General features: G+C 59.0%; 54 protein-coding genes (2 of these 54 running past the window's edge). 41 read left to right on the top strand and 13 right to left on the bottom strand.

Annotation, left to right across the window (positions count from 1 at the left end; translation table 11 throughout):
* Both NTD81_RS05415 and mobA read right to left on the bottom strand, forming a co-directional pair.
* Window positions 1-47 carry the beginning of a YgdI/YgdR family lipoprotein gene (locus NTD81_RS05415; protein WP_262180276.1) on the bottom strand. It extends 175 nt beyond the left edge of the window, so 47 of the gene's 222 nt are visible here — the first part of the coding sequence; its start codon is at window positions 45-47; the stop codon falls past the left edge of the window.
* Window positions 48-135: 88 nt separating this feature from the next.
* The gene (gene mobA, locus NTD81_RS05420) at window positions 136-711 is read right to left on the bottom strand and encodes a molybdenum cofactor guanylyltransferase MobA (RefSeq protein WP_262180278.1); all 576 of its coding nucleotides are present in this window, start codon (window positions 709-711) and stop codon (window positions 136-138) included.
* A gap of 67 nt (window positions 712-778) precedes the next feature.
* Between mobA and moaB the strand changes: the two genes are divergently transcribed.
* Together moaB and glp are read left to right on the top strand one after the other, a co-directional pair.
* Complete coding sequence (moaB, locus tag NTD81_RS05425; RefSeq protein ID WP_262180280.1) at window positions 779-1,318, top strand: molybdenum cofactor biosynthesis protein B; 540 nt, start codon at window positions 779-781, stop codon at window positions 1,316-1,318.
* A complete protein-coding gene (gene glp, locus NTD81_RS05430; protein WP_262180282.1) occupies window positions 1,315-2,529 on the top strand; it encodes a gephyrin-like molybdotransferase Glp in 1,215 nt (404 codons plus the stop codon). The genes moaB and glp overlap by 4 nt, the downstream gene beginning before the upstream one ends.
* Here the strand turns inward: glp and NTD81_RS05435 are convergent.
* Both NTD81_RS05435 and NTD81_RS05440 read right to left on the bottom strand, forming a co-directional pair.
* Window positions 2,526-3,548, bottom strand: a complete 1,023-nt coding sequence (locus tag NTD81_RS05435) for an AraC family transcriptional regulator (RefSeq protein ID WP_262180284.1) — start codon at window positions 3,546-3,548, stop codon at window positions 2,526-2,528. The genes glp and NTD81_RS05435 overlap by 4 nt on opposite strands.
* 182 nt (window positions 3,549-3,730) lie before the next feature.
* A complete protein-coding gene (locus NTD81_RS05440; protein ID WP_262180286.1) occupies window positions 3,731-4,429 on the bottom strand; it encodes a pirin family protein in 699 nt (232 codons plus the stop codon).
* 226 nt (window positions 4,430-4,655) lie between these two features.
* Between NTD81_RS05440 and yegS the strand changes: the two genes are divergently transcribed.
* The 3 genes from yegS (at window position 4,656) to NTD81_RS05455 (ending at window position 7,554) form a co-directional block, all read left to right on the top strand.
* A complete protein-coding gene (gene yegS, locus NTD81_RS05445; RefSeq protein ID WP_262180288.1) occupies window positions 4,656-5,552 on the top strand; it encodes a lipid kinase YegS in 897 nt (298 codons plus the stop codon).
* A gap of 149 nt (window positions 5,553-5,701) precedes the next feature.
* Complete coding sequence (locus tag NTD81_RS05450; RefSeq protein ID WP_262180290.1) at window positions 5,702-6,637, top strand: chemotaxis protein; 936 nt, start codon at window positions 5,702-5,704, stop codon at window positions 6,635-6,637.
* A 107-nt stretch (window positions 6,638-6,744) separates the two neighbouring features.
* Window positions 6,745-7,554, top strand: coding sequence for an MOSC domain-containing protein (locus NTD81_RS05455; protein WP_262180292.1), 810 nt, complete (start codon window positions 6,745-6,747; stop codon window positions 7,552-7,554).
* Window positions 7,555-7,608: 54 nt separating this feature from the next.
* Here the strand turns inward: NTD81_RS05455 and NTD81_RS05460 are convergent, their stop codons facing one another.
* Window positions 7,609-9,534 (bottom strand): transglycosylase SLT domain-containing protein, encoded by a 1,926-nt coding sequence (locus NTD81_RS05460; protein WP_262180294.1) that lies wholly within the window; start codon window positions 9,532-9,534, stop codon window positions 7,609-7,611.
* A gap of 294 nt (window positions 9,535-9,828) precedes the next feature.
* Between NTD81_RS05460 and NTD81_RS05465 the strand changes: the two genes are divergently transcribed.
* Together NTD81_RS05465 and NTD81_RS05470 are read left to right on the top strand one after the other, a co-directional pair.
* Window positions 9,829-11,754, top strand: coding sequence for an ATP-binding cassette domain-containing protein (locus tag NTD81_RS05465; protein WP_262180296.1), 1,926 nt, complete (start codon window positions 9,829-9,831; stop codon window positions 11,752-11,754).
* Between the two features lie 61 nt (window positions 11,755-11,815).
* Window positions 11,816-12,493, top strand: a complete 678-nt coding sequence (locus NTD81_RS05470; protein WP_262180298.1) for a DUF6901 family protein — start codon at window positions 11,816-11,818, stop codon at window positions 12,491-12,493.
* 34 nt (window positions 12,494-12,527) lie between these two features.
* Here NTD81_RS05470 and NTD81_RS05475 read toward each other — a convergent pair whose 3' ends face one another.
* Window positions 12,528-12,968, bottom strand: coding sequence for a universal stress protein (locus tag NTD81_RS05475; protein ID WP_262180300.1), 441 nt, complete (start codon window positions 12,966-12,968; stop codon window positions 12,528-12,530).
* A gap of 86 nt (window positions 12,969-13,054) precedes the next feature.
* Here NTD81_RS05475 and NTD81_RS05480 point away from each other — a divergent pair, with 86 nt between their 5' ends.
* The gene (locus NTD81_RS05480) at window positions 13,055-13,492 is read left to right on the top strand and encodes a hypothetical protein (RefSeq protein WP_262180302.1); all 438 of its coding nucleotides are present in this window, start codon (window positions 13,055-13,057) and stop codon (window positions 13,490-13,492) included.
* A 51-nt stretch (window positions 13,493-13,543) separates the two neighbouring features.
* Here NTD81_RS05480 and NTD81_RS05485 read toward each other — a convergent pair whose 3' ends face one another.
* Entirely contained in the window at window positions 13,544-14,362 is an 819-nt protein-coding gene (locus NTD81_RS05485) for a hypothetical protein (RefSeq protein ID WP_262180304.1), read from the bottom strand.
* Window positions 14,363-14,841: 479 nt separating this feature from the next.
* Between NTD81_RS05485 and fadB the strand changes: the two genes are divergently transcribed.
* The 6 genes from fadB to NTD81_RS05515 all read left to right on the top strand — a co-directional run bounded on the left by fadB (window position 14,842) and on the right by NTD81_RS05515 (window position 22,202).
* Window positions 14,842-16,989, top strand: coding sequence for a fatty acid oxidation complex subunit alpha FadB (fadB, locus tag NTD81_RS05490; protein ID WP_262180306.1), 2,148 nt, complete (start codon window positions 14,842-14,844; stop codon window positions 16,987-16,989).
* Window positions 16,990-17,019: 30 nt separating this feature from the next.
* Window positions 17,020-18,195, top strand: a complete 1,176-nt coding sequence (gene fadA / locus NTD81_RS05495; RefSeq protein ID WP_262180308.1) for an acetyl-CoA C-acyltransferase FadA — start codon at window positions 17,020-17,022, stop codon at window positions 18,193-18,195.
* Between the two features lie 83 nt (window positions 18,196-18,278).
* Entirely contained in the window at window positions 18,279-18,515 is a 237-nt protein-coding gene (locus tag NTD81_RS05500) for a DUF1653 domain-containing protein (RefSeq protein WP_262180311.1), read from the top strand.
* A gap of 125 nt (window positions 18,516-18,640) precedes the next feature.
* Window positions 18,641-21,247 (top strand): type I DNA topoisomerase, encoded by a 2,607-nt coding sequence (gene topA / locus NTD81_RS05505; protein WP_262180314.1) that lies wholly within the window; start codon window positions 18,641-18,643, stop codon window positions 21,245-21,247.
* Window positions 21,248-21,309: 62 nt separating this feature from the next.
* On the top strand, window positions 21,310-21,819 hold the full coding sequence (locus NTD81_RS05510; protein ID WP_262180316.1) for a DUF6586 family protein: 510 nt from the start codon (window positions 21,310-21,312) through the stop codon (window positions 21,817-21,819).
* Window positions 21,820-21,968: 149 nt separating this feature from the next.
* Window positions 21,969-22,202: a hypothetical protein gene (locus tag NTD81_RS05515; RefSeq protein WP_262180319.1), complete on the top strand. Its 234-nt coding sequence runs from the start codon at window positions 21,969-21,971 to the stop codon at window positions 22,200-22,202.
* Between the two features lie 146 nt (window positions 22,203-22,348).
* Here NTD81_RS05515 and sulA read toward each other — a convergent pair whose 3' ends face one another.
* Together sulA and lexA are read right to left on the bottom strand one after the other, a co-directional pair.
* Window positions 22,349-22,819, bottom strand: coding sequence for an SOS-induced cell division inhibitor SulA (sulA, locus tag NTD81_RS05520; RefSeq protein ID WP_262180321.1), 471 nt, complete (start codon window positions 22,817-22,819; stop codon window positions 22,349-22,351).
* A gap of 150 nt (window positions 22,820-22,969) precedes the next feature.
* A complete protein-coding gene (gene lexA / locus NTD81_RS05525; RefSeq protein WP_262180324.1) occupies window positions 22,970-23,581 on the bottom strand; it encodes a transcriptional repressor LexA in 612 nt (203 codons plus the stop codon).
* 266 nt (window positions 23,582-23,847) lie between these two features.
* Here lexA and NTD81_RS05530 point away from each other — a divergent pair, with 266 nt between their 5' ends.
* From NTD81_RS05530 to nagZ, 3 genes are read left to right on the top strand one after another with little or no spacing between them, the layout of a single operon-like run.
* A complete protein-coding gene (locus tag NTD81_RS05530) occupies window positions 23,848-24,555 on the top strand; it encodes a TetR/AcrR family transcriptional regulator (RefSeq protein WP_262180326.1) in 708 nt (235 codons plus the stop codon).
* A gap of 46 nt (window positions 24,556-24,601) precedes the next feature.
* Complete coding sequence (locus NTD81_RS05535; protein WP_262180328.1) at window positions 24,602-25,126, top strand: L,D-transpeptidase; 525 nt, start codon at window positions 24,602-24,604, stop codon at window positions 25,124-25,126.
* A 21-nt stretch (window positions 25,127-25,147) separates the two neighbouring features.
* Window positions 25,148-26,146: a beta-N-acetylhexosaminidase gene (nagZ, locus tag NTD81_RS05540; protein WP_262180330.1), complete on the top strand. Its 999-nt coding sequence runs from the start codon at window positions 25,148-25,150 to the stop codon at window positions 26,144-26,146.
* A gap of 68 nt (window positions 26,147-26,214) precedes the next feature.
* Here the strand turns inward: nagZ and NTD81_RS05545 are convergent, their stop codons facing one another.
* Entirely contained in the window at window positions 26,215-26,745 is a 531-nt protein-coding gene (locus NTD81_RS05545; RefSeq protein ID WP_262180333.1) for a peptidoglycan binding protein CsiV, read from the bottom strand.
* 11 nt (window positions 26,746-26,756) lie between these two features.
* Window positions 26,757-30,194, bottom strand: coding sequence for a transcription-repair coupling factor (mfd, locus tag NTD81_RS05550; protein WP_262180335.1), 3,438 nt, complete (start codon window positions 30,192-30,194; stop codon window positions 26,757-26,759).
* Between the two features lie 148 nt (window positions 30,195-30,342).
* Between mfd and NTD81_RS05555 the strand changes: the two genes are divergently transcribed.
* From NTD81_RS05555 to sthA, 10 genes are all read left to right on the top strand, one after another.
* A complete protein-coding gene (locus NTD81_RS05555) occupies window positions 30,343-31,791 on the top strand; it encodes a glyceraldehyde-3-phosphate dehydrogenase (RefSeq protein ID WP_262180337.1) in 1,449 nt (482 codons plus the stop codon).
* 307 nt (window positions 31,792-32,098) lie between these two features.
* A complete protein-coding gene (locus tag NTD81_RS05560; protein WP_262180339.1) occupies window positions 32,099-33,436 on the top strand; it encodes a Na(+)-translocating NADH-quinone reductase subunit A in 1,338 nt (445 codons plus the stop codon).
* Between the two features lie 3 nt (window positions 33,437-33,439).
* Window positions 33,440-34,651, top strand: a complete 1,212-nt coding sequence (locus NTD81_RS05565) for an NADH:ubiquinone reductase (Na(+)-transporting) subunit B (RefSeq protein ID WP_262180341.1) — start codon at window positions 33,440-33,442, stop codon at window positions 34,649-34,651.
* Window positions 34,644-35,432, top strand: a complete 789-nt coding sequence (locus tag NTD81_RS05570) for a Na(+)-translocating NADH-quinone reductase subunit C (protein ID WP_262180343.1) — start codon at window positions 34,644-34,646, stop codon at window positions 35,430-35,432. Before NTD81_RS05565 ends, NTD81_RS05570 begins: the two co-directional genes overlap by 8 nt.
* Window positions 35,429-36,103 carry an NADH:ubiquinone reductase (Na(+)-transporting) subunit D gene (locus NTD81_RS05575; RefSeq protein ID WP_262180345.1) on the top strand — a complete coding sequence of 225 codons (675 nt, stop codon included), beginning with the start codon at window positions 35,429-35,431 and terminating at the stop codon, window positions 36,101-36,103. The genes NTD81_RS05570 and NTD81_RS05575 overlap by 4 nt, the downstream gene beginning before the upstream one ends.
* Complete coding sequence (gene nqrE / locus NTD81_RS05580; protein ID WP_262180347.1) at window positions 36,103-36,711, top strand: NADH:ubiquinone reductase (Na(+)-transporting) subunit E; 609 nt, start codon at window positions 36,103-36,105, stop codon at window positions 36,709-36,711. Before NTD81_RS05575 ends, nqrE begins: the two co-directional genes overlap by 1 nt.
* Window positions 36,712-36,724: 13 nt before the next feature.
* Window positions 36,725-37,951 carry an NADH:ubiquinone reductase (Na(+)-transporting) subunit F gene (nqrF, locus tag NTD81_RS05585; protein ID WP_262180349.1) on the top strand — a complete coding sequence of 409 codons (1,227 nt, stop codon included), beginning with the start codon at window positions 36,725-36,727 and terminating at the stop codon, window positions 37,949-37,951.
* Window positions 37,952-37,953: 2 nt separating this feature from the next.
* On the top strand, window positions 37,954-38,979 hold the full coding sequence (locus tag NTD81_RS05590) for an FAD:protein FMN transferase (RefSeq protein ID WP_262180351.1): 1,026 nt from the start codon (window positions 37,954-37,956) through the stop codon (window positions 38,977-38,979).
* Window positions 38,976-39,203 carry a (Na+)-NQR maturation NqrM gene (gene nqrM, locus NTD81_RS05595; protein ID WP_262180353.1) on the top strand — a complete coding sequence of 76 codons (228 nt, stop codon included), beginning with the start codon at window positions 38,976-38,978 and terminating at the stop codon, window positions 39,201-39,203. Before NTD81_RS05590 ends, nqrM begins: the two co-directional genes overlap by 4 nt.
* 122 nt (window positions 39,204-39,325) lie before the next feature.
* A complete protein-coding gene (gene sthA / locus NTD81_RS05600) occupies window positions 39,326-40,720 on the top strand; it encodes a Si-specific NAD(P)(+) transhydrogenase (protein ID WP_262180355.1) in 1,395 nt (464 codons plus the stop codon).
* Window positions 40,721-40,875: 155 nt separating this feature from the next.
* On the opposite strand, the gene NTD81_RS05605 is transcribed toward sthA, so the two are convergent.
* Both NTD81_RS05605 and NTD81_RS05610 read right to left on the bottom strand, forming a co-directional pair.
* Window positions 40,876-41,601 (bottom strand): glycerophosphodiester phosphodiesterase, encoded by a 726-nt coding sequence (locus NTD81_RS05605; RefSeq protein ID WP_262180357.1) that lies wholly within the window; start codon window positions 41,599-41,601, stop codon window positions 40,876-40,878.
* 64 nt (window positions 41,602-41,665) lie between these two features.
* Window positions 41,666-42,253 carry a PilZ domain-containing protein gene (locus tag NTD81_RS05610; RefSeq protein ID WP_262180359.1) on the bottom strand — a complete coding sequence of 196 codons (588 nt, stop codon included), beginning with the start codon at window positions 42,251-42,253 and terminating at the stop codon, window positions 41,666-41,668.
* A 95-nt stretch (window positions 42,254-42,348) separates the two neighbouring features.
* Between NTD81_RS05610 and NTD81_RS05615 the strand changes: the two genes are divergently transcribed.
* From NTD81_RS05615 to NTD81_RS05680, 14 genes are all read left to right on the top strand, one after another.
* Entirely contained in the window at window positions 42,349-43,605 is a 1,257-nt protein-coding gene (locus NTD81_RS05615) for a lipoprotein-releasing ABC transporter permease subunit (protein ID WP_262180361.1), read from the top strand.
* Window positions 43,606-43,612: 7 nt separating this feature from the next.
* Window positions 43,613-44,296, top strand: a complete 684-nt coding sequence (gene lolD, locus NTD81_RS05620; RefSeq protein ID WP_262182045.1) for a lipoprotein-releasing ABC transporter ATP-binding protein LolD — start codon at window positions 43,613-43,615, stop codon at window positions 44,294-44,296.
* Complete coding sequence (locus NTD81_RS05625) at window positions 44,296-45,540, top strand: lipoprotein-releasing ABC transporter permease subunit (RefSeq protein ID WP_262180363.1); 1,245 nt, start codon at window positions 44,296-44,298, stop codon at window positions 45,538-45,540. The genes lolD and NTD81_RS05625 overlap by 1 nt, the downstream gene beginning before the upstream one ends.
* A 144-nt stretch (window positions 45,541-45,684) precedes the next feature.
* Window positions 45,685-47,910 (top strand): DNA internalization-related competence protein ComEC/Rec2, encoded by a 2,226-nt coding sequence (locus NTD81_RS05630; RefSeq protein WP_262180365.1) that lies wholly within the window; start codon window positions 45,685-45,687, stop codon window positions 47,908-47,910.
* Between the two features lie 72 nt (window positions 47,911-47,982).
* Window positions 47,983-48,615 (top strand): MotA/TolQ/ExbB proton channel family protein, encoded by a 633-nt coding sequence (locus NTD81_RS05635; RefSeq protein WP_262180367.1) that lies wholly within the window; start codon window positions 47,983-47,985, stop codon window positions 48,613-48,615.
* Window positions 48,612-49,040: an ExbD/TolR family protein gene (locus NTD81_RS05640; RefSeq protein WP_262180370.1), complete on the top strand. Its 429-nt coding sequence runs from the start codon at window positions 48,612-48,614 to the stop codon at window positions 49,038-49,040. Before NTD81_RS05635 ends, NTD81_RS05640 begins: the two co-directional genes overlap by 4 nt.
* 7 nt (window positions 49,041-49,047) lie before the next feature.
* The gene (gene lpxK / locus NTD81_RS05645; RefSeq protein WP_262180372.1) at window positions 49,048-50,049 is read left to right on the top strand and encodes a tetraacyldisaccharide 4'-kinase; all 1,002 of its coding nucleotides are present in this window, start codon (window positions 49,048-49,050) and stop codon (window positions 50,047-50,049) included.
* 57 nt (window positions 50,050-50,106) lie between these two features.
* The gene (locus NTD81_RS05650; protein ID WP_262180374.1) at window positions 50,107-50,292 is read left to right on the top strand and encodes a Trm112 family protein; all 186 of its coding nucleotides are present in this window, start codon (window positions 50,107-50,109) and stop codon (window positions 50,290-50,292) included.
* A gap of 3 nt (window positions 50,293-50,295) precedes the next feature.
* The gene (kdsB, locus tag NTD81_RS05655) at window positions 50,296-51,060 is read left to right on the top strand and encodes a 3-deoxy-manno-octulosonate cytidylyltransferase (RefSeq protein WP_262180376.1); all 765 of its coding nucleotides are present in this window, start codon (window positions 50,296-50,298) and stop codon (window positions 51,058-51,060) included.
* On the top strand, window positions 51,060-51,524 hold the full coding sequence (locus NTD81_RS05660) for a low molecular weight protein-tyrosine-phosphatase (RefSeq protein ID WP_262180378.1): 465 nt from the start codon (window positions 51,060-51,062) through the stop codon (window positions 51,522-51,524). Before kdsB ends, NTD81_RS05660 begins: the two co-directional genes overlap by 1 nt.
* Window positions 51,521-52,540, top strand: coding sequence for a UDP-N-acetylmuramate dehydrogenase (murB, locus tag NTD81_RS05665; RefSeq protein WP_262180380.1), 1,020 nt, complete (start codon window positions 51,521-51,523; stop codon window positions 52,538-52,540). Before NTD81_RS05660 ends, murB begins: the two co-directional genes overlap by 4 nt.
* A gap of 209 nt (window positions 52,541-52,749) precedes the next feature.
* Window positions 52,750-53,220 carry a (2Fe-2S)-binding protein gene (locus NTD81_RS05670; RefSeq protein ID WP_262182046.1) on the top strand — a complete coding sequence of 157 codons (471 nt, stop codon included), beginning with the start codon at window positions 52,750-52,752 and terminating at the stop codon, window positions 53,218-53,220.
* Window positions 53,217-55,532 (top strand): xanthine dehydrogenase family protein molybdopterin-binding subunit, encoded by a 2,316-nt coding sequence (locus NTD81_RS05675; RefSeq protein WP_262180382.1) that lies wholly within the window; start codon window positions 53,217-53,219, stop codon window positions 55,530-55,532. The genes NTD81_RS05670 and NTD81_RS05675 overlap by 4 nt, the downstream gene beginning before the upstream one ends.
* Window positions 55,532-56,341 carry the 5' portion of an XdhC family protein gene (locus NTD81_RS05680; protein WP_262180384.1) on the top strand. It continues 186 nt past the right edge of the window, so the window shows 810 of its 996 coding nt (coding positions 1-810); it begins with the start codon at window positions 55,532-55,534; the stop codon falls past the right edge of the window. Before NTD81_RS05675 ends, NTD81_RS05680 begins: the two co-directional genes overlap by 1 nt.

Consider the following 56,341-nt stretch of genomic DNA (forward strand, 5'->3'; position numbering starts at 1 on the left):
GCCAGGCCAGCAGCGAGCAGCAGAGCAGGAAGAATGCGTTGAGTCATAGTGAGCTCCTTAAAAACTTTTTGAGGTGTTATTCGTTGCTTTGTGACGCGATTTGTCTAGCAAAGTTCCATGATGGCAGGGCGAGATCTAGGTTAGCAGGCGCTCAGGCGTGTTGAAGTTAGCCAGGCGCGGGTCACCTTCTGCGCACTGTATAACTAATGGATTCAACTGGCGCAACCAGCGCTGTGGGCTGCGCTCACCGGCCTGCCAAACGCGTTCCAAACTGCCCAGCTCGGCGCAGGGCAAAAGCGCAAATAACGGCTCCAGAAACTCGCCTTGGGCCACGACAACTGGGCGCGCGCCTTGTTGCCCGAGGAGTTGCTCAAGCAGCGCTCGATCAACTTGTGGGGCATCGCACGGCAGCACCATTAAATGGCTATGACGGGCGCTGCGCATACCGGCACGAATGCCGGCAAATGGACCGGGGAAGTCTTGCTCGTCATCGCTGACTAAACCGTCGGCATAGATTGCGTATTGTTCGGCGTTACGATTGCAGGAAATCAGCAGGTCGTCGGTTAGTGGTCGCACCAGCTCACTGAGCCAACTGATCAAGGGTTTACCGCGCCAGCTCAGCAAGCCTTTATCGGCGCCGCCCATACGTTGGCCACGGCCACCTGCCAGTAGTAATACTGAGCAGACGGGCAGTGGGCTTGAATCATCCATGCGAGAGCCTCCGGCTTAGGGCCTGTGATATAACGCCTGCATTATTGCCGATAACGGGAGGCCTGCCATGGGCCATAAAGCGGATGCACCTTTTGTTGCTTTAAATATCGCCGTACTGACGGTCAGTGACACGCGTACCCTCGACACTGACACCTCAGGTCAGCTGTTGGTTGATCGCCTTACAGAAGCTGGCCATACCCTGGCCGCACGGGTATTGCTCAAGGACGATCTGTACAAAATTCGTGCTCAAGTCGCCACCTGGATTGCCGAAGAGCAGGTGCAAGTGGTGCTGGTCACCGGCGGCACCGGCTTTACCGGACGCGATAGCACACCCGAAGCCGTGAACTGCTTATTGGATAAAAAAGTCGATGGTTTTGGCGAGCTATTCCGCCAGATTTCCCTCGATGATATTGGCACCTCGACCATTCAATCCCGTGCGTTGGCAGGCCTGTCCAACGGTACCCTAGTGTGCTGCTTGCCGGGCTCGACCAATGCCTGTCGCACGGCCTGGCAGGGCATCTTGGCGCAACAACTGGATAACCGTTTCCGTCCGTGCAATTTCGTGCCCCATCTCAAACCCGTGGTCGCTTGTGAGAGCCGTGGATGAGTAGCGCCACACAGTCCTCACTGTTGTCGTTGGAACAAGCCCTCGCACTGTTGCTGGCTCAGGCCGAAGCCGCACCTATTCTGGAGCAAGAGTGGGTGGCCTTAGCGGCGGCGGACACTCGCGTATTGGCCGAGCCATTGCTGGCGCCGCGTGACATGCCGCCTTGGGCTAACAGCGCGATGGATGGCTATGCCTTGCGTTACGCGGATTGGCGTGGTGCAGCGCTTGCCGTCAGTCAGCGCATCCAAGCCGGCAGTGCGCCGCAGCCGCTGCAGCCCGGCACTTGTGCGCGGATCTTTACCGGCGCGCCCATGCCCGCTGGCGCCGACACGGTGGTGATGCAGGAAAACGCTGAACTCGACCCGGCGGGGCAGGTGCTCTTTAGCGGCGATCTGAAGCCGGGGCAAAACGTGCGCCCGCAAGGTCAGGAATGTACTCAGGGCGAGGTGGTGCTGCCCGCAGGCAGCCGCTTGGGGCCGATTGAACTGGGCCTGGCGGCGTCACTCGGTTACGCCGCGGTGCCGGTTAAACGCCAGCCGCGGGTGGCGGTACTCTCCACCGGCGATGAGTTAGTCGAGCCGGGGCAGCCCTTAGGTCCGGGGCAAATTTACAACAGCAACCGTCAGGTGCTGATTAGCTGGTTGGAGCGATTAGGCTGCGCCGTAGTCGATGGCGGTATTCTGCCTGATGACTTATCGCTCACCCGGGCGGCGCTGCACGATCTGGCTGAGGTGGATTTGATTTTGTCCACCGGCGGGGTGTCAGTGGGCGAGGCCGATTACCTTGGCCAGGTGCTGCGCGAGGATGGCGAGCTGACGTTGTGGAAACTGGCGATCAAGCCCGGTAAGCCGCTGACCTGCGGGCAATATCGCGGCGTCCCGGTGATGGGCCTGCCGGGCAATCCGGCCTCGACCTTGGTCACCTTTGGCCTATTGGCACGACCTTATTTGCTCCGTCGTTTAGGGGTGCAGCGCGTCGCGCCGTTGGCCATGCAACTGCCCGCCGGTTTTAGCTGGAGCAAGCCGGGGCAGCGCCGCGAATACCTGCGCGCACGGATAGAACACGGCCGCGTGGTGCCCTACGCCAATCAGAGTTCAGGAGTGCTGCGCAGCGCCGCTTGGGCGGAAGGTTTGGCCGAAGTGATGGAGCACAGCACCTTGGCTGAAGGCGATAGCCTGCGCTTTATTCCCTTGAGCGAGCTGCTTGGCTAAGGCTGTGTGCTGTGGTTGCGAAACTCGCCCGGGGTGAGCCCCGTCCAGCTTTTGAAGCTGCGATGAAACGAGCGGGTTTCGCTAAAGCCCAAGACGCTGGCGATGGCTTGAATGGGCAAGTCGCTGCGTAGCAAATAATCCTCGGCCAGCTCTTGGCGCAGCTCATCAAGAATCTGCTGGTAGCTGGTGCCGGCCAACTGCAAATGACGTTGCAGGGTGCGCACCGTCATGGCGAACTTTTCCGCCACCCGCTCTTTGCGCGGTAAGCCCTCTTTGAGGAGCAAACGCAGGCTGTTTTTGACCCGTACTGGTAAGGGCTGATCGTTATCCAGACCCGCCAGCAAAGCCAAGGCATGCTCTTCAAATTGGCGCAATAGTTTGGGGTCGGCTTGGCGCAGGGGCAGCGTGAGCATGGTCGGTACGGTCAGCAGGGCGTTGCAGTCTTGGCCGAACAGCACCGGGCAATCGAACACCGCCTGGTACTGTTGCTGCGAGGTGTGACTTGGCCGGGCATGACTGAACCACACCGCCTGCGGTGACAGCTGCGTATCGGTAATCCAGCGGGCATAGAGCAGCCAAGAGGCGAGCACGCTTTCGACTAAATGCCGGTTGAGTTCGCCTTCTTGGTGGCCGCAGTTCCAGATCAGTTTCACCTGCTGCGCGCTGGCTTCAATCCGGCTGGTACCCATGTCGCCGACCAACTTTTCAAATGGCACGATCCGCGCCATGGCCTCGCCCAGCGTAGCGCAGTTCATGGTGATATAACCCAGTACGCTCCACGAGCCGGGTTGCACGTAGCGGGCACTGTGTAAGCCGAAGAGCGGATCGCCAGTCTGCTCGATCAACTGCCTGAGTAACTGTGCTACCGCCTCCTCGCTGAGGCGTTGGTTACTCTGGTTGAGGTGTTCTGGGTCGAGACCGACGCTGTGCAGCACAGGTTGCGGGTCAACGCCAAGCTGCTGGGCATGGCGGACAAATTTGAGTAAGGCGGCAACCGCGGTAGAGCCAAAATTTTGCATAGTTATTCTTATGGGCTTTGCCAGTGACGCTGTCGTGGGAGGGCGAGAGCGGCGGTTAGTATAGGCAGCCCAGGTGAGTGACTGACAATACTCGGGCAGACAAAAACGCCTCGCTGAACCAAGCCCGCGAGGCGTTATTTTTCCAGCATTGCCGCGCCGGTGAGTCCGTGCGCGGCAGACCGTCAGGCCAGATCAACCAGGATGATTTCACTGTCCTGTTGCGCGGTGACGCGGATCACTGACTCATTCTCAACCGCTACACCGTCACGAGCCTGGGCAGCCACGCCGTTGACTTCAATGGCGCCTGTGGCCGCCACTAAGTAAGCCTTGCGCGTGGAGCCCAGGGCGTACTCGGTGGTTTGTCCAGCTTGCAGGGTCACGGCTGCCAGGCGTGCGTTGCTGTTGATCTTCAGTGCGTCCTCGTCCTCGGCATAACCGCTGGCCAAGGTGACAAAGTCGCTGTGGCGATCGCTGGTGGGGAAGCGTTTGGTGCCCCACGACGGCTTCAGACCCATGCGGTTCGGCTGAATCCAGATTTGGAACAAGCTGGTGGTGGTTTCCTCCATATTGCCTTCGCTGTGATAAATCCCGGTGCCGGCACTCATCACCTGCACATCGCCAGCCACGGTGCGACCTTTGTTGCCCAGGCTGTCTTCATGGGTGATTGCCCCTTGGCGGACATAGGTGATGATCTCCATGTCGCGATGCGGGTGCGCTGGGAAGCCAGTGTTGGGCGCGATCTCATCATCGTTCCAGACCCGCAGGGCGCCCCAGTTCATGCGCTCTGGGTCGTAGTACTCAGAGAAGGAAAAGTGATGGCGAGCGTTGAGCCAGCCGTGCTGGGCGGCGCCAAGTTTGGCAAAAGGGCGTACTTCAATCATCTCGATATCCTCAAAGTGAGTACCGCGTTGTCCGGCCGTACTCGGTGGCAATGGCGAGATGATTGCTTAAATAAAATCGATTTAAAAACGAGAAATTACGAATTTAATAATCGATATATTCGATTTAATGGCCTGGCTATTGTCAATAGTCAGGCAACTCAAGCCAAGTTGCTGTGGTCTGCAATACTTCTGCTGCGTTTCATAACTGGATCTGGAGGCACTGCATATGGATGAGCGTCGGGCACTATTGATTCTGCACGGTAAACAAGCTCTTAACCCCGAGGTGCGCAGCGCTGTTGAAGCGCGGCGCGAACAAGGTTGGCAGCTGGATGTGCGGGTGACATGGGAGGGCGGCGACGCCCAGCGTCTGGTTAACGAAGGTCTGGCGGCAGGTTATCCGGTCATCATCGCCGGCGGCGGCGACGGCACCTTACGCGACGTAGCCGAGGCCATGGCGCTGGCCGAAGCCAAGGCCAGCTTGGCCTTACTGCCCTTGGGCACCGCCAATGATTTTTCCCGCGCCGCTGGGGTTGCGCTGGAGCCGGCGGCTGCCCTGCAATTGCTTGATCAGCCAGCCCAGGCCATTGATCTGGGCGGCGTGGACGGACAGGTGTTCCTCAACATGGCCACCGGCGGTTTTGGCAGCAATGTCACGGCCAATACCTCGGAGGATCTTAAGCGTGTGCTCGGTGGCGCCGCCTATTTGCTCACCGGCTTAAGCCGCTTTGCTGAAGTCAGCTCCTCCTTTGCCCGTTTTACCGGGCCGGATTTCAACTGGGAAGGGGAAGTGCTGGCCTTGGGCATTGGCAATGGTCGCCAAGCGGGCGGTGGCCACGTGTTGTGTCCGCAGGCGCGGGTAAACGATGGGTTGCTCGATGTGTGCATTGTGCCAGCCGCAGCCGATGCGGTCGGCACCTTGGGCACGTTGCTCTCCGGCGGCATTAAGGGCTTGCAGAGTGTGGCGGTGACGGCGCGGGTGGCTTGGCTGGAGGTGGAGGCACCGAAGGGGCTGGATTTGAACCTCGACGGCGAGCCGGTGGAAACCACAAAAGCGCGCTTTAGCGCGCTACCGCAAGCATTGCGCGTGCATCTGCCGGCAGACTGCCCTTTATTGTTCGAATAACCTCGACTGTAGATTGTTGGACTGGCGAGCAAGGCGCGCTTATCGCATGATGGCGTCTTGCTATGTTCATGGCTGATGGGTGATCGCACAGTGCCGTCATCCGCCATTATTTGGACTAGGCTAAGGCAATAAGCCCACAGGAGCACAAGATGGCCGGCATTCTCGACACCGTTAACCAGCGCACCCAACTCGTGGGTGAGAACCGCCTGGAAATTCTTATGTTCCGTTTAACGGGCCGGCAGCTGTTCGCGATTAACGTGTTCAAAGTGCAGGAAGTCCTGCAAATGCCCAAGTTGACCCTGATGCCGCAGCGGCACCGCTTTGTTTGCGGCGTGGTCAACCTGCGTGGGCAAACCCTGCCGGTGATTGACCTGTCCCAAGCCATCGGCATGCGCCCGATTGTCCCGGATGAGCGCAGCACCATTATCGTCACCGAGTACAACCGTTCGGTGCAGGCCTTCTTGGTCGGCGGCGTGGAGCGCATCCTCAACCTCAATTGGGAGTCGATCCTGCCCCCGCCAGGTGGGGCCGGGCGTCAGCATTATTTAACCGCGATCACCAAGGTCGATGATCAGATCGTCGAGGTGATTGACGTCGAGAAGGTGCTGGCGGAAATCACCCCCATGAGCACCAAGGTGTCCCCGGAGAAGCTGGCGGACCCACTGTTGGAGTTTGCCCGTGGTCGCGAAGTGCTGCTGGTGGATGACTCCAACGTGGCCATGAGCCAATTGCGCGGCACCATGGCGCAGTTGGATGTGCGTTGCCACAGCGCGACTGACGGCCTGCGTGCTCTTAAGCAGTTGAAAGCTTGGGCGGATGACGGCATCGATGTGCAGGAAAAACTGCTGATGGTCATCACCGATGCTGAAATGCCGGAAATGGACGGTTACCGTCTGACCACCGAAATTCGCAACGACCCACGTTTAAAGGATCTGTACGTGGTGCTGCACACATCATTGTCCGGCAGTTTTAACGAAGCCATGGTGAAGAAGGTCGGTTGCAATAACTTCCTTTCCAAGTTTCAGCCGGACAAACTCGTCGACGTGATTCATGAGCGTCTGGCTCTGCTGCATCCTGAGCCGTAGAGCGCTTGGCGGTGAGTTTCCCCAGGCGTTAAAGGCTTGGCATGATGGCACTTGTGGCATGACTGGCATGCCCGTATAAGTGTAGTTTTTTGCCGAGACTTGACGCCATGTTGCACCTCAGCGGCCTCTATCGTTACCCCCTGAAATCTGCCCAAGGCGAAGTGCTCAACAGTGCTTATGTTGATGAGCTTGGCGTACAGGGCGATCGCCGCTGGATGTTGGTCGATGAAGGCACTGGGCGCTTTCTCAGCCAGCGCTTACTGACGCAAATGACCCAGCTGCAAGCGCTGTGGCAAGGTCACGATTATTTGCGTCTGAATGCGTCAGGTCATCCTGAGCTGCTGGTGCCACTGCCCGACGGCAACAGCGCGCTGCGTACGGTCACTATATGGGGCGACACCCTGGATGTGCCGGATGCCGGCGATGCTGCCGCCCAGTGGCTGAGCAACTGGCTGGGCCGACCTTGCCGCTTGGTACATGTGCCTGCCGCGCGGGCACGGCAAGTGGACACGAAATACGCGCAGGTCGGCGATAAGGTCGCCTTTGCCGATGGCTTTCCACTGTTATTGATTGGGCAGGCCTCGCTGGATGACTTATCGACGCGCATTGGCCGGGCGCAGGCGATGCTGCAATTTCGCCCTAACTTGGTGGTGGCAGGTGCTGAGTCTTATGCCGAAGACAGCTGGCGGCGCATCCGTATCGGCAGCGTTGAGTTTCGCGTGGCCAAGGGCTGTGGCCGCTGCATCGTGACCACCATAAACCCGCAAACCGGTGAGCGCAGCGCCGACCGTGAGCCGCTCAGCACATTGCGCACCTACCGCCAGGGGGAGGATGGGCAGATTTATTTTGGCCAGAACCTGATTGCGTGCGGGGCGGGGCAGTTGGATCTGTCGATGCCGGTCGAAGTGCTTGAGTAAGCGGGCGGCAGCACTCTGACCCAGCGGCTTAGCCCTGGGTCAGAGTGTTAGGCCTTACTGATCGAAGTAACGCTCATGCCAGCCCACCAGGGACTGCGGCGCGTTGAGCTTATTGGCGTAGATCACCGAGTAAGACAGCACGTTTTGCACGTACTGACGGGTCTCATCGAACGGAATGTTCTCGATCCACACGTCATAGGCCAGGTGATCGGCGCCACGTAGCCACTGGCGCACGCGCCCGGGGCCGGCGTTATAGGCCGCCGAAGCCAAGACGCGGTTGCCATTGAACTGGCCGTAAATCTGACTCAGATAAGCCGCACCCAGCTGGATATTCACCTCAGGGCGCAGCACTTGCTGCGGCGAAGCCAGCGGGATGCCGAAACGTTTGGCGGTTTCTTTGGCGGTGGCTGGCATCAATTGCATCAGGCCCATGGCGCCGACATGACTCTTGGCGTCGGCCATAAAGGCGCTTTCCTGGCGAGTGATGGCGAACACCCAGCTGGAGTGCAGGTCGCGGTTGCGCGCCTCACGCACCAGCTCATTGCGGTGGGCCATGGGGAAGCGCACGTCCAAGTCGTCCCAGTACTGTGCTTGGCTAATGGTGCGGATGGCTGGGAAGTACCAGCCCATCTCGTAGCCTAAGCGCGCTTGGGCGACCATTTCATCGCGACTAAACAAGCGGGTGACGTTGTACCACTCGCGGCGGCCTTCGACGATCTGGCCGCGGGCGTGGAACTCCAGGGCGCGGCGGATGGCTGCCGAGTTACGCACCTTATTGATGGTTTGCTGGCTGAGTTTGAGCGGCGTGTTGTTCAGCTGATAGGGCGACTGCACCTGATCAGCGGCCATAAAGCCATAGAAGTCGCGTTCTTTGGCCAAGGCTTGGAACTGTGCCTTGGGTTCTTGGCTGTTGGGCTGCGCCAGTTGCAGGCTGCGCGCCTGCCAGTAACGCCAGCGGTTGGTGTTGGCGAGTTCTGCCGGCATCTTGTGCGTCAGCTGGTTGGCTTCTTGCCAGCGGCCTAAGCGCAGCAGCAGGCGCGCCCGCCATTCACTGACGGTGTTGTCGCGCAGCTCCGGGTCGTACTTGGCCATCACGTCCAAGGCGCGTGGATCAAAGCGGCGGGCGAGGGTCAGGCCGATCTCGCGGGCGATCGCCACTTGCTCGTCCTTGGAGAATTTCATGCGCTGGGTGTAGCCATCCAGCAGCTTCAGTGCCGCTTCTGGATCTTGCCGGGCCAGGCGGCGCAGACCGAGGCCGACCACATCGGCCATGGCTGGGTCGGCGTGGCTAAAGCGCGCGGTTTGTTTGAGCAGCTCAGGCTTCTGCGCCACATCCAGCAGCAGTTGGCCTTGTACGGCGCGGTTGGGCATTTGCTTGATCAGGTGGCTGACCAACCCATAGTTGCGGGCTTCGGCGGCCAACTTGGCCCGTTGCCAGCGCAGTTGCTCGGTGAGCTGCCCCTCGGCCGACCATAGGCCAAACAGGGTGTCGCAGCTGTCCGGTTGCGATTTGCCCACCAGCCACAGTTTTTGCGCGGTGGCGAAGCCTTCTTTACGCATGCCTTGTTTGAGTTGGTACTGGCCATACAGGCAGTCCAGCTCAGTGAAGTTCAGCTCAGGCTCATAGTGGTTGGCAAAGGTCTGCCATTCGCCGCGCTCGGCCAGCCAGCGCAACCAACGCAGTTTCATCCAGTTGATTTGCGGCAGGTCGCCGTGTTCGGTGATGAATTTCTCGATTTCGTCGTTGCCGGCCCATTTCAACCGAGCGGTCAGTTCGTCGTAAGCCAGATAGGGCTCCAGCGGATAGTCACGCAGGGCACTGGCGTATTGCTCGTAGGGACCTTTGTCGCCTTTGGCCAAGGCCGCTTTGGCTTGGTCGTAATACAGGCGTTGTTGCGCCAACGTCGCGGCCTGCGCCGTCGTCATGGCAAGGGAGGAAAACACAAAGCAAGCCAACAAGGCAGACAGGGAACCGCGCATAACACTTCCAGGAAAGAGGGCGTATCCAGCTAGCTTAGTCGTTTGGCCTTGGAGGGTGAAGGCTCAAAGCGTGCAGAACGGCGACAAGTGTCCGTGAAATTTCAACTATTTAGCGCACAAGCATGGTGTTTCAGCGAAATTGCCTGAGCCGACTTGCTATCTCGGTTAGAATACGCGCCCTTTTTGTGGCCAGCCTGTGCTGGGCACAGATGTTTTTCGACGATTCAGTCGCGTGGCGCTGCCTAGCTAGGCCTGCCCGGGCTGAATTGCCCGTGGTTTTTGTTGAGGCGTGCCATGACCCTGCTTAAGTTCTCAGAAGTTTCCCTGGCCTTCGGTGCAATGCCGCTGCTGGACAAGGTGTCATGGCAAATTGGCCGGGGCGAGCGGGTGTGCATCATCGGCCGTAACGGCACCGGTAAGTCGAGCATGCTCAAGCTGGTCAAGGGCGTGCAGAAGCCCGATGACGGCTCGGTATGGCGCGCACCGGGACTGAAAATCGGCGAGCTGCCGCAAGAGCTGCCGGTGGCCGACGACCGGACCGTGTTCGATGTGGTGGCCGAAGGTCTGGATGGCGTCGGCGAGCTGTTGGCGCAATATCATCACCTGAGCCAAAACATTCACAACGACGAGGACCTGGACAAGCTGATGCACGTCCAGCAGGACCTCGAAGCTCGCGATGGCTGGCGTTTGCAGCAATTGGTCGACAGCACCCTGAGCCGCCTGCAACTGCCAGCCGACAAAACCCTCGCCCAGCTGTCCGGTGGCTGGCGCCGGCGCGTGCTGCTGGCCCAGGCCTTGGTCTCCGAGCCGGATCTGCTGCTGCTCGATGAGCCCACCAACCACCTGGATATCGGCGCCATCGCCTGGCTGGAAGAAGCCCTTAAGGACTTCACCGGCGCGGTACTGTTTATTACCCACGACCGCTCCTTCTTGCAGAACCTGGCGACGCGCATCCTTGAGCTGGATCGCGGCGGCCTGATCGACTGGAATGGCGACTACGCCAGCTTCCTGGTGCATAAAGAGGCCGCGCTGGCCGCGGAAGAAACCGCCAACGCCCTGTTCGATAAGCGTCTGGCCCAGGAAGAAGTGTGGATTCGTCAGGGCATCAAAGCCCGCCGTACCCGTAACGAAGGCCGCGTACGCGCCCTTAAAGCCCTGCGCGTGGAGCGCAGCGAGCGCCGTGAGCGCACCGGTAAAGCCAATATCCAGCTGGAAAGCGCAGAAAAATCCGGCAAGCAGGTCATGGTGCTGGAGAACGTCAGCTTCGCCCACCCGGGTGGTCCGCTGCTGATCAAAGACTTCTCCATGGTCCTGCAGCGCGGTGACCGTATTGGTCTGCTCGGCGCCAACGGCACCGGTAAAACCACGCTGCTTAAGCTGATGCTCAGCGGCTTGGAACCTACCAGCGGTGAAGTGGCGGTGGGTACTAAGATCGATGTGGCGTACTTCGACCAGTTGCGCCATCAGCTTGATCTGGAAAAAACCGTGATCGACAACGTCGCCGAAGGCCGCGACTTTATCGAAATCGACGGGCAGAACCGCCACGTGCTGAGCTACCTCGGTGACTTCCTGTTCAGCCCGCAGCGCGCGCGTACACCGGTCAAGGCTTTGTCCGGTGGCGAGCGTGCACGCTTACTGCTGGCTAAGCTGTTCAGCAAGCCAGCCAACCTGCTGGTGCTGGACGAACCCACCAACGACCTGGATGTGGAAACCCTCGAGCTGCTGGAGGAAGTGCTGCTGACCTTCCCCGGCACCGTATTGATGGTCAGCCACGACCGGGCCTTTCTCGACAACGTAGTGACCAGCACCTTGGTCTTCGAGGGCGGTGGTCTGGTCCGTGAGTACGTCGGTGGTTATCAGGATTGGCTGCGTCAAGGCGGCTCGCCACGTTTGCTGGGCGTTGGTGAAACTAAAGGCGGTAAGCCGGAGCTGGCCACTGCTGTCGTGCCTGCCGTTGCTCCTGAGCCTGCGCCACAGGCAGAAGTCGCGGCAGCGCCGAGCAAGAAGAAACTCAGCTATAAATTGCAGCGCGAACTGGAAGCGATTCCAGGGCAGATTGAAGTGCTGGAAACTCAGGCCACGAGCTTGCAGGAGCAAATCGCCCAGCCAAACTTCTATCAGCAGCCTGCGGCGACCACGGCTGAGGTGTTAGCTAAGCTGCAAGCTGTGCAAACAGAGCTGGATCAGCTGGTCGAGCGTTGGGCCGAGCTGGAAGGCTAAGCGCAAAGGATTGCCACAATAATGATCAGGGAGGGCTTCTCGGGGTTTGGCGGAGACGTGAATGAGCATCGAGTACCGCATTACGCTCGACGACGATCATCAGCTCAATTATCTGATTGAGCTGGATCGGCGCTACCAACCGGCGGCGGCGCAAAACGCGCCGAGCTGGACGCGTTTACAGCATCAGCAATGCAGCAACTGCCCGTTAAGTGCGCAAGCCTTTAGTCATTGCCCGGCGGCGGTGGATTTGTATCCGGTGATTGAGGACTTCCAGCGCTTGCCGGCGTTTCAGAAAGTCTCGGTCTCGGTGCTCACCCCAGAGCGCGAGTACACCAAGCTGATCGGCTTGGAGGAGGGCTTGCGCGCCTTGTTGGGGGTGATCATGGCTACCAGCGCATGCCCCTTGCTGAACCAGCTCAAGCCCATGGCGCAGCAGCATTTGCCTTTTGCCAATGCCCAGGAGTTCACCTTGCGGGCGGTATCGGTGTACCTCACCCAGCAATATTTCCATCTGCGTGAGGGGCGTGAAGCGGATTGGCAGCTCAAAGGCCTGGTGCACATGTTCCAGCAGTTGCAGCTGGTGAATCAGGCGTTTTGGCAGCGCATTCACGACACCTGTGAAGGTGACTCCAACCTCAAGGCGTTCCTCAGCTTCTTCTCCATGGCCTCCAGCCTGAGTTACTCGCTGGAAACCCAGTTGCAGAAGATTCGCCCGCTGGTGATGGCTGCTGAGCAATAGCGCGGCTATCGCTCAGCAGCAGGCCCGCGCTGGGTTAGGCGGGCTTTTTCAGGCGTACCGCCAGCACATCGCAGGGGGCGCTGTGCAACACATCGTTGGCGGTGGAGCCTAAGAGCAGGGCTAAACCATGCCGGCCACGGCTGCCGACGACGATCAGGTCGCATTCCTGCTCACTGGCTAAGCGGTGAATTTCTTGGCGCGGCTGGCCGTAGCTGAGATGGCACTGCTCGCGGATCACTTCGGCGTATTTCGCGCTGAAGCTGTCCAAGCGCTCGCGGGCTTGGTCAAATTGCTGTTGTTGCAACATCGACAGATCCATCGGTACGTCACCGCCAAAGGCCATGGCCATAGGCTCGACGACGTGGATCACGGACAGTTTGGCGCCGCTGCTGGCGGCCAGTTTCAAGGCGCGATGCATAACCGGATCGCATTCTTCAGTCAGGTCGGCAGCGACCAGAATGTGCTGGTAGGGCATGGTGATTACTCCTGGCAAGTGACTTGATGGGTTGAGTATGACCTTCCTAATGTCTGAAAACAGGCTTTTGTCGACGAGATCGTGAAATGGGTAACTGGTGGTGGCTGTTAATTCTGTTTGTCGTGCTCAGTCCGGTCATGTGGTTGATGCCGTCACAGCGTCAGCGTGGGCGCATGGATGTAAGGATGCAAGCGCGGCGCTTAGGCGTGGCCATGCAGCTGTCTCGACAAGAATGGCCGCATTGGCTGCTGGCCGAGCCGCCGCAGTCCTGTCCACAGTACCACCGTGGCCGCCGCGCGGGACGTACTGACACCTGGTGCTATTGGCAGTTGGAACCCGGTCAATGGCTCAACCAATGGCGCGAGCCCTGCGCTGACGCGGCCTTGCTCGCCCAGTTACAGAGCCTGCCGGCTGACGTTTATAGCGTTGCAGCCAACAAGCAGATGTTAGCTATTTGTTGGGGCGAGCGCGGCGGCAGTGCTGCGCTTGAACAGGTGGTGAATTTTCTTCAGGCCCACGCCTAGTCCGTCAGCCATGCACCTGTGCTTCTGCATCTGCGCGCTTATGCCTGCCGTCTAGAGATTGGCGGCGGCGTACTGGCTGGCAATCAATTCAATGTTTTGAATGATGCTGGTGGAGTACTTGTTGACCAAGAATGGCACGGTCTTTTCGTTGTAATTGATCAGCGAATTCTCGATGTAGCGCCACTTGGTGCTCACTTCATTCCAGGATTGCTTGATTGGCGCGGTGTTCTGCGGCTCTTTGAGCAATGCCTGCATTTGCCCGGCAAATTGGCTGACCAGCTCCTCAATTGGCCGCGCATCCGTACCGCCTATAAACGTCGCTCCCACTGAGGCGCTGCGCGAGGCGTAGTCGACGGCGATGCCTTGCATCAACAGGCTCTGTTCACGGCTGCGCTGGGTTAGCGGCGGCACGCTGAAATGGGCGTCTTGCTGGATGGCGCTGTAGAGCTGGGCGCTGAGGCCCATTAATTTTTGGTTGGCGACGGCGAGGTCCGCCACTGGCTGCAAGTCGCTATAGCCTTGTTGAGTGATGGCGTCGGTGAGTTTGTTCAGCTGTACTTGATAGTCCTGCCACAGTTGCAGTATTTGCTCATGCATGGCCGTGGAGGTCTGGCCAGGCATCGGGTGCAAGGCGCTGAGCTGGGCGTTGGCCTGCTCGAGATCGTCATGGATCATGCGCGCATAACGCTGGTCAGCCTCCATGCTGTTAAACATGTAGAAGTCGCCCAAGCTCTTTTGCGCCGCTAGGCGCATCTGATGCAGCTTGAGCAGATTCTCCGCAGCTTGTGGTGCTGGCGCGGCGTTAGCGCTTAGAGGAACTAGGGCTGCTAGAAGGGTGCTAAAGACGATAGCCAGCAGGCGGCTCGACATGGGTGGTGCTCCGTGCGCCCTGGGGCGTTTGTTGTTTTTATGGCTTCGCGCGAGCGGCTAAATCCATTTTTTATGCTGCTGGTTGTGCCTAGGGCTTAAGCGCCTACCAGCCAATTTTTAGTCAATGCGCAGGGGGAGAAGTGACCCAGTGCAAGGAATTTGGCAGCGTGAAGCGGCATTTTAATATCAGTTTTTTTGACGGACAGTTAGCCCCTGAAGCGTAAATTTTTGTACCTGTCGCCACAGGCTTTACAGGCTAATTGACAAGCGGGGGCTTTTCCTTGAAGGTGTGCACACCCAAATCAAACGGGCGTATGAATCGAGCGTTTGCTTAGAAGCGAGCGCCGTAATCGCCCGAATATCGCGTCGGTGGGTGTGCCAGGCTGATTGGGGCTAGTCTAGACGGGTTGTGCCGTGGAGTAGCTCGCTGGTTGGCTCCGATGTGTACTGTTCAGCTTCCATACCGTGGAGATCAGTTGATGATTTACGAAGGTAAAGCCATCACGGTTAAGGCTCTTGAGAGCGGCATCGTCGAACTGAAGTTCGACCTCAAGGGTGAATCCGTCAACAAGTTCAACCGCCTTACCCTGAATGAGCTGCGCCAGGCTGTCGATGCCATCAAGGCTGACGGCTCGATCAAAGGCGTGATTGTTAGCAGTGGTAAAGACGTATTTATCGTAGGCGCAGATATCACCGAATTCGTCGACAACTTCAAGTTGCCGGACGCTGAGTTGGTAGCCGCAAACCTCGAAGCCAACAAGATCTTCAGCGATTTCGAAGACCTCGCCGTCCCAACCGTGGCCGCCATTAATGGCATCGCCCTGGGTGGCGGTTTTGAAATGACGCTGGCTGCCGACTACCGTGTCGCCAGCGAGAGCGCCAAAATTGGCCTGCCAGAAGTCAAACTGGGCATCTACCCAGGCTTCGGCGGCACAGTGCGTCTGCCACGGGTTATCGGTGTCGATAACGCGGTGGAGTGGATTGCTGCCGGTAAGGAAAACAAAGCCGCTGACGCGCTTAAAGCCGGTGCTGTCGATGCCGTAGTGGCCGACGACAAGCTGCAAGCTGCTGCTCTGGATCTGATCAAGCGCGCCATCGCAGGCGAGCTGGATTACAAGGCCAAGCGTCAGCCGAAGCTGGAAAAACTCAAGCTCAACGCCATCGAACAAATGATGTGCTTTGAGACCGCCAAAGGTTTCGTTGCGGGTCAAGCTGGGCCGAACTATCCGGCGCCGGTTGAAGCGATCAAAACCATCCAGAAAGCGGCCAACATGGGCCGTGATAAAGCTCTGGAAGTGGAAGCCACAGGCTTCGTTAAGCTGGCTAAAACCCCAGTGGCTGCCAGCCTGATTGGTCTGTTCCTGAACGACCAAGAGCTGAAGAAAAAAGCTAAGAAGCACGACGAAATCGCCCACGACGTGAAACTGGCTGCCGTACTCGGCGCTGGCATCATGGGTGGCGGCATCGCCTATCAGTCGGCCTCCAAAGGTACGCCGATCCTGATGAAGGATATCCGTGAAGAGGGTATCCAAATGGGTCTGGACGAGGCTTCCAAGCTGCTCGGCAAGCGCGTTGAAAAAGGCCGCATGACCCCAGCGAAGATGGCCGAAGCCCTCAACGCCATTCGCCCAACCATGTCTTACGGTGACTTCGCTCACGTCGACATCGTGGTTGAAGCTGTTGTGGAAAACCCGAAAGTTAAGCACGCCGTGCTGGCTGAAGTAGAAGGGACCGTTAAGGAAGACGCGATTCTGGCGTCGAACACCTCGACTATCTCCATCAACTACTTGGCGCAAGCGCTCAAGCGTCCAGAAAACTTCGTCGGCATGCACTTCTTCAACCCCGTGCACATGATGCCGCTGGTTGAAGTGATCCGTGGTGATAAGTCCAGCGATGTGGCTGTGGCGACCACCGTGGCGTACGCCAAGAAGATGGGCAAAACCCCGATCGTGGTTAACGACTGCCCAGGCTTCCTGGTCAACCGTGTGCTGTTCCCTTACTTCGGCGGTTTCGCCAAGTTGGTCAGCGCCGGCGTCGACTTCGTGCGTATCGACAAAGTCATGGAAAAATTCGGCTGGCCAATGGGCCCAGCGTACCTGATGGACGTGGTGGGTATCGACACCGCGCACCATGCTCGTGACGTGATGGCCGAAGGCTTCCCGGATCGCATGAAAGAAGAGCGTCAGACTGCCGTTGACGCCCTGTATGCCGCTAAACGTTTTGGTCAGAAGAACGGCAAAGGCTTCTACGCTTACGAAACCGACAAGCGTGGCAAGCCGAAGAAAGTGGTCGACGCCAGCATTCAGGAAATCCTCGCCCCAGTGGTGTACGAGCAGCGTGAAGTGACCGATGAAGACATCATCAACTTCATGATGATCCCGCTGTGCATGGAAACTGTCCGTTGCCTGGAAGACGGCATCGTCGACAGCGCGGCTGAAGCTGATATGGGTCTGATTTACGGCGTAGGTTTCCCTCCCTTCCGTGGTGGTGCCCTGCGTTACATCGACTCCATCGGTGTGGCCGAGTTTGTCGCCCTGGCTGACCAGTACGCTGACCTCGGCGCGCTGTACACCCCGACCGCCAAGCTTCGCGAAATGGCCGCTAAAGGCCAGAAGTTCTTCGGTTAAGCGCGCAACGACTAGAGCGAGAGTGAATTTATGAGCCTGAATCCTAGAGATGCAGTGATCGTCGACTTCGGTCGTACCCCTATGGGTCGTTCCAAGGGCGGCATGCACCGCAATACCCGTGCCGAAACCATGTCGGCGCACCTGATCAGCAAAGTGCTGGAGCGTAACGCCAAGGTCGATCCGGCCGAAGTCGAAGACGTGATCTGGGGCTGCGTTAACCAGACCCTGGAGCAGGGCTGGAACATCGCGCGCATGGCGTCGCTGATGACCCAGATCCCACACAGCAGTGCTGGCCAAACCGTGAGCCGTCTGTGCGGTTCGTCCATGAGCGCGCTGCACACTGCGGTGCAAGCGATCCAAACCGGTAACGGCGACGTGTTCGTGGTCGGCGGTGTGGAGCACATGGGCCACGTCAGCATGATGCACGGCGTTGATCCGAACCCGCACCTGTCCCTGTATGCGGCTAAAGCCTCGGGCATGATGGGCTTGACCGCTGAAATGCTCGGCAAAATGCACGGCATCAGCCGTGAGCAGCAGGACGCTTTTGGTGAGCGTTCGCACCGCCTGGCCCACAAGGCCACCGTCGAAGGCAAGTTCAAGGATGAAATCATCCCGATGCAAGGCTACGACGAAAATGGCTTCCTGAAGGTTTTTGACTACGACGAGACCATTCGTCCGGAAACCACCCTCGAAAGCCTGGCTGCGCTGAAGCCTGCGTTCAACCCGAAAGGCGGCACCGTGACTGCAGGTACTTCCTCGCAGATCACCGACGGCGCTTCGTGCATGATCGTCATGAGCGCCCAGCGTGCTCAAGACCTCGGCATTCAGCCAATGGCCGTGGTACGCGCCATGGCCGTAGCCGGTGTAGACCCAGCGATCATGGGTTATGGCCCGGTGCCATCGACTCAGAAAGCTCTGAAACGCGCTGGCTTGACCATCAACGATATCGATTTCTTCGAGCTCAACGAAGCCTTCGCAGCTCAGGCCCTGCCTGTGCTCAAAGACCTCAAAGTGCTGGATAAAATGGACGAGAAGGTCAACTTACATGGCGGTGCTATTGCTCTGGGCCACCCATTCGGTTGTTCTGGTGCGCGTATCTCCGGTACCCTGCTCAACGTTATGAAGCAAAATGGCGGCACCTTAGGTGTTTCGACCATGTGCGTTGGCCTTGGCCAAGGCATTACCACCGTCTTTGAACGCCTGTAAGCTTTAACAGGTCTACAAGATGGGAAAAACCGGGGCTCAGGCCCCGGTTTTTGTTTGTTTGAGCAATGAGTCTAGGAATTATCATGCAGCTACAGCCCGGCCTTTACCGCCATTACAAAGGTCCTGAATATCGCGTCTTTGGCGTTGTTCAGCACTCAGAGACCGAACAGCATCTGGTGATGTATCAAGCCCTGTATGGTGAGTTCGGCCTGTGGGTGAGACCGCTGGAGATGTTCTGCGCAAGTGTCGAAGTGGATGGCGAGAAGGTGCCGCGCTTTGCTCTGGTAGAGGCCGAAACCTCATTGTTTACTCGCTCATAGGCTAAAACTAGAGCTTAACTGCGCTTGACCTCGGCCAGACCACCACTATATATAGCGGTGCCGCGCTAGTAGGCAGAAAGACGTCTCGCGCATTTATTTACCGAATTTCAGGAATTTTCCAATCCATGGGCAAATCGCTGGTCATTGTGGAATCCCCGGCCAAGGCCAAGACCATCAACAAGTACTTGGGTAGCGAGTACGTGGTCAAGTCGAGCATCGGCCACATCCGTGACCTCCCCACCAGTGGCTCGGCGAGCGCCAGCAAAGAGCCAGCTAAGCGCGGTAAAGCTGCCGCCGAAGCGCCCGCGTTGTCGCCCAAGGAAAAGGCCAAACGTCAATTGTTTGCCCGTATGGGGGTCGATCCGGAGCATGGTTGGAAGGCCAAGTACGAAATCCTCCCAGGCAAAGAGAAGGTCGTCGAAGAGCTACGTCGCCTCGCCAAAGATGCTGACACCATCTATCTCGCAACCGACTTGGACCGCGAAGGGGAGGCCATTGCGTGGCACCTGCGCGAAGCCATCGGTGGCGATGACAGCCGCTACAAGCGCGTGGTGTTCAACGAGATCACCAAGAAGGCTATCCAGGAGGCGTTCTCTGCCCCGGGTCAGCTGGATATCGATCGGGTCAATGCCCAGCAAGCGCGACGCTTCCTTGATCGCGTGGTGGGCTACATGGTCTCGCCACTGCTGTGGGCGAAGATTGCCCGTGGCCTGTCGGCTGGCCGCGTGCAGTCGGTCGCGGTGAAACTGGTGGTCGAACGCGAGAAAGAAATCCGCGCGTTCAACCCGGAAGAGTACTGGGAAGTTCACGCTGACCTGGGCACTGCCAAGGGCGCCAATGTGCGCTTTGAAGTGGCGCGGGAAAACGGCGCGGCGTTCAAACCGCTCAATGAAGCCCAAGCCAATGCTGCGCTGGCTACGCTTAAGGCGTCGAGCTTCAGCGTCAGCAAGCGTGAAGACAAGCCCACCAGCAGCAAGCCTTCTGCGCCATTTATTACTTCCACCTTGCAGCAGGCGGCCAGTAACCGTCTGGGCTTCGGGGTGAAGAAAACCATGATGATGGCCCAGCGTCTGTATGAGGCCGGTTACATCACCTATATGCGTACCGATTCGACCAACCTCTCGGTAGACGCGATCAACATGGTGCGCGGCTTTATCGACAGCGAATTTGGTGACAAATACCTGCCGGATAAGCCCAACGTCTACAGCAGCAAAGAAGGCGCGCAAGAGGCGCACGAAGCGATTCGTCCCTCTGATGTGAATCTCAAGCCGACTCAGTTGAGTGGCATGGAGCGTGACGCTGAGCGCCTGTACGAGCTGATCTGGCGGCAATTCGTAGCTTGTCAGATGCTGCCGGCGCAATACCTGTCGACCACTGTGACAGTCGCCGCGGCACAATTTGAGCTGCGCGCCAAAGGCCGCATTCTTAAGTTCGATGGTTACACCCGCGTGCTGCCACAACTGAGCAAGCCAGGCGACGACGATGTGCTGCCAGAAATGGCGCAAAACGAAGCGCTTAAGCTGATCAAGCTCGACCCTAGCCAACACTTCACCAAGCCGCCGGCGCGTTACTCCGAAGCCAGCTTGGTTAAAGAAATGGAAAAGCGTGGGATTGGCCGGCCGTCCACCTATGCGGCGATCATTGGCACCATTCAGGATCGTGGTTACGTGGCGCTGCATAACCGCCGCTTCTACTCCGAGAAGATGGGCGACATCGTTACCGAGCGCCTCGGCGAAAGCTTCGCCAACCTGATGGACTACGGCTTCACCGCTGGCATGGAAGAGCGTCTGGATGACGTGGCCCATGGTGGCCGCGAGTGGAAGAACCTGCTCGATGAGTTTTATGGCGACTTCAAGAAGAAGCTAGAACTCGCTGAGTCCAGCGATAGCGGTATGCGCGCTAACCAGCCAACGCTGACCAATATCCCGTGCCGCGTATGCGGCCGGCCGATGACCATTCGTACCGCCTCGACGGGCGTGTTCTTGGGTTGCTCCGGTTACGCTTTGCCGCCGAAAGAACGCTGCAAGTCGACCATCAACTTGGTGCCGGGCGATGAGATCGCTGCGGACGACGAGGGTGAGTCGGAGTCGCGGGTACTGTTGGGCAAGCGCCGCTGCCCGATCTGTGCCACTGCCATGGATGCCTACTTGCTTGATGAAAGCCACAAGCTGCATATCTGCGGCAATAATCCGGACTGCGCCGGTTATGAAGTGGAAGAGGGCCAGTACCGCATCAAAGGCTATGAAGGTCCAAGCCTTGAGTGCGATAAGTGCGGCAGCCAGATGCAGCTCAAGACCGGCCGCTTCGGCAAGTTCTTCGGTTGCACCAACGAGTCCTGCAAAAATACCCGCAAACTGCTGAAGAGCGGTGAAGCGGCGCCGCCGAAAATGGACCCGGTGAAGATGCCGGAGCTCAAGTGCGAGAAGGTCAACGACACCTATATCTTGCGCGACGGGGCTTCGGGCTTGTTCCTGGCTGCCAGTCAGTTCCCGAAAAATCGGGAAACACGGGCGCCACTGGTGCTGGAATTGATCCCCCATCGCGATGAGATCGATCCTAAGTACCACTTCCTCTGCGATGCTCCGGCTAAAGATACTCAAGGCCGTCCGGCGGTAGTGCGTTACAGCCGTAAGACTAAGGAGCAGTATGTGCAGACCGAAGTCGACGGCAAGCCAACGGGTTGGCGTGCGTTCTTCGACGGCAGCAAGTGGAAGGTCGAAGACAAGAGTTAAGCAAGCGCTGGGGGTAGCGGTGCTGCCCCCATTACACGTCGATCCGTTGAGGAGCTTTCTTCGTGGCTAATGAGTTGTACACCCGCACCAATCAGAAAATCTTCTACGCCGGCCTGGCGCTGGAGTCGTGGCGTCAGGCTGAGCAGGTACAGAGCATGAACTCCCTGGCGCTGATTCAGGCTGAGCGCGAGGCGGCGCTGTTTCATCTGTATGGCGCCTTGCTGGGCTTGTGTCATGAGATCGCCGGCTACTACCGCTTGGCCAATAGTGCCGCACCGCAGGCTGAGAGCTTTCTCTGCGAGGCTGTGTTGGCGCAGGCGCCAAGTCAGGAGCTAGGTGAGCTGGTGGAACTCAGTCAGAGCGCAGAGAGTTGGCTGGCGCAATTGCTTAAGGCCTACAACCAATTGTTTCAGCCGCCTCGCGCGGTTGAACAGGCCCAGGCTGATCCGGGCCTGATCTCGGCGCTTAGCCTGGATCAGCCACAGCCCCTCGGCCATGAAGCTTTGGAGCAGTGGCGCCAACACCTTAAAGCCTTAGCTCAGCGCTTTCGGCAAACCTTAAGCGAGTGGTAAGAGTTGCTCTAGCTTGAGTGCTGCGCGCAGCGCTCGGCTTTAGCTTATTGCCATTGGCGTAGCTCAAACCCCTGCAGAAAATCCATTCGACCCTAGGGTCAGCCGAACTCGGCTGGTACACTAGCCGCCTTTCGTGGAGAACTAACACTATGCCTACATCCTTCCTGGAAATTGTCGAGCTGCCTGATGGGCGAATTGCTCTGCGCCGTGCAGAGGATGAAGAATCACTGGTGGTGTTGGATTTTTCCGCTGATGCCAAAGCCTTTTTGCAAGGTCAGCATGTTGAGGTGGCTAAGGCCATGCTCAATGTCGGCGTGCAGATGGCTGGCCGGTTAGCCGAGAACAACTTCGAAGAAGAAGAGGGGCCGCGGGTTCTGCACTGACGGCAGCTCGTGGCACTGAAGGTTCGCTTTATATCCCAGCGATCCGCTGCAAATAAGCATTTGCAGCACTGCTGATCGCGCTCAGTGAGTGGCTTTGCGCCGCTCTCACTCGCTCAAGATGACAAACACTTAGCCTGCCGCCTCGTTTAGCCGAGACTGATATTTAGGCTTTGCGCTTGGCCTTGTGCGGCTGCACGCTCCAATTGTTGCCGCGCTTGGCGTTCCAGCGGATGCAGCCAGCTCACTACTGTGTGGCTGCGGCCTAGTTTGAGTGCTTCTTGGGCCAACTGTAGGGCGCTTTGTTCGCCACGCGGATGCAGCAGCAAAATACGTTCGCGGTTGAGTCCGGCATCGCGCAACCAAGCCTGGGTCAGGCTCGCCGGTGGGGCGATCAGGGTTAGCCAGCGTTCATCGTGCTTATCGCTCAGCTCGCGCAGAATCGGTGCCAGTAGGGTCAGGCAATTGCCAGTAGCGCCACGCAGGGACAGCTCGCTGAATGCTTCAATCCGCTCATCCAGCCAAGGCTTGTCTGTGCTCAGCAGCGGGTTGGCTGTGGCTGCTAAAAAGCCGTCGAACAGGGGCAGTTGGTTATGCTTCATTGCTTGCGGGAACTGCATAGATCCTCCACTAGCAGGCGGTTGTCAGCGACCTGCGCTATCAAAACTGGGTTAATAATGCCGCCGCCGGGCGCTGCCATCCTATTGAGCGGCGCTGCTGGGCTCTGATCCTTATCTTGTGGCTCTAGCCGTTGTACTGGTCTTAGCTGCCTAGCGGCGAATCACGCCGACGCTTAAGCCTTCAATCACCAGGTTTTGCTCTTCTAGGTTGACTTCAATCGGTGCGAATTCTGGGTTCTCGGCCAGCAACCAGACTTTGTTGCCTTCACGCTTAAAGCGTTTGACTGTCACTTCGTCGTCAATCCGCGCTACCACGACTTGGCCGTTACGGGCCTCACGGGTGGTGTGCACGGCGAGCAGGTCGCCGTCGAAAATGCCGATATCTTTCATGCTCATGCCGCGCACCCGCAGCAGGTAATCTGCGCGTGGGTGGAAGAAGGCCGGGTTGATGCGGCACGACTCTTCAATATGTTGCTGGGCCAGAATGGGTGAGCCCGCAGCCACGCGGCCGATCACGGGCAGGCCTTCTTCTTCCGTGGTGTTAGGTTCAAAGCCAGGGATACGGATGCCGCGTGAGGCGCCGGGGGTCATCTCAATGGCGCCTTTACGGGCCAGTGCCTTGAGGTGCTCTTCGGCAGCATTGGGCGATTTAAAGCCCAGGGCTAACGCAATTTCCGCGCGGGTCGGCGGATAGCCATTGTCGTCAAGGCACTGCTTGATGAAGTCGAGAATTTCAGCTTGGCGCGGCGTTAGCTTGATCATGATGGGCTCTGTTTTTTTGTACAGTGACTGGAATTATATACAGTGATTTGCGCTTGGCAATGCTTTAAATGCTTATTGCCCTGTCGGCGTAGGTAAATGTCTGCGCAGCTGCTTGTATCCTTAGCTTGTCTGTTGGCGTCTAAGATTTCTCTTATCTTTTATCGCTCTGTGCGTGGCTGATCGGTCATAAGATGGTCTGCTCGGCTTGACAAGCTGCGCGCCTGAAACGTATGTTTCAAACAAGTGTTTGGCAAATGAACAGAGTCATGGCCCAGTCGGAAACCGTTGAACGCATTCTTGATGCGGCAGAGCAGCTTTTTGCGGAGAAAGGTTTCGCAGAAACTTCGCTGCGCCTGATCACCAGTAAGGCCGGGGTTAACCTGGCGGCGGTGAATTATCACTTCGGCTCGAAAAAGGCTCTGATTCAGGCGGTGTTCTCGCGCTTTCTCGGGCCGTTTTGCCAGAGCCTGGAGCGTGAGCTGGATCGTCGCCAAGCCAAGCCTGAATCTAAAGCCAGCCTAGAAGAGCTGCTGGAGCTGCTGGTCGAGCAAGCCTTGGCCGTTAAACCACGCAGCGGCAATGATCTGTCGATCTTTATGCGCCTGTTGGGCCTGGCCTTCAGCCAAAGCCAGGGGCACCTGCGCAAGTACCTGGAAGAGGTGTACGGCAAAGTGTTCCGCCGCTACATGCTCTTGGTTCATGAAGCTGCGCCGCGTATCCCGCCGCTGGAGCTGTTCTGGCGGGTGCACTTTATGCTCGGCGCTGCGGCGTTCAGCATGTCTGGGATCAAGGCACTGCGCGCCATGGCCGAAACCGACTTTGGGGTGAACACCTCGATTGAGCAGGTGATGCGCTTGATGGTGCCGTTCCTCGCCGCAGGCATGCGCTCTGACAGCGCTTTGCTGGATGAAAGCCTTGCCAATGCCCAGCTAAAACCGCGGATTAAGACGTCGTCGGTGGTGGCAAAAGTTTAGTCAGGCGGGTGCGCTTAGCCGAGTGCATCGGCTAAGCTAGGCGCCCATGGCTACCCTCGATTTACTTCATATCTCCATTGCTGATCAGCGCCTTTATGGCTTTGCTGATGCTCAGCTGCAGCTCAGTCTGCCCGTATCGACCGCGCTGAATGGCCCCGGTGAGCTGAATGGCTCCGGCTGTACGCCGCGTGGCCTGCATCAGGTGCGGGCCAAGATTGGTGGTGAGTTACCCATGGGCGCGGTGCTGCGCGGTCGGCGCTGGACCGGTGAGATCCTCACGCCTGAGTTGCAAGCACAATTCCCTGAGCGCGATTGGATTTTAAGCCGCATCCTCTGGCTCAGTGGCTGTGAGTTGGGGCGTAATCGCATGGGTCAGGTGGATACCTTCCGTCGTTACATCTACCTGCATGGCACGCCGGACAGCGAACCCATGGGCGTGCCGCTGTCCCATGGTTGCATTCGCTTGCGTAACGACGATCTGATTTATCTGTTTGCCCACACGCCGTTGCACTGCAAGGTGCAAATTGACGAGGCTGCCTGCCCGCAGTGGGCCCGGTTAGCGCTTAATTAAGGACATCTTTTGACTACAGGCATGCAAGGTTCATTGATGCTGGATATCGCCGGCACTTGGCTCACCGCTGAGGATCGGCAGATTTTGCGGCAGCCTGAGGTGGCCGGGTTGATTCTGTTCGCCCGCAATATCGAAGATCCGCGCCAGGTGCGGGAGCTGTGCACGGCCATTCGCGCCGTACGCCCCGATATGCTGTTGGCCGTGGATCAAGAGGGCGGGCGCGTGCAGCGTCTGCGCCAAGGCTTCGTGCGTCTGCCGGCTATGGGTGCCATAGCCGAGAAAGACAACGCTGAGCATTTAGCCGAGCAGTGCGGTTGGGTCATGGCTACCGAGGTACTGGCGGTGGGCCTGGACCTCAGTTTTGCCCCGGTGCTGGATTTGGATTATCAGCGCAGCACGGTGATCGGCGCGCGCTCGTTTTCCGGCGACCCGCAGGTGGTGATTAAGCTGGCTGGTGCTTTTATCCGTGGGATGAACGCGGCGGGGATGGCGGCCACTGGCAAACACTTCCCCGGCCACGGTTGGCCGATTGCCGACTCGCATATCGCTATTCCTGTGGATGAGCGCAGCTTGGAGCAAATCCGCGCCGCCGATCTGCAACCCTTTGTGCAGTTGCGCAAGCAACTGGCGGCCGTGATGCCGGCCCATGTCATCTACCCGCAGGTGGATGAGCAGCCGGCCGGTTTCTCCAAGCGCTGGCTGCAAGAGATTCTGCGTGGTGAGTTGGGCTTTGACGGGGTGATCTTCAGTGATGACCTGTCCATGGCCGGTGCCCATGTGGTCGGTGATGCTGCCAACCGGATTGAGGCGGCGTTGAGCGCGGGCTGTGATATGGGCTTGGTCTGTAACGACCGTGCCGCGGCCGAGCTGGCCTTAAGTGCCGTGCAGCGGCTCAAGGTCAGCGTGCCGCAAGGTTTGGCACGCATGCGCCGGCAGGCCTTGCCAAGCTTCGATTACAAGCAAGATCCACGCTGGTTGCAGGCCTTGGGTGAGCTGCGCGCTGCGCAGTTGATCGACTGATTAGCGTTTGCTTAAGCAAAAAAATGGCCGCAGTCAGCGGCCATTTTTTATGGGCGGTATTTAGCGCCTTATTGCGCGCTCACCTTCACCAGCAGGCCGGTGTTGCCGTTGTCGACGAAGGTCAGCTCACCCACGTTCACGCGGCTGGTTTGCTTGATGCGTTCGCTGTCGCTGAGGCTGCCGGTGCTGTCGAACTGGTTGATCCAGATGTCGCTGTCCAGTTCGATTTGCTTGCCTTGTTTCAGGCCCAGGGTGCCTTCCACGGGGTAGTGGCCGAACTGCTGGTTGCCCGTGCTGATGGCCACTACATCGGGTGTGCCGCCGACGCTTTGGGTCCAGGCTTGGTGCAGCAGCACTTGGTAGCCTTTGCCGGGGCTGAGTTTGCTGGCTTCGTTATTCAGTGCCAGGGGCCGGCTGTTGCTGGCATCCACTGGCCGCGCCAGTTGCGCCCAGTCATCCGGAGCCACCTGGCCGGCGGAGAGCACATCGGCGGATTGGCGGAAGACGATAACCTCGACCTGATACAGGCCGTCAGCTAAAGCGGCGCCGCTGGCACACAGGCACAACAGCATAAGGGTCAGGGTGCGAAATGCGCGCATGGGTCGGTCCTTTAAGTGGCGGGAGTCAGGCGCTCGAACAGCGCTTCTAGGTGGTTAAAACGTTCTTCCGGGCGCTCCATCGGCACCTGGAATTTAAACAGGGTTGCGCCTTCGAATTTATAGCGATTCGGTGCGCTCTGGATCATTTTGATCAGTGTCAGCGGCTCCACACGGGTATCGGCGGCAAATTCGATGCGACCGCCTTGGGGGCCCGCATCGACTTTCTTGATCCCTAGCTGCTCGGCCTTAAGCTTGAGCAGGGTCAGACGCACCAAGTTTTTGCTCGCGTCGGGGAGCAAGCCAAAGCGGTCGATCATTTCCACTTGCAGTTCTTTCAAGCCATCTTCATCGGCAGCGTTGGCGATACGCTTATAGAGGATCAGGCGGGCGTGCACATCGGGCAAGTAGTCCTCAGGGATCAAGGCCGGTACGCGCAGGTTGATCTCCGGGCCGCCGCCGAGCGGTTGCTCCAGATTCGGTTGCTCGCCCTTGCGGATCGATTTGACCGCGCGCTCAAGCATTTCCATATAGAGGGTAAAGCCGACGGCTTGGATCTGGCCGCTTTGGCCATCGCCGAGCAGCTCGCCAGCGCCGCGGATTTCCAAGTCGTGGGTGGCCAGAGTAAAGCCGGCGCCCAGGTCTTGCGCGCCGGCGATGGCTTCCAGGCGCTTCTGCGCGTCGTCGGTCATGGCCTTGCGTGCAGGCGTGAGCAGGTAGCAGTAAGCCTGGTGGTGACTACGGCCAACGCGGCCGCGCAGTTGGTGCAACTGGGCCAGGCCGAATTTGTCCGCACGCTCGATGATGATGGTGTTGGCGCTGGGTACGTCGATGCCGGTCTCGATAATGGTCGAGGCCACCAGCACGTTAAAGCGCTTGTGGTAGAAGTCGCCCATTACCTGTTCCAGCTCACGCTCGCGCATCTGCCCGTGGCCGATACCGATCCGCGCCTCGGGCACCAGCTCGGCCAGGTCGGCAGCGCATTTCTCGATGGTCTTCACATCGTTGTGCAGGTAGTACACCTGGCCGCCGCGCAGCAGTTCGCGCAGCAGCGCCTCTTTGATGACGTTGTTGTGCTCCTCCATGACGAAGGTGCGCACCGACAGACGCCGCGCTGGTGGGGTGGCGATGATCGACAGATCGCGCATGCCAGCCACGGCCATATTCAGGGTGCGCGGAATTGGCGTAGCGGTGAGGGTGAGGATGTCCACCTCGCTGCGCAGAGCCTTGAGCTGCTCCTTCTGGCGCACGCCAAAGCGGTGTTCTTCGTCGATGATGACCAAGCCCAGATTGCTGAATTTGACGTCGTCTTGCAGCAGCTTATGGGTACCGATAACGATATCGACCTTGCCCTCGGCCAGGTCCTGCATGGCGGCGCTGACTTCCTTGTTGCTCTTGAAGCGGCTCATTACCTCGACCTTGACCGGCCAATCGGCAAAGCGGTCGCGGAAGCTGTTGTAGTGCTGCTGCGCCAGCAGGGTCGTGGGCACCAGCACGGCGACTTGGCGGCCGCCGTGCACGGCAATAAAGGCCGCGCGCATGGCCACTTCGGTTTTACCGAAGCCGACGTCGCCGCAGACTAGGCGGTCCATGGGCTTGGGCGCCAACATATCGGCATGCACCGCTTCGATGGCGGACTGCTGGTCGGGGGTTTCCTCAAACGGGAAGCCGGCGCTAAAGGTGGCGTAGTCAGCTTTCGGGTCGCTGAATGCATAGCCTTCGCGAGCGGCGCGGCGGGCGTAGATATCCAGCAGCTCGGCGGCCACGTCACGGACTTGCTCAGCGGCTTTGCGCTTGGCTTTTTGCCAGGTTTCCGAGCCCAGTTTGTGCAGCGGGGCGAGGGCGTCATCACTGCCGCTGTAGCGGGCGATCAAATGCAGGCTGGAGACCGGTACATACAGCTTGGCTTCGTCGGCGTATTGCAGGGTGAGAAATTCAGCGGCCTGGCCGTCAAATTCCATGGTCACCAGGCCCAGGTAGCGGCCGACACCGTGGTCGATATGCACGACTGGCGAGCCTTCACGCAGCTCGGTGAGGTTTTTGATGACGTTGTCGCCGCCGTCACGGGACTTCTCCCGACGCCTGCGCTGCATCACGCGTTGGCCAAACAACGGGCTTTCCGCGACTAAGGCCAGGTCTTCCAGCAACAGGCCTTCATCCAGCGGGGCGATGCAGATGCCTAGGCGCTCTTTGCTGTTGGTAAAGGCCGGCCAGTCTTCAAATTCTTTGGGCTTGAGTTTCAGGCGCGCCAGCAACTCCAGCAGCACTTCACGGCGCCCGGCGGACTCGGCGCAGAACAGCACGCGTCCGGGGTATTCCTCAATAAAGCGGCGCAGCGCGGCCAGCGGCTCGTTGGCTTTGGCTTGGATGGCCAAGTCCGGCAACCCTTGGGCGTTGAAGCGGGTCTGGCCAACGCCGGTGGCAATGTCGTCCTGGCTGACCACCACACGCGGCCAGCTTTTCAGGCGGGCGAAGCAGTCTTCCACTGGCAGGAAGATGTCGGCGGGCGGCAGCAGCGGCCGTTCAGGGTCGACGCGCCGCTCGTCGTAGCGGTTACGCGCATCGCTCCAGAATTGCTCGGCAGCCTTCTCGATGCCGGGCAGGGAAAACACCTGGGTGTCGCCGGGCAAGTAGTCGAAGAGGGTGGCGGTTTCTTCAAAGAACAGCGGCAGGTAGTACTCGATCCCGGCCGGAGTAATGCCGGTACTTAGGTCCTGATAGATCGGGCAGCGGCGGAAATCGACGTCAAAGCGTTCGCGAAAGCGCCCGCGAAAGTCGGTGACGGCCTTCTTCTCCAGCGGAAACTCGCGGGCTGGCAGCAGCTTGATCGACTCGACTTTGTCCACCGAGCGCTGGTTTTCCGGGTCAAAGGTGCGCAGGGTTTCGATTTCGTCATCAAACAAATCGATACGAAAGGGCGTACGACTGCCCATCGGAAATAAATCGATCAGCGCGCCACGCACGGCAAACTCGCCATGTTCGTACACCGTATCGACGCAGCGATAACCGGCGGCTTCTAGATTGCCGCGCATCTGGTTCACGTCAATCTGCTGGCCGACCTGCAGCACCAGGCTGCTGCCGAGCAAGAAGCGTTTGGGCGGTAGGCGGTGCAGGGCCGTGGAGATCGGCACCACTAGCACGCCGTGCTTGAGCTCCGGCAGACGGTACAGCGCAGAAATGCGCTGGGAAATGATGTCTTGGTGCGGCGAGAACAGGTCGTAGGGCAGGGTTTCCCAGTCAGGGAAGTGCAGCACCGGCAGGTCCGGGGCAAAAAAACTCAGCTCCTGTTCCAGGCGCTCAGCACTTTGGCTGTCGGCGGTGAGCAGTAGGGTAAAACGCTTGGCACTGCTGGCGGCCTCGGCAATTGCTAGGCTCAGTGCAGCTCCGGGAAGGTTGCCCCAATGTTGTTTGCCGGCGCTTGCAGGCAGGGACGGTAGACGCAGTACGGACACAGGCGGCTCACGGTCGTGGAACGAAGCGGCGATTGTAGCGGGGCTGAGTGGTTGGTGTCAGTTACGACAGCTGTGGATTGCCGCGTTACGATTGCGCCGTCATAATGTAGCCCCTTTTTTTCGTCCCTACATGTGGAAGGTATAGCCCGTGACTCAGAAGCCCGACCAGTGTCTCGGTGAGTGGATTGATCGTGAAGCACTCGCAGAAGCGATGATTCCGCTGATTGGCCAGCTCTACCGTAACAACAACGTGGTTACCTCGATCTACGGCCGTGGTTTGATCAACCGTTCGGTGATCGACATTCTTAAGGCCCACCGCTTTGCTCGTCACCGCTTAGCGGACGACAGTGAGCTGTCGGTACACGATACCTTCCCAGTGCTGAAAGCCATGAGCGAGCTGAAACTCGGCGCTGCTTCGGTTGACCTGGGCAAAATGGCCAGCAAGTTCAAAACCCAGGGCAATGGCCGCAGCATTGAGCAGTTCGTTAAAGAAGAAATGGCGGAAGTCGCTGGCAAGCAAAGCAGCTCTGCCCGTGCCGGCACCGACGTGGTTCTGTACGGCTTTGGCCGTATCGGCCGCCTGTTGGCGCGCATCCTGATTGAAAAAACCGGTGGCGGCGACGGTCTGCGTCTGCGCGCTATCGTCGTGCGCAAAGGCGCCAGCAATGATCTGGTGAAACGCGCCAGCCTGCTGCGTCGTGACTCGGTACACGGCAAGTTCAATGGCACCATCACCATTGATGAAGAGAACAGCACCCTGACGGCCAACGGCAACCTGATCCAAGTGATCTACGCCAAAGACCCGAAAGAAGTGGATTACACCCAGTACGGTATCAGCAACGCGCTGCTGGTGGACAACACCGGTGTATGGCGTGATGCCGAGGGTCTGGGGCAACACCTGGCTTGCCCAGGCGTCGACCGTGTAGTGCTGACAGCCCCAGGCAAAGGCGCGCTGAAGAACATCGTGCACGGCATCAACCACGGCGAAATCACCCCGGAAGATAAGATCATCTCCGCGGCTTCCTGCACCACCAACGCCATCGTGCCGGTGCTTAAAGCCGTCAACGATCAGTACGGCATCGTCAACGGCCACGTGGAGACTGTGCACTCCTACACCAACGACCAGAACCTGATCGACAACTTCCACAAAGGCGACCGCCGTGGCCGCAGCGCGCCGCTGAACATGGTGATCACCGAAACTGGCGCCGCGACTGCTGCTGCTAAAGCGCTGCCAGTGCTGAAAGGCAAGCTGACCGGTAACGCGATTCGCGTACCTACGCCGAACGTGTCGATGGCTATCCTCAACCTCAACCTTGAGAAAGCCACCAATCGTGAAGAGATCAACGAGTACCTGCGCCAGATGGCCATGCACTCCGATCTGCAGAAGCAAATCGACTTCGTGCAGTCGCAAGAAGTGGTGAGCACTGACTTCGTTGGCTCGCGCCACGCCGGTGTGGTGGACGCTGAAGCGACCATCTGCAACGACAACCGTGTAGTGCTGTACGTGTGGTACGACAACGAATTTGGCTACAGCTGCCAAGTTGTCCGTGTGATGGAAGAAATGGCCGGGGTCAACCCACCAGCCTTCCCGCAGTAAGCGCGAAGTCGCACGAAAAAACGGGAGCTTAGGCTCCCGTTTTTTTTTGGCTTGAGTGCAGGGTTTTATCCGGTGCAATGGCATTCGGGCAGGGCTTTTTTGGCCCTGCTGTCGCCTACTTATAGATAAACGCCGTGCATTGACTGGCCAGTCAGTGAGGGTGGGCTCTATAATCGAACGGATTTTCTGCGCGGCTAATTTTATGGGCATGGATACTCCATGTTCTCTTGTGGCGCACCCATTGAAGTGCCGCGAGTGACTGGCGCTCTTTAAAAAATGCTTAATAAATCAGTGGTTAGACAAACCTATGATAAAAATTAAACATGGGCTCGACTTGCCCATAACCGGCGCGCCGGTGCAGCGAATCGAAGCCGCCAGGCCGGTACGCAGCGTCGCCGTCATAGGCTACGACTATCACGGCATGAAGCCGACCATGGACGTTCAGGTCGGTGATCGAGTCAAAGTGGGGCAACCACTGTTTAGCGATAAAAAGTCCCCAGGCGTGCTGTACACCGCGCCGGCGGCTGGCGTGATCAGTGCCATTCATCGCGGCGAAAAGCGCGTACTGCAATCGGTGGTGATCGATGTGGACGGTGATGAACAGGTCGGTTTCACCGCCGTGCCTGAGCATCAGCTGGACACTTTGGCCAACCACAATGTGCGTGAGCTACTGCAGCAGTCCGGCCTGTGGACTGCGCTGCGCACGCGGCCGTTTAGCCAAGTGCCGGCTGCCGATAGCCAAGCCCGTTCGATTTTTGTCACTGCCATTGATACCCACCCGCTGGCCGCTGATCCGGCGGTGGTGATCGCGCAGTACGCCACTGATTTTGCGCATGGATTAACCGTGCTGAGCAAGCTGGCGCCAATTTTCCTCTGCAAAGCCGAGGGCGTGTCGCTGCCGGGCGAGCAACTGGCTAACGTGCGCACGGAAAGTTTCAGCGGTCCGCACCCGGCCGGTTTAGCCGGTACCCATATCCACTTCCTCGATCCGGTCAGTGCCAGCAAGACGGTGTGGAGCATCAACTATCAAGACGTCATCGCCGTTGGCAAGCTGTTCACCAGCGGCCAGCTGTGGGTCGAGCGTATCGTCGCCTTAGGTGGACCGGTGGTCAGCCAGCCGCGTTTGCTGCGCACACGTCTGGGCGCCAACCTGCATGAGTTGACGGCAGGCGAACTCAACCCAGGCAACAATCGCATCGTTTCCGGCTCTTTGCTCGGCGGCCGTACGGCCCATGGCCCGTTGGCCTATCTGGGGCGTTATCACTTGCAGGTGTCGTGCCTGGCTGAAGGCAATCAGCGCGAGCTGTTGCACTACCTGCGCGCTGGGGTGAACAAGCATTCGGTGCTGAATATCTTTGTCTCCAAGTTACAGGCGGCTAAACGCTTTGCCTTCTCTACCAGCACCAATGGCAGCCCGCGGGCGATGGTGCCGGTGGGCAACTATGAGGCGGTGATGCCGCTGGATATTTTGCCAACGCAATTGCTGCGTTACTTGATCGTCGGCGACAGCGAGATGGCACAAAAGCTCGGCTGCTTGGAGCTGGACGAAGAAGATCTGGCGCTGTGCAGTTATGTCTGTGCGGGTAAGTATGAATATGGCCCGATCCTGCGCGATAACCTCGCGCGTATCGAGAAGGAGGGTTAAGCCATGGGTATCCGTGCATTTCTCGACAAGATCGAGCACAACTTTGAAAAGGGCGGTAAGTACGAAAAATGGTTCGCGCTGTATGAGGCGTTCGACACCTTTTTCTATCGCCCAGCCAGCGTGACCAAAACCACCGCCCACGTGCGCGACGGCATCGACCTCAAGCGCATGATGATTACCGTGTGGCTGTGCACCTTCCCGGCCATGTTCTTCGGCATGTGGAACGCCGGCTACCAGGCTAACCTGATCTTCGCCAACAGCCCGGATTTGCTGGCCAGCCAAGGCGGCTGGCGCTTCGGTTTGATCAGCTCGCTGGCCGGTTTCGACCCCAACAGTTTGTGGGATAACTTTATCCAGGGCGCGGCCTATCTGGTTCCGGTGTATGCGGTGACCTTTATCGTCGGCGGCTTCTGGGAAGTGCTGTTTGCCATGGTGCGCAAGCATGAGGTCAACGAAGGTTTCTTCGTCACCTCGGTGCTGTTCACCCTGATTCTGCCGCCGAGCATTCCGCTGTGGCAGGTGGCGTTGGGCATTAGCTTTGGCGTGGTGATTGGCAAGGAAGTGTTTGGCGGCACCGGCAAGAACTTCTTAAACCCAGCACTGGCCGGTCGCGCGTTTTTGTTCTTTGCCTACCCGGCACAAATGTCCGGGGATGCGGTATGGACGACGGTGGACGGTTTTGCCGGCGCCACTTCGCTGAGTCTGGCCGCTTCTGGCGGTATCGAAAATGTGGTCACCCACGGGGTCAGCTGGATGGACGCCTTTATCGGCTTTATGCCGGGCTCCCTCGGTGAAACCAGCACCCTGGCCATTCTGCTGGGTGGCGCGGTGCTGCTGATCACTAAGATCGCCTCGTGGCGCATCGTCGCCGGGGTGATGCTGGGCATGATCGGTTTGAGCGCGCTGTTCAACTGGATCGGTTCGACCACCAACCCGTTGTTTGCCATGCCGTGGTATTGGCATTTAGTGCTGGGCGGCTTTGCCTTCGGCATGATCTTTATGGCCACTGATCCGGTGTCGGCGGCCATGACCAACACCGGTAAGTGGCTGTTCGGCATCCTGATCGGGGTGATGGTGGTGTTGATCCGGGTGGTCAACCCTGCCTTCCCTGAAGGCATGATGCTGGCCATTCTGCTGGCGAACCTATTTGCCCCGCTGATCGACCACTTTGTCGTGCAGGCCAATATCAAGCGGAGGCTGGCGCGCAATGTCTAATCAAAAAGAATCCACCAGCCGTACGCTGATTACTGCGCTGCTGGTGTGTCTGGTTTGCTCGGTGTTTGTCGCAGGCGCGGCGGTGGCGCTCAAGCCCACGCAGCTGGAAAACCGTTTGCTGGATAAGCAGCGCAGCATCTTGGCCATCGCCGGTCTGGGTAATCCGGCGATGTCCGGCGCCGAGGTTAAGACGCTCTTTGCCCAGCGTATCAGCGCCCGTGTGGTGGATCTGGACAGCGGCACTTTTAGCGACGCCAAAGATCCACTGACCTACGATGCCCTGGTGGCGGCGAAAGATCCGCAACAGTCCAAGGCGTTGACTGCCCGCGATGACATCGCCTCGATCAAGCGTCGTGAGCGCTTCACCACGGTGTATCTGGTGGAGCAGGACGGTCAGTTGCAAACCCTGATTCTGCCAGTGCGCGGTTATGGTTTGTGGTCGACCTTGCACGGCTTTATGGCGCTTAAAGGTGACCTCAACACCATCGCCGGTTTTGGCTTCTATCAGCACGCTGAAACCCCAGGGCTGGGCGGCGAAGTGGATAACCCGAAATGGAAGAATCTGTGGCCGGGCAAAACCCTGTTCGATCCACAAGGGCAGCTGGCCATACAGATCATCAAGGGCAGCGTCGATGCTCAAGGCGCCCAAGCTGAACATCAGGTTGATGGCCTGGCCGGTGCGACCTTGACCAGCAACGGGGTGAATAACCTGCTGCACTTCTGGCTGGGTAAAAATGGCTTTGCTCAGTTCCTGGCCAATCTGCACAAAGGGGAGGCGTGAACATGGCGCAGCCAACGTTTAAAGAGGTTCTGCTGAACCCGATTATTCAGAACAACCCCATCGGCTTGCAGATCCTCGGCATCTGTTCGGCCTTGGCGGTCACGTCTAACCTGAAAACCGCCTTGGTCATGTCGATTGCCCTGACCTTGGTCACGGGCTTTTCCAACCTGTTTATCTCGATGATCCGCACCCAGATCCCCAGCTCCATCCGCATGATCGTGCAGATGGTGATCATTGCCTCGTTGGTGATCGTGGTCGATCAAGTGCTTAAAGCCTATGCCTTTAGCTTGGCCAAGCAGCTGTCGGTATTCGTCGGTTTGATCATCACCAACTGCATTGTCATGGGGCGCGCCGAGGCCTTTGCCATGCAGAATCCGCCGCTGCTGTCGTTCTGCGACGGTATCGGTAACGGCCTGGGCTACAGCGCCATGCTGATTGTACTGGGGGTGATTCGCGAGCTGTTCGGCGCCGGCAAACTGCTGGGCTACGAGATCATTCCGGTGGTCAACGATGGCGGCTGGTATCAGCCCAATGGCTTGCTGTTGCTGCCGCCTTCGGCGTTCTTTTTGATCGGTTTGCTGATCTGGGCACTACGCTCGTGGAAGCGGGAACAAATGGAGGCGCCGAGCTACAAAATCGCGCCTCAGGTATCCGATAAGGAGGCCTACTGATGGAGCATTATCTAAGCCTCCTAGCTAAAGCGGTGTTCGTTGAGAACATGGCCTTGGCCTTCTTCCTCGGCATGTGCACCTTTATCGCCATCTCGAAAAAAGTCGAAACCGCCATCGGTTTGGGTGTAGCGGTGATCGTGGTGCAGGTCATCACGGTGCCGGCCAACAACCTGATCTACACCTATTTGCTCAAGGACGGCGCCCTGGCGTGGGCCGGTCTGCCGGATGTGGACTTAAGCTTCCTCGGCCTGCTGAGCTATATCGGCGTGATCGCGGCCATCGTGCAAATCCTCGAGATGCTCTTGGATAAGTATGTGCCGAGTCTGTACAACGCCTTAGGCGTGTTCCTGCCGCTGATTACTGTGAACTGCGCGATCATGGCCGGTTCCTTGTTTATGGTGGAGCGCGACTACAACCTGGCGGAAAGTACCGTCTATGGCTTCGGTTCGGGACTCTCCTGGGCGCTGGCCATTGCGGCGCTGGCGGGGATTCGCGAGAAGCTCAAATACAGCGATGTGCCGGCCGGCTTGCAGGGCCTGGGCATCACCTTTATCACCATCGGCTTAATGTCTCTGGGCTTTATGTCCTTCTCCGGCGTGCAGTTGTAAGGACGGTAACTCGATGATCATTAACGAGATTCTTATCGCTATCGGGATGTTCACGGCCATCGTCTTAGGGCTGGTGCTGATCATTCTGGCGGCGCGGGCCAAGTTGGTTTCCAGCGGTGATGTAAGCATTGCCATCAACGGCGAGCGCACCATCACCGTGCCGGCCGGTGGCAAGCTGTTGCAGACGTTGGCCGCTAACAACATCTTCCTCTCCTCGGCCTGTGGTGGTGGCGGCACCTGTGCCCAGTGCCGCTGCGTGGTGCAAAGTGGCGGCGGGGAAATGCTGCCCACCGAGGAAGCGGCCTTTACCCGGCGTGAAGCCAAAGCCGGCTGGCGCCTGTCGTGCCAGACCCCGGTGAAGCAGGACATGCACATCGAAGTGCCGGAAGAAGTGTTCGGCGTGAAGAAGTGGGAGTGCACGGTTGAGTCCAACCCTAACGTCGCCACCTTCATCAAGGAGCTGACCCTGCGCCTGCCTGAAGGGGAGAGCGTCGACTTCCGCGCCGGCGGCTATGTGCAACTGGAGTGCCCGCCACATGAGGTGCACTACAAGGACTTCGATATCCAAGAAGAATATCGTGGCGACTGGGACAAGTTTAACCAGTGGAAGTATGTGTCCAAGGTGGATGAGACGGTGATCCGCGCGTACTCCATGGCCAACTACCCGGATGAAGTCGGTCTGGTTAAGTTCAACATCCGCATCGCTTCGCCGCCACCCGGTAAAGATCATTTACCGCCGGGGCAAATGTCGTCTTGGGTATTTAACTTGAAGCCTGGTGACAAGGTCACGGTGTATGGCCCGTTCGGTGAGTTCTTCGCCAAGGACACTGACTCCGAGATGGTCTTTATCGGCGGCGGTGCTGGGATGGCGCCAATGCGCTCGCATATTTTTGATCAGCTCAAGCGCCTGAAGAGCAAGCGCAAAATCAGTTTCTGGTACGGCGCGCGCTCCATGCGTGAGGCTTTCTACACCGAAGAGTACGATCAGTTGCAGGCGGAGAATCCCAACTTTCAGTGGCACTTGGCGCTGTCGGACCCGCAGCCGGAAGATAACTGGACGGGCCTCAAGGGCTTTATCCATAACGTGCTCTACGAGAACTACCTCAAGGACCATCCGGCCCCTGAGGATTGCGAGTTCTACATGTGCGGTCCGCCCATGATGAACGCCGCAGTGATTAAGATGCTGGTCGATTTGGGTGTAGAGGAGGACAATATCCTCCTCGACGATTTCGGCGGTTAAGCATGATCCACCTGTTTGTACGGCCCGTTATTGTTGTCAGCTTGCTGGCAGCCTTAACGGGCTGCTGGTTTTCTGAGCGCATTGAAGAGTTTGGCGGGCCCACCATGGGCAGCACTTACTCGATCAAATATGTGCACACCAGCAACAGTCCCAGCCTTGAGCAGCTCAAGGAGGAAACCCAAGCCATCCTGGCTGAGGTCGATGAGCAAATGTCGACCTATCGCAATGATTCGCTGATCGAACAGTTTAATCAGGCACCGGCCGGTACCTGCCAAACAATGCCGGCAGCAGTGCTAGAGTTGCTACAGCTAGGTCGTGAGCTGCATGAGCAAAGCCAGGGTGCCTTCGACCTGACCTTGGAGCCGTTGCTGGATTTGTGGGGGTTTGGCCCCAAAGCTCAGGCAGAACAGGTTCCAAGTCCTGCCCAGGTGGCGGCAGCCCGCGCCCGTACCGGCATGCAATATCTGCGTAGCGAAGGTCAGCAGCTGTGCAAAGATGCTGACGTACAGTTGGATTTCAACAGTATTGCTGCGGGTTACACCGTGGACCGTATCACGCAACGTCTCGAGCAATTAGCTGTCACTAGCTATCTTGTGGAAGTCACCGGCGAATTAAAAGCCAGCGGCCTTAAGCCCGACGGGCAGCCGTGGCGCATTGGTATCGAAGCCCCCCAAAGCGGTGAGCGCGTAGCGCAACGAGTGTTAGCGCTGAACGGTTACGGCGTATCGACCTCCGGCGACTATCGTAATTATTTTGAAGAAGGTGGGCGGCGTTACTCGCACACTCTGGACCCAACCACAGGCGCACCGATCGAGCATAAGCTGGCGGCGGTGACCGTGGTTGATCGATCCACCCTGCGTGCCGATGGCCTGTCGACCTTGCTCATGGTCTTGGGCGAGGAGCGTGGTTGGCAGTTCGCCCAGCAGCATGGCATCGCGGCCTTTTTTGTCAGCCGCGCGGATGACGCTTTCGTCACCCGGGGTACTAAAGCGTTTGAGCAGTTATTCGCAGAAGGAAAACAGCAATGACCTTCGTCGTAGTGTTTGTGGTGATGGTGTTGGTGGTGGGCATGATGGCCATTGGCGTGATCATGGGCCGTAAGCCTATTGCTGGCTCCTGTGGCGGCATCGCCAATCTGGGAATTGAAAAAGAATGCTCTATTTGCGGCGGAAGCCGTGAGAAGTGCGAAGAGATCAATAATGATCCGCAAAACAAAGCGGGCGTAATGGCGTTTGACGCTACCAAGCGTTAGTCGCTGTGCAGAGGTCTTGGGACTGAGCTGTACGAACATTTTGATTGATAGCCGAGCTGCGTAGCGCAGTAATGGCCTGCCGTCAGCGTTACACGCGCAACGGTATGATCTGAGGAGTAAACATGGCGGTCTACAACTACGATGTAGTGGTGCTGGGCTCTGGCCCTGCTGGTGAAGGTGCAGCAATGAACGCTGCCAAGGCCGGTCAGAAAGTGGCGGTGGTCGATAGCCGCCGCGAAGTGGGCGGCAACTGCACCCACTTGGGCACCATCCCGTCCAAAGCGCTGCGCCACTCGGTGCGGCAGATTATGCAATTCAACAACAACCCAATGTTCCGCCAGATCGGCGAGCCGCGTTGGTTCTCGTTCCCGGACGTGCTCAAGAGCGCTGAGCGGGTGATCGCCAAGCAGGTGACTTCGCGCACGGGCTACTACGCGCGTAACCGTATCGACGTGTTCTACGGCACTGGCAGCTTCGCTGATGAGCGCACCATCGAAGTGGTGTGCCCGAACGGCGCGGTGGAAAAACTGGTGGCCAAGCAGGTCATCGTCGCCACTGGCTCGCGTCCTTATCGCCCGCTGGATGTCGACTTCAACCACCCACGCGTTTATGACAGCGACACCATCCTGCACCTGAGCCACACCCCGCGCCGTCTGATCATTTACGGAGCCGGTGTGATTGGTTGCGAATACGCGTCGATCTTCAGTGGCCTGGGCGTATTGGTTGACCTGATCGATAACCGCGATCAACTGCTGAGCTTCCTCGACGCGGAAATCTCCGACGCCCTGAGCTACCACCTGCGCACCAACAACGTGCTGATTCGTCACAACGAAGAGTACGAGCGCATCGAAGGCGTGGAAAACGGCGTAGTGCTGCACCTCAAGTCCGGCAAGAAAATCAAAGCCGACGCCTTGCTCTGGTGTAACGGCCGCACCGGTAACACCGACCAGCTGGGGCTGGAAAATATCGGCCTGAAAGCCAACGGTCGTGGTCAGATCGAAGTGGATCAGAGCTACCGCACCGCGTTGGCAAACATCTACGCCGCCGGTGACGTCATCGGTTGGCCAAGCCTGGCCAGCGCTGCTTACGACCAAGGTCGTTCGGCCTCCAGCAACCTTATCGAAGGCGGCAACATTCGCTTTGTCGATGACGTGCCAACCGGTATCTACACCATTCCGGAAATCAGCTCGGTGGGTAAAAACGAGCGTGAGCTGACCCAGGCCAAGGTTCCTTACGAAGTGGGTAAAGCCTTCTTCAAAGGGATGGCGCGGGCGCAGATCTCCAACGAGCCAGTGGGCATGCTGAAGATTCTGTTCCACCGCGAAACCCTGCAGATCCTCGGCGTGCATTGCTTCGGCTACCAGGCTTCGGAGATCGTGCATATCGGTCAGGCGATCATGAACCAAGAAGGTGAGGCCAATACCCTCAACTACTTCGTTAATACCACCTTCAACTATCCAACCATGGCAGAAGCCTACCGTGTGGCGGCGTTCGATGGCCTTAACCGGCTTTTTTGAGCGGCTCCGGCCGGTGGCCTGAGCCGGTCGGGGAGGACCCGCTCAGTGACTCCCGCGACTGGCGTTGGCCCAATCGCGAAAGTTTCTGAACAGGCTTGCTATAAAAAAACCGGCCCTGGTGGCCGGTTTTTTTATAGCTGCGTAACCGCGTGTGGTTAGCCGTGGTTGGGCAGGGTGGTGACGGCGATACCGGGGAAGTCGGTGATGATGCTGTCGACACCAAAGTCGGCTAAGCGGCGCATCAGGGCTGGCTCGTTAACCGTCCACACCGACACATGCAGGCCGGCCTTCTGCGCTTTGAGCAGGCGCTCGGGGGTGCATAGGGTCCAGTTCAGGGCGAGCAAGTGGCAGCTGTAATGCTTGGCCACTTTGATCGGATCAAGCCACGCGTACTCAGCCACCAGGCCCCGCTTGAGGTGCGGGGTGAAGCGCTGCAGGGCGCGCAGCACTTCGCGGGAGCTGGAGGTAACGGTGACTTTATCGACGAGCTGATAACGCTCAGCCAGTTCAGCAATGCCTTTGACCATGCGCTCGGAGCGCACCTTGGAGGCGCTTTTGACTTCCAGCTGCCAATGGTCAAAGTCGCATTGCTGGAATAACTCCTCCAGGCGCGGGATCGGACAGGGGCTGAGGGCGCCGGGGCCGCCTTTGCGGGCGTCGTAGGTGACCAGCTCAGCGGCATCATGCTCGACTACTTTGCCGCGATGGCCGGTAGTGCGCTTAAGGGTTGGATCGTGGATCACCATCAACTCGCCGTCGCGCGACAGGTGCAAATCCAGTTCACAACGGCGCACGCCGTGCTTTAGACACTGCTGAAAGCTGGCTAGGGTGTTCTCGGGTGCCTCGCCCTTCGCTCCGCGATGACCGTAGATAATTGTCACAACTGCTCCTTATTCGGCTTGGCTGCTGGCCGGGGCAACCGAGGTTGCGTCTGGCCAAGCGGGGTTATTTGGCGGTTGGGGGTTGCTGATCGCGGGCCTGGCGGCGTTCCAGTGCTTGGCGCTGAAGAATATGCCGGGCCAAGAGCTGGCGTTGGGTTTCGCTGAGGGCTTCAAACTCGATGCCGATCTCGTATTGCTGCTCAGCCAAGGGCTGGCTATGCACTACTTTGCCGCGCAGGAGCAAACCCAAGGCCTGTGGCATCAAGACCAGCTTGAGCGCCAAGTGTTCACCTTCGGTCAACGCTTGCTGATGGATGAAGCTCATGCCGCCTTCACTTAAGGTGACTTTGCGCGCAGCGCCAATATCACGCAGTAAGTTTTGCGCCACGGCTTGGCCTAATAAATCGACGCGTTTATTGATGATCTTCAGATAATTGGCCAGCGAACGGTCTTTTTCGGCGATATGGCGCAGTAAGTGCTGCGATTCATATTCAAGCAGGTGCAGGTCGCTTAGCAGGTTAAATAGGGGCGAATTATCGTGAAGCTCATCACCGGCTGTGGCTTGGGCGCCGCGCAGAGGGGTGAATTCCAGTGCTATCGTATCCTCGATACGATAGTATTCGCGGCGATCATTTTCATCTTGAATCGACATGGCGAATCCATGGCAACGGTGGTGCTCAAAGTGTAAGGCCGCCGATAAAGCCCCGCCACAAGGATGTTTCTTTATTTCCGCGAATCTGCCCTGACATGTTCAAACCATTGTTCGTATTTATTGGCACGCGTTATACGCGGGCCAAACGCCGCAACCACTTTGTCTCCTTTATTTCCCTCACGTCGATGATTGGGCTAGCACTTGGTGTGCTGGTGATGATCTTGGTGTTGTCGGTGATGAACGGCTTCGACCATGAAATGCGCAGTCGCGTATTGGGCATGGTGCCCCACGCCACGGTGGAGAGCCCGACGCCGATCAGCGACTGGCATGCCCTGGCCGCGAAAGCACAAAGCAACCCGCAGGTGCTGGCGGTAGCGCCCTACAGCCAGATGCAGGGCTTGCTCAGTAATGAGGGCAAGGTGCAAAAGGTGTTGATCAATGCCATTGACCCGGCTGAAGAGGGCAAGGTCTCGATCATCGGTAACTTCTTCCGCCAAGGTGATCTGCAAGCGCTCAAACCCGGTGAGTTCGGCATGGTTCTGGGGGATAGCGCGGCGCAAAAACTCGGCGTGAGCCTGGGCGATAAGATCACCTTTGTCGCCCCCGAGGTGACGGTCACGCCGGCGGGCATGTTCCCACGGATCAAGCGCTTTACCGTGGTCGGCATCTTCCATGTCGGCGCCGGCGAGGTGGATGGTCATCTGGCCCTGGCCCACGTTCAGGATCTGGCGCGCTTGCAGCGCTGGAAGCCGGACCAGGTGCAGGGCATCCGCTTGAAGCTCGCTGACTTGTTCCAAGCCCCGCAAATCGCCTGGCAACTGGCGCAGACCTTAGGCGAGAGCGAAGGCGACTTCTACGCCCGCGACTGGACCCGTACCCACGGCAATCTGTACCAAGCCATCCGCATGGAAAAGGCCATGATTGGCCTGTTGTTGTTGCTGATCGTGGCGGTGGCGGCCTTTAACATCATTTCTACCCTGGTCATGGTGGTCAACGATAAGAAAGGCGATATCGCTATCTTGCGTACCTTAGGCGCCACGCCTGGGCAAATCATGGCGATCTTTATGGTCCAAGGCACGGTCATTGGCGTGTTCGGCACGGTCATTGGTGCGCTGCTGGGGATCTTCGCCGCATTGAATATCAGCAGCGCCATCGCGGGTCTTGAGCGTTTGCTGGGGATCAAATTCCTTAACGCCGACGTCTACTTTATCGATTATCTGCCGTCGCAATTGATGCTCGCGGATGTCGTGCAAGTGTGCGGTGCGGCATTGGTTCTAAGTTTCTTCGCCACCCTTTATCCGGCCTGGCGCGCGGCCCGTACCCAGCCCGCGGAGGCACTGCGTTATGAGTGATCAGGTTATGCAAAATCGTGCCGTATTGAGCTGTCGCAACCTAGGCAAGAGCTACGACGAGGGTCCGCAGTCGGTGGTGGTGTTGGCCGATCTGCAGCTGGAACTGCATCCCGGCGAGCGCGTGGCGATTGTCGGCAGCTCCGGCTCTGGCAAAAGTACTCTGCTCAATATGCTCGGTGGCCTCGATACGCCGAGTACGGGCAGTGTCTGGTTGGCCGGCGAGGAGTTGTCGGCGCTGAATGAAAAACAGCGTGGCCTGCTGCGTAACCGGGCGCTGGGTTTTGTTTATCAGTTCCATCACCTGTTGCCTGAATTCACCGCGTTGGAGAACGTGTGCATGCCGCTGTTGATTGGCCGCACCGCGATCAACGAAGCGCGTCAGCGCGCCACCGAGCTGTTGCAGCGCGTCGGCCTCGGCCATCGCCTCTCGCACAAACCCGCGGAGCTGTCCGGCGGCGAGCGGCAGCGCGTGGCGATTGCCCGGGCGCTGGTTAACCAGCCAGGCTTGGTGCTGCTCGATGAGCCGACCGGCAACCTCGATCATCACACCGCTCAGGGCATTCAGGATTTGATGCAGGAGCTTAGCCAGGCTTCGCAAACCGCGTTCTTGGTGGTGACCCACGACATGAGCTTGGCGCAGCAGATGGATCGCATCCTGCGTTTGGAAGACGGCAAGTTGGTGGCTATCTGATGTTTCGCCCCTTAAGTGTTTATATCGGCCTGCGCTACACCCGGGCCAAGCGCCGTAACCACTTTATTTCGTTTATCTCGATGACCTCGATGATTGGCCTCGCCCTAGGCGTGCTGGCGATGATCGTGGTGCTGTCGGTGATGAACGGCTTTCAACGGGAAATGAGCACGCGCATCCTCGGCATGGTGCCCCACGCCACGATCTCGGCGACGCAGCCGCTGGATAATTGGCAACAAGTGGCAGAGGCCGCGCTGAAGCATCCGCAAGTGCTGGCGGCGGTGCCGTTTGCCGAACTCGAGGGCATGCTCTCGATGCGTGGCGCCATGCAGCCGGTGCAGTTGCAGGGCGTTGACCCGGCGCTGGAACCGCAGGTGTCGATCATCGGCCAGCATATGACCAAGGGCAGTCTGAATGATCTGCGCGCCGGCGAGTTTGGCGTGGTGGTGGGCGAGATCACGGCGCGCCGCTTTGGTTTGCGCCTGGACGATAAGCTGACGCTGATCGTGCCGGAATTAAGCAATGTGCCGGGTGGCATCAGCCCACGCATGCAGCGCTTGAATGTGGTCGGCGTGTTCAAAGTTGGCGCCGAGCTGGACAGTTCGCTGGCGCTGATTAACGTCGCCGATGCGGCGCAGATTCAGCGCATGCAGCCGGGCCAGGTGCAGAGCGTGCGGCTTAAACTGCGCGACCTGTACAAGGCTCCGCAAGTCGCCAGCAGCGTCGCCGCCAGCTTGGGCGAAGGTTATAAGTCCAGTGACTGGACCCTGACCCAGGGCAGCTTGTTTAGCGCGATGAAAATGGAAAAAACCATGATTGGTTTGCTCTTGCTGCTGATCGTGGCGGTGGCCGCGTTCAATATCATCGCCACGCTGATTATGGTGGTGGCCGATAAGGGCGCCGATATCGCCATTTTGCGCACTCTGGGCGCCACGCCCCGGCAGATCATGGGCATCTTTATGGTGCAGGGCACGGTGATTGGTTTGGTCGGCACCTTTATCGGTGCCGTACTGGGGGTGATCGCCGCGCTTAATGTCAGCCAGTTAGTGGGGTGGATTGAACGCATCAGCGGCCAGCAGATCATGAGTTCGGACGTCTACTTCATCAGCAATCTGCCTTCGCAACTGATGTGGACTGACGTGCTGCTGATCTGCAGCGCCGCCTTTAGCCTGAGCTTTTTGGCCACGCTGTATCCCTCTTGGCGTGCCGCGCAGATTCAGCCAGCCGAAGCGCTGCGTTACGAATAATCGGCGTTAAGTGCTATCGGCTCTAGGCAAACCCCACCTTCTGGTGGGGTTTGTCGTTTTGGGCTGAGCTGGCGCTGGCGCCTGCGCGCGAATCAACTAGGCTGCCAGCCGATCACAGGCGCAACTGACTCATGGAGCGAGTCTATGGGCAAAGCGATTGCCGCGCTGTTAGCCGGGCTGCTGGTGCTGCGCTGGTTGCCGGCCTTGCCAGCGCCGTGGCTGCTGGGGGTGTTGGCGGTGCTGGGGTTGGGTTTGCTGCTTGGGCGCGGCTATCCGATCGGCTGCCTGCTGCTGGGTTTTAGTTGGGCCTGTTGGTCGGCGCAGGGCGCGCTGGATGATCGCCTAAGCGCGGCCTTGGATGGCCGGACCCTGTGGCTGGAAGGGCAGATCGTCGGCTTGCCGGCAGTCGACGGTGAGGTGCAGCGCTTTGAGCTGATTAACCCCCAGTCACGCCGCGCGCAACTGCCCAAGCGCTTGCGGCTGAGTTGGTATGCCGGGGCGCCTGTCAGCGCTGGGGAGCACTGGCGCTTGGCTGTGCATCTGAAGCGGCCCCATGGTTTGCTCAACCCGCAGGCGTTCGACTACGAAGCGTGGCTGCTGGCGCAGCGCATTGGCGCCACCGGTACGGTGAAAGCGGGCAGTCGTTTACAGGCCGGCGCTGGTACGGCTGGCTGGCGTGATCAGCTGCGTCAGCGCTTGCTGGCACAGTCGGCATCTGGACGCAGTGGCGGTTTGGCGGCGCTGGTACTGGGCGACAGCTCTGGGTTGACTAAGGCTGACTGGCAAGTGCTGCAGCACACCGGCACGGTGCACCTGATGGTGATCTCCGGCCAGCATGTGGCGCTGCTGGCGGGCTTGCTCTACGGCTTGGTCGCGTTACTGGCGCGTTTAGGCTTTTGGCCCCGGCGCTGGCCCTGGTTGCCTGTGGCCTGCTTGCTCAGCGCCAGTGGTGCCTTGGCCTACGGCTGGCTGGCGGGCTTTCAGGTGCCGGTGCAGCGCGCCTGTGTGATGGTGTTTTTGCTGTTGTTGTGGCGTTTACGTTTGCGCCATCTAGGCGTGTGGCTGCCCTTGGGCCTGAGCATGCTGGTGGTTTTGCTGTGGGAGCCCTTGGCCAGCTTGCAACCGGGCTTCTGGTTGTCCTTTGGTGCGGTGGCGTTGCTGTTATTGATCTTTGCCGGGCGCTTAGGCGCATGGCCGTGGTGGCTGAGTGGATGGCGGGCGCAGTGGGCCATGGCGTTGGGCTTGTTACCGCTGATGTTGGCGCTGGGCTTGCCGGTCAGTGCCAGCGCGCCGCTGGCGAATCTGCTCGCCGTCCCTTTGGTTGGAGTCGTGGTGGTGCCGCTGGCCTTGCTCGGCACCTTGTTGTTGCCCGTGCCTTGGCTGGGCAGCGCCTTGCTGGCAGTGGCGGGGTTCGCGCTGGAGCAATTGTTTAGCGGCCTTGGTTTGATCGCCACCTGGCTGCCAGCTTGGCTACCTAGCAGATTACCGCTGTGGTTATGGCTGCTGACGACCCTTGGCACTTTGCTGATCCTGCTGCCTGCCGCTGTGCCCATGCGCACCTTGGGGGTGCTGCTGATATTACCTTTGCTGTGGTTTAGTCCTAAGCGCCCGGACTATGGCCGGGCCGAAGTATGGCTGTTGGACGTGGGGCAGGGCACGGCAGTCTTCTTGCGTACTCAAAAACATGACCTGCTGTACGACGCAGGTCCGCGTTTTGGCGATTTTGATAGCGGCGCCTGGGTGGTGCTGCCATCGCTACGCGCCTTGGACGTGCGCCAGTTGGACCTGTTGCTGCTCAGCCATGCCGACAGCGACCACGCCGGCGGCGCCGAAGCCATCGCTAAAGGCCTGCCGGTGTTGCAGGTAGTAAGTGGTGAGGCGCGCAAACTGCCGTCCGCGCTTAACGCCCAAGCCTGTGTCAGCGGCCAGCATTGGCAGTGGGATGGCGTGGATTTGCGCCTCTGGCAATGGGCCGGCGCCGGCAATGGTAACCAAGGCTCCTGTGTTTTGCGGGTAGAGGCCAATGGCGAGACTTTGTGGCTAACCGGCGATATCGATCACGCCGCTGAGCAGGCGCTGCTGGCTAGTGATTTGCCGCTGGCGGCGCAGTGGTTGCTAGCGCCGCACCATGGCAGTCGCAGCTCGTCCTCAGCCAAGCTGCTTGAGCACATGCGCCCGCAGTACGGCTTAATCTCGCGGGGCCGGCACAATGTCTACGGCCATCCGCACCCGCATACTCTGGCCCGTTATCAGCAGATCGGTGCGCGGCTGTACGACAGTGCTGAACAGGGCGCCGTGCGAATTGAATTGGGCGCCTTTAAGCAGGCGCAGGTTTTGCGGGATGAACCACGTTTTTGGCGGCAAAAATGAGTGCGGCGGCGGTCGGCGGGATGATCGCCCTATGCTAGAGTGCTGCCACTTTTGCTAAGGGGATCTGCCACCGTGTGGGAACTGGTCAAGTCAGGCGGCTGGATTATGCTGCCGATCATTCTGTGTTCTATCGCCGCCTTGGGCATCATCGCGGAACGTCTGTGGACGCTGCGGCCAAGCCGGGTCACGCCACCTAACCTGCTTGGCCAGGTGTGGAAGTGGATCAAAGAGAAAAAGCTCAATACCCAGAAGCTCAAAGAGCTACGCGCCAACTCGCCGCTGGGCGAGGTGTTGGCGGCGGGCCTGGCCAACTCCAAACATGGTCGCGAGATTATGAAGGAGTGCATCGAAGAAGCCGCCGCGCGAGTGATTCATGATCTTGAGCGCTACCTCAACGCACTCGGCACCATCGCGGGCATCGCGCCGCTGTTGGGGTTGCTCGGCACCGTGCTGGGCATGATCGATATTTTCAGCTCCTTTATGGGCTCGGGCATGGGCAACGCCGCGTCACTGGCTGGCGGTATTGCCAAGGCGCTGATCACCACTGCCGCTGGTTTGATCGTGGCGATCCCAGCTCTGTTCTTCCACCGTTACCTGCAACGTCGGGTCGATGAGCTAGTGGTCGGCATGGAGCAACAGGCGATTCGCTTAGTGGAAGTGGTGCAGGGTGACCGTGACGTCGATCTGGGCGAGGACAAAGCGTGAAATTCCGCCGCAAGCCGCGGGAGAACGTGGAGATCAACCTGGCCTCGTTGATCGACGTGGTGTTTATCCTGCTGTTGTTCTTCGTCGTGACCACCACCTTTACCCGCGAAACCCAGTTGCGCGTCGACTTGCCCGAGGCGGCCAGCGGCACGCCGCCGGAGCAGACCGAGCTTAAGCAATTGGAGATTCTGATTGCCGCCGACGGCAGCTACGCGCTCAATGGCCAGGCCTTGCTGAAAAGCGATCTGGAGACCTTGATGGCAGCCCTAAGCAAAGAGTCCGATGGCGATAACAGCCTGCCGCTGATCATCAGCGCCGACGGCCAGACCCCGCATCAAGCCGTGGTCACCGCCATGGATGCCGCCGGTAAGCTGGGTTTTGCCCACTTGCGCATGACCACGGTTGAGGCGCAGGCCAAGCCTTAATCTGCCTATGAGTCTGTCCGATCGCATTACCCAGGCGTGGTATCAGGGGCATCCGCTGCTGTTGCTGCTGCGCCCGTTGGAATGGCTGTACCGCGCCGTGGTACGGCGCAAGCGCGCACGTTTTGTCGCAGGCCAATGGCCGATCTATCGCGCGCCGGTGCCGGTGATTATGGTGGGTAATATCACCGTCGGCGGCACCGGTAAAACCCCGCTGATTCTCTGGCTGATAGAACACTGCCGTGGCCAAGGCTTGCGTGTGGGTGTGGTCAGCCGTGGCTATGGCGCGCAGCCGCCAAGTTTGCCCTGGCGCGTGACGCCTGAACAAAGTGCCGCCGAGGCAGGTGATGAGCCACTGCTGATCGTGCAGCGCAGTGGTGTGCCGCTGATGATTGATCCTGATCGTGCTCGCGCCGTAGCCGCGCTACTGGCAGCTGAACCGCTGGACCTGATCTTGAGTGATGACGGCCTGCAGCATTACCGCTTGGCCCGTGACTTAGAACTGGTGCTGATCGATGCGGCGCGTGGCCTCGGTAATCGCCGCTGTCTGCCGGCCGGTCCCTTGCGTGAACCGCTGGAGCGTCTGCAGAGTGTCGATGCCTTGCTCTACAACGGTGCGCCCAGTGATCCGCTCGATGGCTTTGCCTTCAGCCTCGAGCCGCGCGCGCTGATCAACCTGCAAAGTGGTGCTGAGCAGCCTTTGCATTACTTCCCTGCGGGGCAAGCCGTGCATGCGGTGGCCGGCATCGGTAACCCCCAGCGTTTCTTCACAACCCTCGAGCGGCTACACTGGCAACCCATAGCCCATGCCTTTGCCGACCATGCGCCTTACAGCCCTGAGCTGCTGCAATTTAGCCCAGCGCTGCCGGTGCTGATGACGGAGAAGGATGCTGTCAAATGCCGCAGTTTTGCTGCTGCTGATTGGTGGTATCTGGCGGTGGATGCGCAGCCTTCGGCGGCATTCGTCAGCTGGTTTGATCAGCAACTGCTACGTCTTATGCCGCGTGCCTGACTGCCCCTCGCTTGGCCTGGTTCGTCCCGCGCGGTTGTTCATTCTTAAGGAATTCCCATGGACCCGAAACTACTCGATATCCTCGCTTGCCCTCTGTGCAAAGGCCCGGTGCATTTAAGCGCCGATAAATCCGAGCTGCTGTGTAAAGCCGACGCCTTGGCCTTCCCCGTGCGCGACGGGATTCCGGTGATGCTGGAAAACGAAGCCCGCAGCCTCAATGTTGACGAGCGTCTGGATAAGTAAGCCATGAGCACAGCCTTTACTGTGGTGATTCCGGCGCGCTACGCCTCCAGCCGTCTGCCGGGCAAGCCGCTGCAAGACATTGCCGGCAAACCGATGATCCAGCACGTATGGCAGCAAGCCTGTCAAAGCAGCGCGCAGCAGGTGGTCGTGGCCACTGATGATCAGCGCATCGTTGAGGCCTGCCAGAGCTTTGGCGCGCAAGTGGTGCTGACCCGCGTCGAGCACAACTCCGGCACCGATCGCCTGGCGGAAGTGGCCGCGGCTCTGGGCCTGGCGCCCGATGCCATTGTGGTCAACGTGCAAGGTGATGAGCCGCTGATTCCGCCGGCCATCATCGATCAGGTGGCGGCCAACTTGGCGGCTAATCCGCAGGCGGCGATTGCCACCTTGGCCGAGCCAATCAGCGAGGTACAGGCGCTGTTTAATCCCAATGTGGTCAAGGTGGTCAGCGACCACCAAGGCCTGGCCTTGACCTTTAGTCGCGCGCCGCTGCCATGGGCCCGCGATGCCTTGGCGCAAAGCCGTGAGCAACTGCCGGCCAACGTGCCGTACCGCCGCCATATCGGCATCTACGCTTACCGCGCGCAGTTCCTCCATGACTTCGTTAACTGGGGCCCGTGCTGGTTGGAAGACACCGAGTGTCTGGAGCAACTGCGAGCCCTGTGGCACGGCGTGCGCATCCATGTGGCGGATGCCCTGGAAGCGCCACCGGCGGGGGTGGACACCGCTGAAGACCTGGCGCGGGTGCGCCAACTGTTGGGGGCCTGATGCGCATTTTGTTTGTCTGCCTGGGCAACATCTGTCGCTCGCCCACGGCTGAGGGTGTCCTGCGTGCCAAGCTGGAACAAGCGGGCTTGGCTGCGCGGGTGCAGGTGGATTCCGCCGGCACCAGTGACTGGCATGTCGGCAAACCCGCTGACAGCCGCACCCGGCAGGCGGCCCAGCGCCGTGGTTATGACTTCTCCAGCTTGCGTTCACGGCAGGTGCAGGTGACGGACTTTACCGAGTTCGATCTGATCCTGGCGATGGACCAGCACAACTTGGCGGATCTGCAGCAACTGCAACCGGCGCACGGTAAAGCCGAGCTGGATCTGTTTTTGCGTCGCTATCAGCTGGCCGTGGACGAGGTGCCTGATCCGTACTACGGCGGCGAATATGGTTTTGAGCAGGTGCTGGATTTAATCGAGCAGGCCAGTGAGCGCTTGTTAAGCGAAATCAAGGAACGGTTATGAGCTTGCAGGTGCAACCCCACGTCTCGCTAAAGCCATACAACAGCTTTGGCTTTGCGGTGCGTGCGCGGGCCTTTGCCCAGGCACAGGATGATGGCCAAGTGCGCGCGGCCTTAGCCTATGCGCAAGCGCAGCAGCTACCGTTAATGGTGATCGGCGGCGGTAGCAATTTGCTGCTCACCCGTGATGTCGAGGCGCTGGTACTGCGCATGAACAGTCGCGGTATTCGTCTGCTCAGTGACGATGGCCATCAGGTTGTGGTCGAGGCAGAGGCGGGGGAAAGCTGGCATCCATTTGTGCAGTGGACTCTGGAGCAGGGCTTGGCCGGCCTGGAAAACCTCAGCCTGATCCCCGGCACCGTGGGCGCGGCGCCGATGCAAAATATCGGCGCCTATGGGGTGGAGATCAAAGACGTATTTGCCGGGCTGACCGCTCTGGATCGGCACAGCGGTGAGCTGCGTGAATTTGCCCTAGAAGAATGTGCCTTCGCCTACCGCGGCAGCCTGTTTAAGCAGCACCCCGAGCGCTGGATCATCCTGCGGGTGCGCTTTCATTTGCAGCGTGGCGCCGTGCTCAAACTGAACTACGGTCCGGTGCAGCAGCGCCTGCAAGAGCAGGGCATCAGCACGCCGACGGCGCTGGATGTCAGCCGCGTGATTTGCGCCATCCGCCAGGAAAAACTGCCCGATCCAGCGGTGCTGGGCAACGCTGGCAGCTTCTTCAAAAACCCGGTGGTCAGCGCTGAGCTGGCCGGGCAAATCAAGCAGCAACACCCCGACCTGGTGGCTTATGCGCAAACCGATGGTCAGGTCAAATTGGCTGCCGGGTGGCTGATTGAAAGAGCCGGCTGGAAAGGCTTTCGTGATGGCGATGTGGGCGTGCACCGCTTGCAGGCCTTGGTGTTGGTGAATTACGCCAACGGCACCGGGCAACAGCTGTTGGCCTTGGCGCAGCGGATTCAAAATGACATCGCTGCGCGCTTCGCTGTTCACCTAGAAATTGAGCCGAATCTGTATTGAACTCAGCGCTAGTGTCTAAGCTCAACATGCTCGCTTAAGTGTGCAGACGCGCACAGGTTTTTTACCTCGGTGGCAGAGCTATTTTACCTAGATAGGGCCCATCAGGCATTGCCTAACAAGAGGCCCATTAGCCTGAGTCAATCTGCACAACCTTACTGCGTTTCTAGCAGATTGCTCGTCCCGATAATTTATAGTGAACGGGCATGCCCATGATTACCTTGAAGCTCAATGGTCAGGATCACCAATTAGATGTAACAGAGGATGTGCCGCTGCTGTGGGCTATCCGTGATGTCGTGGGTTATACGGGAACAAAATTCGGCTGCGGTATGGGCCTTTGCGGTGCCTGCACGATTCATATTGATGGCGCGCCAGCGCGCAGCTGTATCACCCCTATTGGTACGGTGGTTGGGCAGAACATCAGCACCATCGACAACCTGCACAACGACCGGGTCGGCCAGCTGGTACAGAAAGCCTGGCTGGAAACCGCCGTAGCCCAGTGTGGCTACTGCCAGGGTGGGCAAATCATGTCGGCCACGGCGCTGCTGAAAAACAATCCCAAACCTACTGATGAGCAGATTGAAGAGGCCATGATTGGCAACATCTGCCGCTGCGGTACTTACAACCGTATCAAAACTGCGATCCGCCAAGCGGCTTCGCAACTGCAGGAGGGTCAAGCATGAACGGCCTACCTGAGAATTTCATCCTCAATAACCTAAGCCGGCGCGGCTTCCTCAAGGGCGCCAGTGCCACTGGTGCGTTAGTTTTGGCCGCCAGCTGGGGTTTGCCCAACGCTTTTGCCGAGGAGACCAAATACGGTGGCGAGGGCATGCCCCATGGCTTGGTCGATGACCCCAAGGTGTACCTGAGCATTGCTAGCGATGGCAGCGTGACGGTGATCTGCAACCGCTCGGAAATGGGGCAGGGCATCCGTACCAGCTTGTCCATGGTGGTGGCCGATGAGCTGGAAGCCGAGTGGGCGCAGGTTAAGGTGCAGCAGGCACCGGGTGATGAAGTACGCTTCGGCAACCAGAACACCGACGGCTCGCGCAGCATGCGTCACTGGTATGAGCCAATGCGCCGCTGTGGCGCTGCCGCGCGCAGCATGCTTGAACAAGCCGCTGCCGCGCAGTGGCAGGTGCCGCAGGATGAGTGCCGGGCGCAGCAGCATAAAGTCGTGCACCAACCCAGTGGCCGTGCCCTGGGCTTTGGTGAGTTGGCGCAAGCGGCCAGTGCCTTGCCAGTACCGCCGCGTGAGCGTCTGCGCTTAAAGCCCGCGGAGGATTTTCGCTACATTGGCAAAGAGTCCAACCGCGCTATTGATGGCGACAACATTGTCCACGGCAAAGCCATTTACGGCGCCGATGTGCGCCTCGACGGCATGGTCTACGCCACCATCGCCCGGCCTCGGGTGTATGGCGGTACCGTGGTTAAATATGACGCCACTGAAGCCCTCAAAGTACCCGGCGTTATCAAGGTAATTGCCATCGACAGCAGTCCGCTGCCGTCGGAGTTCCAGCCTTTGGGCGGCATCGCGGTGATCGGCAAGCACACCTGGGCAGCCATGAAAGGCCGGGATGCGCTGCGTATTGATTGGGTCAATGGACCGAACGCCAGTTACGACTCGGTTAATTACCGCAAAACGCTGCAAGATGCGGCGCACAAGCCCGGTAAGGAAATCCGTAATACCGGCAACACCGAACAGGCCTTGCGCACCGCCGCCAGCACCTTAGAGGCCACCTACTACCTGCCACACCTGGCGCAGGCGCCCATGGAGCCAATGGTTGCTCTGGCGCTGTTCAAAGACGGTCGCTGTGAGGTGTGGGCACCGGTGCAAGCCCCGCAAGTGGGACGGGAACGTATCGCTACGCGGCTGGGTTTAAGCGTTGATCAGGTGACCGTGCATGTGACCCTGCTCGGCGGTGGTTTTGGCCGCAAATCCAAGCCGGACTACATGGTCGAAGCGGCGATCCTGGCTAAGGAGCTGGAAGGGCAGCCGGTGCGGGTACAGTGGACGCGCGAAGATGATATCCATCACTCGTACTTTCACACCGTGTCCGCCGAGTACCTCAAGGCGGGCTTGGATAAAGGCGGGCTGCCGCAGGCTTGGTTGCATCGCACCGTCGCGCCCACAATCACCTCGCTGTTTGGGCCGAACATGACCTACGAGGGTGGCTTTGAGTTGGGCATGGGCTTTAGCAACACCGCGTTTGCCATCCCCAACATCCGCCAAGAGAACCCTGCGGCGCAGGCCCATGCCCGTATCGGCTGGTATCGGGCGGTGTCGAATATTCCCCATGCCTTTGCCATCCAGAGTTTTGTCGATGAGCTGGCGCATAAGGCCGGGCAAGACCCGTTGAAGTATCAGCTGGAGCTGCTTGGGGCGGATCGCAAGATCAATCCGACGACCTTGGGCGACACTTGGAACTACGGTGAATCGCCGGTGCTGTACCCGGTGGATACCGCCCGGATCAAAGGCGTATTGCAAGCGGCTGCCAAGGGTGCCGGTTGGGGCCGTAAGTTGGCCAAGGGCCGTGGTTTGGGCATCGCCGTGCACTACAGCTTCGTCACCTACGTGGCGGCAGTGCTTGAAGTGGAAGTGAAGGACGATGGCAGTCTGATCGTGCATAAGGCTGATATTGCCGTGGATTGCGGTGCGCGGATTAACCCGGAGCGGATTCGCTCGCAGCTTGAAGGCGCCTGTGTCATGGGCATCGGCAATGCGGTATTGGGTGAAATCACCTTTAAGGACGGCAAGGCGCAGCAGGACAACTTCCATATGTATGAAGTGGCCCGCATCAACCTGGCGCCGAAAGAGGTCGCCGTGCACTTCGTCACTCCTGAAGGCGAAGTGCCTATGGGGGGGATCGGTGAGCCCGGGATACCGCCGATTGCGCCTGCGTTGTGCAATGCCATCTTTGCCGCCACGGGCAAGCGTATCCGCGAACTGCCGGTGCGCTTCCAGTTACAGGATTGGCAAAAGGCCGCGAGCTGATGGACAGCGTTGATCTCAACGTCCTGCGCAGCGTCTTGCAATGGCGCCGCGCAGGCCAGCGCGTACTGCTGTACAGCGTGGTGCAAACCTGGGGCAGCGCACCGCGCCCCCCAGGGGCCATGCTGGCGCTGCGTGAAGATGGCGTGGTGATCGGTTCGGTCTCCGGTGGCTGCATTGAGGATGATCTGATTGCCCGGCTCTATGACGGTCGTACCCCGGCCGACGGTGCGCCGGTGCAATGGATCACTTATGGGGTGACCAAGGAGGAGGCTGCGCGCTTTGGTTTACCTTGCGGCGGCACCTTGCGCTTGATTGAGGAGCGCGTGACTGAGGTGGATTGGCTTGAGCAATTGCTCGCGCGTTGTGACAGCCATGAAATCGTCGCCCGTGAGCTGGATTTGCATACGGGCCAGGTGCGCATCACCGCGGCCAGCAAGACCGAGCATCTGCAGTTCGACGAGCAGCGTCTGCGCGCCATTTATGGGCCGCGTTGGCGTTTACTCTTGATCGGTGCCGGGCAGCTGTCGCGCTATGTGGCACAGATGGCGCGCATGCTCGACTTCGACGTGCTGGTCTGTGACCCGCGCCAGGAGTTTGTGCATGACTGGGATGATGCCCATGGTCGGTTTGTCGCAGGTATGCCGGATGACGCTGTGCTGAGCATCCAGACCGACCCGCGTACCGCCATTGTGGCGCTAACCCATGACCCGCGCTTGGACGATATGGCGCTGCTCACCGCCCTCGACTCTCCGGCGTTTTACGTCGGAGCCTTGGGCTCGCGCAGCAACAGTCGTAAGCGCCGCGATAAC

Origin of the sequence: Pseudomonas sp. 5P_3.1_Bac2, assembly GCF_025465995.1 — a bacterium.
In the GTDB taxonomy this organism is placed as follows: Bacteria; Pseudomonadota; Gammaproteobacteria; order Pseudomonadales; family Pseudomonadaceae; genus Aquipseudomonas.

Bases quoted from the DNA above. Each gene is read 5' to 3' on its own strand.
- mobA (WP_262180278.1), bottom strand. From the start codon at position 711: ATGGATGATTCAAGCCCACTGCCCGTCTGCTCAGTATTACTACTGGCA.
- moaB (WP_262180280.1), top strand. From the start codon at position 779: ATGGGCCATAAAGCGGATGCACCTTTTGTTGCTTTAAATATCGCCGTA.
- glp (WP_262180282.1), top strand. From the start codon at position 1,315: ATGAGTAGCGCCACACAGTCCTCACTGTTGTCGTTGGAACAAGCCCTC.
- NTD81_RS05435 (WP_262180284.1), bottom strand. From the start codon at position 3,548: ATGCAAAATTTTGGCTCTACCGCGGTTGCCGCCTTACTCAAATTTGTC.
- NTD81_RS05440 (WP_262180286.1), bottom strand. From the start codon at position 4,429: ATGATTGAAGTACGCCCTTTTGCCAAACTTGGCGCCGCCCAGCACGGC.
- yegS (WP_262180288.1), top strand. From the start codon at position 4,656: ATGGATGAGCGTCGGGCACTATTGATTCTGCACGGTAAACAAGCTCTT.
- NTD81_RS05450 (WP_262180290.1), top strand. From the start codon at position 5,702: ATGGCCGGCATTCTCGACACCGTTAACCAGCGCACCCAACTCGTGGGT.
- NTD81_RS05455 (WP_262180292.1), top strand. From the start codon at position 6,745: ATGTTGCACCTCAGCGGCCTCTATCGTTACCCCCTGAAATCTGCCCAA.
- NTD81_RS05460 (WP_262180294.1), bottom strand. From the start codon at position 9,534: ATGCGCGGTTCCCTGTCTGCCTTGTTGGCTTGCTTTGTGTTTTCCTCC.
- NTD81_RS05465 (WP_262180296.1), top strand. From the start codon at position 9,829: ATGACCCTGCTTAAGTTCTCAGAAGTTTCCCTGGCCTTCGGTGCAATG.
- NTD81_RS05470 (WP_262180298.1), top strand. From the start codon at position 11,816: ATGAGCATCGAGTACCGCATTACGCTCGACGACGATCATCAGCTCAAT.
- NTD81_RS05475 (WP_262180300.1), bottom strand. From the start codon at position 12,968: ATGCCCTACCAGCACATTCTGGTCGCTGCCGACCTGACTGAAGAATGC.
- NTD81_RS05480 (WP_262180302.1), top strand. From the start codon at position 13,055: ATGGGTAACTGGTGGTGGCTGTTAATTCTGTTTGTCGTGCTCAGTCCG.
- NTD81_RS05485 (WP_262180304.1), bottom strand. From the start codon at position 14,362: ATGTCGAGCCGCCTGCTGGCTATCGTCTTTAGCACCCTTCTAGCAGCC.
- fadB (WP_262180306.1), top strand. From the start codon at position 14,842: ATGATTTACGAAGGTAAAGCCATCACGGTTAAGGCTCTTGAGAGCGGC.
- fadA (WP_262180308.1), top strand. From the start codon at position 17,020: ATGAGCCTGAATCCTAGAGATGCAGTGATCGTCGACTTCGGTCGTACC.
- NTD81_RS05500 (WP_262180311.1), top strand. From the start codon at position 18,279: ATGCAGCTACAGCCCGGCCTTTACCGCCATTACAAAGGTCCTGAATAT.
- topA (WP_262180314.1), top strand. From the start codon at position 18,641: ATGGGCAAATCGCTGGTCATTGTGGAATCCCCGGCCAAGGCCAAGACC.
- NTD81_RS05515 (WP_262180319.1), top strand. From the start codon at position 21,969: ATGCCTACATCCTTCCTGGAAATTGTCGAGCTGCCTGATGGGCGAATT.
- sulA (WP_262180321.1), bottom strand. From the start codon at position 22,819: ATGCAGTTCCCGCAAGCAATGAAGCATAACCAACTGCCCCTGTTCGAC.
- lexA (WP_262180324.1), bottom strand. From the start codon at position 23,581: ATGATCAAGCTAACGCCGCGCCAAGCTGAAATTCTCGACTTCATCAAG.
- NTD81_RS05530 (WP_262180326.1), top strand. From the start codon at position 23,848: ATGGCCCAGTCGGAAACCGTTGAACGCATTCTTGATGCGGCAGAGCAG.
- NTD81_RS05535 (WP_262180328.1), top strand. From the start codon at position 24,602: ATGGCTACCCTCGATTTACTTCATATCTCCATTGCTGATCAGCGCCTT.
- nagZ (WP_262180330.1), top strand. From the start codon at position 25,148: ATGCAAGGTTCATTGATGCTGGATATCGCCGGCACTTGGCTCACCGCT.
- NTD81_RS05545 (WP_262180333.1), bottom strand. From the start codon at position 26,745: ATGCGCGCATTTCGCACCCTGACCCTTATGCTGTTGTGCCTGTGTGCC.
- NTD81_RS05560 (WP_262180339.1), top strand. From the start codon at position 32,099: ATGATAAAAATTAAACATGGGCTCGACTTGCCCATAACCGGCGCGCCG.
- NTD81_RS05565 (WP_262180341.1), top strand. From the start codon at position 33,440: ATGGGTATCCGTGCATTTCTCGACAAGATCGAGCACAACTTTGAAAAG.
- NTD81_RS05570 (WP_262180343.1), top strand. From the start codon at position 34,644: ATGTCTAATCAAAAAGAATCCACCAGCCGTACGCTGATTACTGCGCTG.
- nqrE (WP_262180347.1), top strand. From the start codon at position 36,103: ATGGAGCATTATCTAAGCCTCCTAGCTAAAGCGGTGTTCGTTGAGAAC.
- nqrF (WP_262180349.1), top strand. From the start codon at position 36,725: ATGATCATTAACGAGATTCTTATCGCTATCGGGATGTTCACGGCCATC.
- NTD81_RS05590 (WP_262180351.1), top strand. From the start codon at position 37,954: ATGATCCACCTGTTTGTACGGCCCGTTATTGTTGTCAGCTTGCTGGCA.
- nqrM (WP_262180353.1), top strand. From the start codon at position 38,976: ATGACCTTCGTCGTAGTGTTTGTGGTGATGGTGTTGGTGGTGGGCATG.
- sthA (WP_262180355.1), top strand. From the start codon at position 39,326: ATGGCGGTCTACAACTACGATGTAGTGGTGCTGGGCTCTGGCCCTGCT.
- NTD81_RS05610 (WP_262180359.1), bottom strand. From the start codon at position 42,253: ATGTCGATTCAAGATGAAAATGATCGCCGCGAATACTATCGTATCGAG.
- NTD81_RS05615 (WP_262180361.1), top strand. From the start codon at position 42,349: ATGTTCAAACCATTGTTCGTATTTATTGGCACGCGTTATACGCGGGCC.
- lolD (WP_262182045.1), top strand. From the start codon at position 43,613: ATGCAAAATCGTGCCGTATTGAGCTGTCGCAACCTAGGCAAGAGCTAC.
- NTD81_RS05625 (WP_262180363.1), top strand. From the start codon at position 44,296: ATGTTTCGCCCCTTAAGTGTTTATATCGGCCTGCGCTACACCCGGGCC.
- NTD81_RS05630 (WP_262180365.1), top strand. From the start codon at position 45,685: ATGGGCAAAGCGATTGCCGCGCTGTTAGCCGGGCTGCTGGTGCTGCGC.
- lpxK (WP_262180372.1), top strand. From the start codon at position 49,048: ATGAGTCTGTCCGATCGCATTACCCAGGCGTGGTATCAGGGGCATCCG.
- NTD81_RS05650 (WP_262180374.1), top strand. From the start codon at position 50,107: ATGGACCCGAAACTACTCGATATCCTCGCTTGCCCTCTGTGCAAAGGC.
- kdsB (WP_262180376.1), top strand. From the start codon at position 50,296: ATGAGCACAGCCTTTACTGTGGTGATTCCGGCGCGCTACGCCTCCAGC.
- NTD81_RS05660 (WP_262180378.1), top strand. From the start codon at position 51,060: ATGCGCATTTTGTTTGTCTGCCTGGGCAACATCTGTCGCTCGCCCACG.
- murB (WP_262180380.1), top strand. From the start codon at position 51,521: ATGAGCTTGCAGGTGCAACCCCACGTCTCGCTAAAGCCATACAACAGC.
- NTD81_RS05670 (WP_262182046.1), top strand. From the start codon at position 52,750: ATGATTACCTTGAAGCTCAATGGTCAGGATCACCAATTAGATGTAACA.
- NTD81_RS05675 (WP_262180382.1), top strand. From the start codon at position 53,217: ATGAACGGCCTACCTGAGAATTTCATCCTCAATAACCTAAGCCGGCGC.